The following is a 48,454-nucleotide window of genomic DNA, read 5'->3' on the forward strand; positions in this document are numbered from 1 at the left end:
CGGAAAGGATTCCGGGCCGAGCGGGCGAGAGTGCGGCACGGAAAGGATTCCGGGCTGAGCGGATTCATTTGGAGGCGCATGCCCACGCAAAGCCGTGGGCATGGCACCCGGCGCACTGCGATCCAGAAACATGCGCGCAAAACGCACACCAGTTGCGACGGAAGGGACTAAGGCGGACTGCCTTTTTGCGGGCCACAGCCCAAACGTTCTGCGATCCAGAAACATGCGCGTAAGCCGGACAGATATCCGGCCGTAAGGTTCTGAGAAGTGTTCGTCAAGGGCCTTGCATGGCGTTGACCGCGTCACCTGTGGCGGTCGACGTCTCATTCCTCTGCTGCGGCGGCGTTGGTTGTGCTTTGGTTTGTTGACGCCTTCGGGGGTAGAATGACCGGGTGGGGCCGTGAGCGGAGGTCCCTGGTTTGGGGGATTGGCTCGGGGAGGTTGTGTCGTCATGAGGCGGTTTTTGATTGCAGGCAGCTTGATCGTTGTCCTTTTGGGGTCGGTGGCGATTGTGCGGGCGGATACGACCTCGCCGGGCAGTCAGCCTGCGGGGCAGGTGGTTTCCAAGGAGGCGTTGCGGCAGAAGGCCATGCCGGCCATTGACCGGGCCATCAGGTACCAGTTGAGCAAACAGACGGAGAGCGGGGGCTGGGAGATCGTGCCGGGCGTGGCGGATCCGGCGGTGACCGCAATGGTGGCCCAGTGCCTGATCCAGCATCCGGATTACGGGCCGAAGCACCCGGTGGTCGAGAAAGCGATGGGATTTGTGCTTTCTTTCCAGCAACCGGACGGGGGAATCTACAGCACGCAGATCGGCTATCGCAATTACACCACCAGCGTGGTGCTGATGGCGTTGTCTTCGATGAAGAGTCCGGCCGTGAGCGATTACATAGCGGGGGCCAGGAAGTATCTCAAAGACAATCAGTGGACCGAGGGGAAGTGCGATACTGAGGGCAGGCCGATCACGCCGGATCATCCCTGGTACGGTGGGGCGGGCTACGGCCAGAGCCGGCGTCCGGACCTGTCGAACACTCAGATGATGCTTGAGGCCCTGCACCAGAGCGGCTTGCCGCCGACGGACCCAGCGTATCAGAAGGCCATCCAGTTCGTGCTCCGCTGCCAGATGTCCGAGCGGAGCAACGATCAGCCCTTTGCCAAGGGAGCTGACGACGGGGGCTTTATATACACTCCGGCCAACGGTGGGGAAAGCAAGGCGGGTACGATCATGGTCAAAGGCCGGCCGCGGCTGCGATCCTACGGATCAATGACCTACGCGGGATTCAAGAGCATGCTCTATGCGAACGTTGATCGCGACGACCCGAGGGTAAAGGCCGCCTGGGATTGGATCCGGCGCAATTACACCCTGACGAGCAATCCCAATATGCCGGGGGAGAAGTCGAAGGAGGGACTATTCTATTTCTACCATGTTTTTGCCAAGGCGCTTGAGGCGTGGGGCGAGCCGGTGCTGATTGATTCCGCCAACGTGGCTCACGACTGGCGAGCCGACCTAGTCGACCAGTTGGTCGGCGCGCAGAGGCCCGATGGGAGTTGGGTCAACGAGGCCGACCGCTGGCACGAAGACAATCCGTCGTTGGTGACGGCGTATGCGGTTTTGGCGATGCAGACGGTGATCCGATAGAGCCCTCTTAGCTCCTGGCACTTCTTGGCAATTCATCATCGAGGCCCCATCCATGCGCTGCGGCAAACGGGTGGGCCACCCGCCCACACACGGCAGGTCTTCGTGGCCGCAGGCGGCTTCGACCTGCCCTACCTGCTGATTCTCAACCCGTCTTGCTGAGCTGCGCGAAGGCGTTTCGGATGAAGGGCCATGCGCCGTCGCTGTAGTATCGATGGGGGCCGTCGCCGACGTAGAGGCTGCAGTGATCCTCGGCTTGGGCCACGCGATAGATATTTCTGAGGCGATGAAAGGCCTCGTGGACCGCGGCGATGGGGAAGATGGCGTCATCCTTGCCGGCGATGGCTCTGAACCACCGGGGCGCTATCAGACCGGCGACGTCGTACATTTCGCCTTCGCGCAGGAGTCCGGGCACGTAGTTGCACTCGCAGTGGTGAATCGAGCCGATGGAGGCCTCGAAGGTGCAGAAGTAACAACTGGGGACCGCGACGCTGATCCGTTGGTCACAGGCGGGTGCGAAAAGGCTCGTCGTGCCGCCGCCGCTGTTACCGGTGATGGCGATTCGGCGGGAGTCGATCTCGAACCGCCGCGTCGCCCAATCGATGATCCGTGAGATATCCCACACGCGATAGCCGATCATGGTCCGGCCGAAGAGGATGGCGTGCATCAGGCCGGTCCGGCAGGAGTGGACCTTGCGACTCTTGCGGTCCTCGGGGCGCATGGTCTCGCCGAAGCCCCGCGCGGTCGGATGGATGCAGAGATACCCCTCGCGCACGGCCTGAACGGCGATGTCCCGCTGACCTTCGGCAATGGATTTGCGGTCGGCGTCGCCGTCGGCAACACCCAGGTAGATCTCCGGCACGTTGTGGCCGTGGGGTGTCAGGACCAGAGGGTGCGGTCCGGCGGCGGGCTTTTCCGGAATCAGCACCCAGATGGGCAGCGGGACGCCGGGCTCGGTCCACAGGTACCATTTTTCCTGGGTATAGCCGTCCTTTGCGACGCGCTCGACTTGTTCGGCGCGGTGTTCGAAGGGCACTTCGCGTTCCATGGCGGCGATGCCGAGGAGTTCGCGGAGTCGTTGTCTGAACGAAGACTGCCATTGGCGAAACTCGTCGAGCGTGTGGGCTCGAAATGCGTGTCGGCGGGGGGTGTTTTTAAAGAGATCGCTGGTGTGCTGTTGGTCGTCGTAAACCGGACCTGCGGCGGGGCCGGTTGCGGGCGGTGTCTGGGCGGTTTGAGCCGCCTGAGAGAGTCGGACTGCTACTTGCGTAAACCCGCTCGCGGCCAGGGTCGTCTCAATGAATCTGCGTCGGCTGTATGTATCTTGTGGCATGATCGGCTCCTTTCGGAGAATGGAAGCAAACTCCCTGCCGACTGTGACTGCGGACGACTCCGTCCCCACTTGCCGACGCGATCAGGCGCACGCTGCATCGGCAGAACACGGCCCCTCGTCTACGCCAGGGGATTGATGACCAACCCCGTGGCCAACTTGGGATAGAAGAACGTGCTTTTCTGAGGCATCAGGTCGCCGGCGTGGCTGACGGCTCGCAGTTCATGCATGGTGCAGGCCTTGGTAATGAAGGCGATCCCGCCGGTCTGGCGTGCGTCTTCGATAGCAGCCTGTGTCACCTTAAAGTAACGGACCGTCGGCTCGGAGCCACCCATGGCCCGGCCGGTGATCAGTTCCTCAATCAAATAGCGATGCAGGTAAGCCAGATCCAGTCTGTGCCAAGCCTCGCTCCGATCGGGCGCCAACTGCGCCAGGACATCACGATGTAAGAATGTTCCGCTGAAAACCCGCTCGCCGCGGGGGACATAGAGGACCACATCGCAGGGGGAATCGGGCTTGAGCAGGGTCTCGGCGTCGGTTGGAGGTACTGCAACCTCCTGGAGCGCCAGGCCGGTCCGCAGCACATCGAGGATGTCATCGACCGTCAGGTAGCCGAAGCCGCTGACGGTGCGATGAGTTGGAAGGATGATGCAACCGGGATCCTCCATGGCGCAAAGTCCGACAAGAACGAAGCGGGCGGGATGGTCGTTGGGCAGCTCGCCCTCTTCCTCGATGAGGGTGTCGCGATAGTTCAGGGCGGTGCCGTAACGGTGATGGCCATCGGCGATGTAGACTGCCCGGCCGGAGAATGCCTTGCAGACCGCGTCGATCGCTGCGGGGTCTTGCAGCATCCAAAGGCGATTGTCGACTCCCTGCATGTCGGCGGTCATGTCCGGGGGACGGCTGCCGGGGTCCAGCAGTTTGCTGATGACGTTTTCCGGGTCGCTGTAGAGGCCGAAGACCGGCGACAACTGGCATTGGGTCGCCCGCATAAGCTTGAAGCGGTCCTCCTTGGGGCCGCCGAAGGTCTGTTCGTGCGGGAAGACGGTGCCTTTACCGAAGGCTTCGATGCGCATTCGGGCGAAGAACTTCTTGCGCGTGTAGGCGCGTCCGGCGTATTCGTATGCCTGATGGTAGATGTAAAGCGCGGGTTGGTCGTCCCGGACGAGCGTGCCGTCACTCTTCCAGCGGTTGAGCAGGTCGGCCGCCTGGGCGTACACGGCGTCGGGACCGGCCTTACTGGGCGGCACGTAGGGCAGGTCGACGGCGACGATGTTCTTGTCGGACCGGGCGAGCAACTCAGCTTTGTCTTCGGCCTCGAGCACGTCATACGGAGGGGCGACGAGTTTCGAGACATCGGTGGAAAAGCGCTTGGTGTCGTAACGCAGGGCGCGAAACGGGGCGATCTCCGGCACGGGTTCATCCTTTCGTATGCCACCTGGGGCATGATTATGAGAAGTCCGATTTCAGGAAGGCCCGTGGCTTGCTTGAACAGGAAGCCCGTGGCTTACCTTGGTCTCATCGGGTCAGGCGGAAAGCTTATGGGCCGGAGGGTTGTTCATCAAGTCCGGCGCTAAGTACCCGGCCGGGTCCGCGGTTATCATGCTGCGTATGGAGCCAAGCGAGCTGATGAGCGGGACGCCCGAACGGCAGGCCTTTGATGATGCGCTGATGCGGGCTTGTGGGGCCATTGGCGTGTCGCCGAGCAAGGAGCAGCGTGCGCGGATGTTTGAGCATTTCCGGCGGGTGATCGAGACGAACCGGCATTTCAACCTGACACGGATCACGTCGCCGGCCGATGCGGCGGCCAAGCATTACGCCGATTCGCTGGTATTGCTCGCGACCGCTTGGGTTCAACCCGAGCAGCCGACTCACGTTCTGGATGTGGGCACGGGTGCCGGTTTCCCGGCCGTGCCGTTGGCGATCATGTGTCCTCGGTGGCAGATTACAGCGGTGGACGGGACAGGTAAGAAGGCCCGTTTTGTCGCAGAGACGGCGACGGTTCTGGGACTGGCCAATTTGCGGGCGATTCACAGTCGGGGCGAAGATCTGGCCCGAAAGGGGGGCGGACCATTCGACGTGATCGTGGTTCGCGCGGTGGGCAAGATTGCCGAGGTGCTTCATGGACTGCGAGCGCTCATCAATCCCGGGACGTCGTTGGTCTTCTACAAAACCGACAAGATGGAGCCTGCTGAGTTATCCGATGGAATTTGCCAGGCCGGGCGGCTGGGCCTGTTGCCGGCCGAGCCGTTCGGGATCGAGCTACCCTCGCCCGACGGCGTGATGTGCCGGCGGTTGATCAGGTTCGGGCCATGAGGCCGTGCTTGCCCTGCGTCAGCGGGCGGGGCCCTGTACAGTCTCTTGCGGAGTTCGATCCGGTCGGCACGGCTTTGACACCAACGCAGGCAGCGCCGATTTGCGCATCGTGCGTGAGCGCCGTATTCTTCTCCTGCGTTCCCCTACGCGATCGGTTGATCCGCCTCGGTTTTCGCCACCACCGCCGCATAGACAGCCGCCGCGCCGGCCTTCTTGAGGACGCGGGCGATCTCATTGATGGTAGCTCCGGTTGTGCAGACGTCGTCGATGATACAGAGTCGAGCACCGGCCGGTCGTGCCCGCGGATGAAGCTTGAACACGCCGCGAACGTTTCCAGGTCGCAGCGAGGCGGGCAGATCCATCTGGTTGTATTTCTTTCCGATCACGCGGATGAGGGGAAGGACCGGGATATGCAGTTCGCGGCCCGTGGCTCGTGCGAGCTGTGCCGCAGGGCGGAAGCGATACCGAAGCCGATTGTACCACGTCGTGGGTACGGGCACGAGGGCATCGATCTCCCGGTTCCAGCCGCGGCCTTCGATGGCCGACTTGATGAGCCTGGCCAAAGGCCGATCGAGGTGCTGATTACGGCCGAACTTGTACTTGGTCACCATCTGACGGAGGATTCCATTGTAGGGTCCGACACGAGCCATGCGGTCCACGAACAAGCGGGTATCACGGCAGGCGGCGCAACCGGAAGCATCCAAGAGATAGGGTCCGACTGATTGCCCGCAGCGGGAGCAGTAACGATCCGGGGGCGTCACGGACTCCAATAGGGTCATGGCACAGGCGGGGCACCAGACGTCATCCGAGGCCGAGAGGGTTCGGTTGCAGGCTGGACAAGCCCGCGGCATAAGCAAGTCGAGCAGCGATGCCCAAACTCGTGTGGACGAGGACATGGCGGCGGTATTTTCATGCCATCGGGGGAATGACGCAAGATGCTGCGGCGTCGCGCAACCAGGCCGGTACGGACTTGCTGGACAATCCGATTGCCGCGTCTGTAGCATCCGGAGGGGTTGTGTCCTGGCGGGACGCAGGGGCAGTGGAGGTCTTGATGAGCCCGGCGTACAGAAGCGAGATCGAGCGAGCGCTCAGACTGCGACGGCGGTTGCTGGAGGACGATTCCCTGGAAGCGGTACGGATCCTCAATGGTGCAGCGGATGGCGTGCCCGGACTGGTCATGGAGAAGCTGGGGCCGGTGCTGATGGCCCAGTTGCACGAGCAGCGGCTTGCCATGGGCGAGGACGCGGCACGAGCGATCGCCGAGCAATTATGTCGGCGGCTGGGGGCGACGGCTGTGTATCGCAAGTGGTTCGTGCGCGAGCGGGGGCGTCTTGATCGGAGAATTGCGGCGGCTCACACGAACCCGGAGCCGTGGTTCGGGCAGCGGGCTGCCGATGAGTATGCCGTTTGGGAGCATGGGCTGCAGTTCCTAGTCCGGCCTTATGACGGCTTTGCCTATGGGTTATTTCTGGACCATCGCGACAACCGGAAGCGGGTGCGCGAGCTTTCAGCGGGTCGGCGTGTTCTCAATCTGTTCGCGTACACATGCGGCTTTTCGGTGGCTGCGGCCGTCGGAGGGGCGACCCAGGTGGCGAGCGTGGACGCTCACAAGCGATACCTCGAGTGGGGCAAGAGAAACTTCGAGATCAACGGGGTGGCTCTTGGGCCTCATCGATTCTTTTGCAGCGACATTTTTGACTTCTATAAGCGGGCCCGCCGGCAGGGGCTGCGATATGATCTGATCATCCTTGATCCGCCTACATTCTCCCGGCAGCGACAGCCACGCCGTGTGTTCGTGCTCGAAGAGCAGCTTGAAGCCCTGTGTACGGGGGCGATTGAACTGTTGGAGCGGGACGGCCTGCTGCTGTTAGCCACCAACGATCGCGGGCTCAGCAGACAGCGACTGGAGCAGGCAGTTCAGAAGGCGGCCGGGAGCCGGAGATGCGAGATTATTGAACGGCCCGGACTTCCGATCGATTTTGCGGGCGATCCGGACTACTCGAAGACGATCATTGGCCGGGTGGGTTAGGAGCGGGTCATCCACTTGTACTGCTCTTCGACGCGGTCGTGAGGGCGATAGTGCCGGACATGGTCGGTCACTTTTTCGCCGAGGATCTCTATGCGCGACAGATCGCCCTCGCCGAGACCAGCCTTGGCGGCGAATGAGAGATAGCCGACTTTGTTAAAGTCGAACCCCATCAGTTCGGTAGCGACGCGGTCGGCCGCCAACCAGTCAGTGCTGACGACGGCCACTTTATGATCGACGGGCGTGCCGCCGACCGGGCCGTTGTGTTCCATGCCCTGGAAGCCGTCGAGGACCGACAGGTCGGGGTGCAAGCGCCGGGCAAGTTGGAAGAGGTTAAGGTTGATGGCTTCGTTGGCCGGCCCGCCGTGGATAATCATCTTGTCGTTCGAACCGCTGTCGGGCACACCCCACCGAAAGGTCTTGTCTTTCTTGGCGGCCCCGACGACGACGTTTTTGAGTGACAAGGTGACGACGGCCCGGTCATGGGTCTTGAGGATTGCCGCCGAGACGATGTAGGTCTCGGGATTCAGAAGCAGATCGGACATGCGGACGGCCTGGGGATGAAAACGATGATCGGACACGTAGACGATCGTCGAAGGCTCATCGTCGAAGTCCAGGAAGCGGACCTTGTGCTTGCGTGCCAGCCGGTCGTAGCCGTAGTTCGAGAAGCCTTCATGCGAGGATCCCGAGGCGGAGGAGTCAGCGATGATGAACTCATCCTTGTGAAAAGCGGAGAGGAAATCGAGAACGGCCTCGAGACAGTCCGCGTGGGTTGCGGCCAGTTGTCTACCGGTCGATACGATGTTTGGTTTGAGCAGGACGCGCTTCTTGCGGGCGAGCGTCTCGCGGATCTGGGGCTCCATCAGCCTGAGGGCACGGTGGATGTTGTCGCCTCGGCTTTCGCCCGTTGTCAGGGCGACGCGGCTTGTTTGGGTCGGGCGAGACTGTGCTGAGAGGGGGCGCGGCAGGAAGCCGAGGGCCATGCCGCCAAGCGCGGCGCGGCCCACCTGGCGAAGGAATTGGCGACGGCTGTCGTGATGTGAATGGATCATCATAGCGAGGCTCTCCGGCCGGTGAGGAACAGAGTCAACGTTTGCGACTTGTTCATGTAATCTCGTGCGGGGCGTGCTGTCAAGGACGGTTGTCGCGGCATGGCGAGGCGGTGATTCGGGTGTGCATCGCTGCAACGGTGGCACACGCGTTGACGGTGCCGCACGGAGGGCAGCATCGAGGTCGGCACAGCGGTAGAGACTGGCCGCGTTCCACATCCAGGACCGGCAGGTCTCCGCCACCTTTGGTGGCTCCGACCATGCCCTACCTTTCATCCATTCGTAGGCCCTTCCGCAAGACGCGGGCGTTTACTTGTCGGTGCGGTGTGGTATGCTTGAAGATGGTGGGCGGCGATCCCTGCCGGGCCCGGCAATGAGGGCATCTGTTCATGACCGACCGCGAACAATTGGAGCTGCTAATCCACGCGGGGCACCCATTGATTTCGGTGGTGACCGGCGAGGAGGAATCTGCTGTCAACCTGGTTCGTGAAGTGGCCTTCGACATGGCCCGGGACCTAGCGGGGCTGGGCTTGTGGCAGTGGTCGGTCGCCTCGGGATTGCGGGATGGCCTGGTCGACGCGGGCAAGCGTGTGACTACCACGGAGAACGCGGCGGTCGCCCTTGCGCAGCTCACTCAGCTTCCTGGACGCTACATCTGCGTGATGCTTGATCTTGGTCCGCACCTATCCGACGCGAAGACGCTGCGGTACTTCCGCGAAGCAGTCTGTCATTGCCGTCAGACCGGCAGTCACATGGTGCTGATTGACTACGCCGACCAACTGCCTTCGGTTGTAGCGATGGAGGCGGCGCGTTTCGAGGTTTCGCTGCCCAGTGAAACGGAGCTGGATTGCATCATCCGAGAGGTTGTTCGTCGTCTTCACCGTCGGGAGCCGATCGAAGTGGACCTGACGCGCCGCCAGCTCCAGACGATCATCCGCAACCTTCGCGGCCTGACCCGACGGCAGGCCGAGCGAATCATCACCGAGGTCGTCCTGGAGGACCATCGCCTGGATGCTTCGGACATCAACGGCATTCTGGCCGCCAAGCGGCGCACCCTGGACAGCGGGAGACTGCTGGAGTACGTGGAGGCCCCGGTGGACCTGTCCGAGATCGGCGGCCTGCGGCGTCTCAAGCATTGGTTGAAGCTCAGGCAGCAAGCAATGTCGGATGAGGCTGCCAAGTTCGGCATCACTGCCCCGCGGGGCGTTCTGATGCTTGGCGTGCAGGGTGCCGGCAAGAGCCTGTGCGCCAAGGCCATTGCGACGGCCTGGCAGCGGCCCCTCATGCGGATGGATGTCGGTGCCTTGTATGACAAGTACATCGGCGAGTCGGAGCGGCGGCTCCGCGACGCCCTGAAGCAGGCCGAAAGCATGGCCCCGATCATCCTGTGGATTGACGAAATCGAGAAGGCGTTTGCCTCGGCGGCCTCGCGAAGCACGGATGGCGGGTTGTCGCAGCGGATGTTCGGCTCGCTGCTGACCTGGATGCAGGAGCACCGAGCGCCGGTGTTCCTGGTCGCCACGGCCAACGACATCGAGGCCCTGCCGCCGGAGCTCTTGAGAAAGGGGCGATTTGACGAGATCTTCTTCGTTGATCTGCCGGAGGCGTCGACCAGGCGGGAGATCTTTGCCATTCATCTGCGAAAACGCGGCCGCGATCCGGAAAAGTTCGATTTGGACAAGCTGGCCGAGCGGTCGGAAGGATTCAGTGGCGCGGAGATCGAGCAGGCCGTCGTTTCCGGGTTGCATCATGCGTTTGCAGAAGGGGCGGCCTTGGACACAGACCGGCTCTTGCAGGCCTTGGAGCAATCGCCGCCGCTTTCGGTGACGATGGCCGAAAGCGTCCAGGCTCTGCGTCAGTGGGCCAAAGGGCGCTGCATGCCGGCGGATTGACGGGTACTGACGGTTTCCCGAGTTGAAGGCGGATGAATGGACCGGAACGCAACCTGGCGAGGATGAGCCATGAGCATGCGGCGGGATTTGTCAAACACCCCGGTTTCGAGGAAATGACCAATACCCAAGCACCAATGACCAAGGGAGTCTGAAGCCCGAATGGCCAAACCAAGCTATCAATGGTCAGTCTTCAGCCCTGCCGAAGGCTCCGCACTGAGCACTGACGACTGACAACTGATGCCCGACCGCTTCCCCCGTCATCCTGACTTTCCCATCCGCCTCTGTGCCAGTCGCGTCTTATTCCAGTGATCGAGAAGCCGCAAGCCGACAACCAGGAGGACGGGGCCGAGAAAGACGCCGATGAAGCCGAAGGCGATCGCTCCGCCCAGGACACCCAATAAGACCAACACGAAGGGCATGCGGCTGCCCTGACTGATGATCATCGGCTTGATGACGTTGTCGACGCTGCTGACCAGCAGTCCCCAGCACACCATAAAGATGCCCCAGCCCAGCCACCCTTTCCAGAAAAGCCAGATCGCGGCCGGGACCCAGACGAGTGGGGGACCCATCGGCACCACCGAAAGAAAGAATGTCAGCAACGCGAGCAGCCCGGCACCGGGAATGCCCGCGATGAGAAAACCGATACCCGCGATGACGCTCTGGGCCAGGGCAGTGCCGAGGATGCCGTAGACGACCCCTCGAACCGTCTTTGCAGCGACGTCGACTAGTTCACGAGTCTGGGCGCCGACGATGTGTTCGGTGGCTTCGACGAATCGCTGAGCGACGACCGCACCATCACGGAAAAGGAAGAAGGCGATGAAGATACTGAGGGCCAGCTCGGCGACGCCTTTCATGAAATGCACGCTGCCGGCGAGCAGCGCCGAAGTGACCGGCTCAACGAAAGGCTTGAGTCGCGAGGTAAGTTGGGCGCTGTCCGAAGCGAGATCTCGCCATGTGTCGGCCGCATGCGAACCGATCAGAGGAAGCCGCTCAACCCACCCGGGAGGCTCCAGGGGCGGTAACCCCAGGAATTCGCGAAGGCCAGAGCCCAAAGCCCGCACGTCGTCGGCCAGGCTAAGCCCGATCAAAACGAACGGGGCCAAAAGGATGAGGATGATGCACACCGTCAGAATCGCGGCGGCCAGGCCGCGACGACCGCGAAGAAGGTCCGCAAGTCGGGAGCAAATCGGCCAACTCGAGATGCACAACACGATGGCCCACAGGATCGCGGAGATGAACGGCCGCAAGACCAGGACGCAGCCGATGAGCAGCAGGCCGAGGACCACCAGCCTTAAGGTCAATGTGGTGGCCGGTTCCTTCGGTGCCGACAGATCATCTTTCCGTTGGTTTCGCTCCTGTTGGTTCATGACCCCAGATAATAAGGATTCTTGTTCGTGTGTCGACCGGTTTCCCCTCGTGCGTGGCCATCATTTGGAGTGGCTGGGGTTGCCGGACCCTGTTAGGGCGGCCGCCGGGACTTGTTTCGGCCTTCCGCACTCCGCCGCCCATTGCAGAACGTAGTAGAACACGGGGGTCAGGAAGATCCCGCACAGGGTCGCGCCGAGCAGGGCAAACGAGATGCTGAGCGGGCGATCAAGCTTGGGAGAGCCAGAGAAGCGGGTGCAATGAGAACGAGGCCGACAGCCCCGAAAGACGATGTAGCGGACCTTGAGTCTCCACGAAAGGGTCCGCGCCTCAAGCACTGCGGAGCCGCGCGGTGCCGCTCATGTGGTTTTTCGGAAACGGCCGCCGCCTTCATTGACCAACTTGGTAAAGCCCTTGCTCTTGAGGTTCTTGTCGCTGAGCATGGACTTGACGGATTGGGCGGTCGAGACCGCACACAACGAGATGACCCGTTCAACCGGGTTGCCGCACCTTGGGCAGGCAGCTAACGGCTCCTCGCTCATGGATTGGCGAATTTCGAATCGCTCGCGGCAGTAGTCGCAAGCCTTTTGTCCGTCTGCTGCGCGATACTCGTAAGTCGGCATGCGGTCGCCCACAGAAAACCATCTCGCGGGATGCCTCGCCCGGCCTCTTCCGGCGCGAGTTCTTACGAGCCACCTCAGCCCGCGTCACTATTATTATACGACGCAGCCGGTTCAGAGCCGATCATCTCCACGGCCATGCGGGCGGCTTGCTCGGCTGCCCGCGAGGTGCCCAGGGAATTCACGATCCTGGCCAGATCGGTTTTGATCGCTTCCTGTCGAGCCGGGTTGGCGAGGATATCGAGGGCTTCGGCGGCGATGGGCTCGGTGGAATCATAGTAGGGCATGAATTCGGGCACGATTCGACGGCCGGCGAGGATATTCACCAGGGAAAGATGAGGCGTAGTGATGAGGTGTCGCCCGACCAGGCGGTAGCCCCACTTGGATCCGTTGTACATCACGATCATCGGGACCCCGTGGCAGGCCACTTCGAGAGTAGCTGTGCCTGAAGCACAGAGGGCCAGGTCGGAGGCGGACAGCATTTCGGGCAGATGACCGATCTCGACGCGGCAGTTGAGGTTGTCGGTGGGCAGGAACTCACGAATGATGGCCGAGGCACGGGCATCAGCGGCCGCAAAGAGGAATACGGCGCGGGGATGGTGCTCAGCGATGGTTCGGGCCACCTCGATTTGGCCTGGGAGCACCTCCTGGATCACATGGGACCGCGACCCCGGCAGGCACGTGACGACGGGCGAACCGGCCTGGCGCATGGCCGCAAGCAGCGTATGATCCGGGTTGTAGTCGGCAAGCTGCTCGACCAACGGATGGCCCACATACCTGGCGTCGACGCCTCGCTGTCGGAAGTAGCCTTCTTCAAAGGGCAGGATGGCTGCGACCCGGTTCACACGGCGTCGGAGGCGGCGAATCCGCCAGGGAGCCCAAGCCCACAGTTGTGGGGCGATATAGTACAGGACGGGACATCCGGCCTTTCTAAGTCTTTTAGCCATCGGAAGATGCAGCGCTGGAGAGTCCACGACGATAGCCAGATCGACCGGGGTGGCCGCAAGTATTCGGGAGATTTGGCGCATGAGCCGCCGCGCATGGCGCAGCAGTCGGAGGGCACCGACCAACATGGCTGATTTTGACGTCAAATCGTCAATAGCCAGGCAGCCTGCGGCCTGCATTGCCGGTCCAGCGACGCCGAAAAGGTGGGCCTTGGGGCAAAGACGGCGAATTTCCCGGACCAGACCGGCCGCATGGCGATCGCCGCTCGGTTCAGCCGCCGAGATGAAGATTCTGGGTCTGGCCGGCGGGGAGCACGATGGTTTGGCATCTTTGTCGGACTCGGGCACGGTCATCGGTATATCAGCGGTCGGGGGGCGGGTCAAACCCGAGGGAAGGGGGGCTGGCGGGACTGCATGTCTGCGGGTAATATAGATCGCTTCCTGTATCGCCCCTGGCTGTGACTTTTCGGCGAAAGGGGTGAGCCTGCCTCGCAGTGGGGCGGGTGTGGGTATGGAGCGCGGGAGGTCCGCGCGCCCGGTGAAGTTGCGCGACGCTTCATCGAGTCAGCAGGTCGGTCGCAAGCGGAGGTGTCGTTTGGCGTCAGAGTTCGTTCGTAAGCTCATCGATTCAGGGATCCATTTCGGTCATCGGACGAGTGCCTGGAATCCCAAAATGCGTCCATACATCTTCGGGACGCGCAATCAGATCCACATCATTGATATTCGCGAGACGATCAAGGGCATTTTGTGCGCCAAGAAGTTCGTCGCGAATGTTGTTGCCAAGGGGCAGGATGTTCTGTTCGTGGGGACTAAGCGTCAGGCCCGCTATGCCGTGATGGATGCCGCCAAGCGCACCGGAATGCATTATGTGTCGGAGCGATGGCTGGGTGGGACGCTGACCAACTACCGGACGATTCGTTCGCGGCTGGCTCGGCTGGAGGAATTGGAGGCGATTGAAGCGGAGGGGATGGCGGGGAAGTACAGCAAGAAGATGATTGCGACGCTCACGCGGGAGCGACGGAAGATCAAGCGGAACCTGGAAGGCATCCGGAGCATGACGAAGCTGCCGGGCGTTGTGGTGGTGATCGATGTTCGGCGCGAGTATATCGCCTGTCTTGAAGCTCGCAAACTCAAGATTCCCGTGATTGGCTTGCTTGATACAGACTCGGATCCCGACTACGTGGATATCGCGATACCGGGTAACGACGACGCGATGCGAGCGATCGAGCTGGTTTGCGAGGCGATGGTAGAGGCGATTGAGGAGGGTAAACGGGCACGGCCCGCGGAGGGTGCCGGCGAGGCTGCCGCAACCCGGGGGACTGCGGGTGCGAAACGATCGAGCCGCGCAGCGGCGCCGGCCGAGGAGGCCGGCGAGTCTACCGCGCAAGAGGGCGACGAAGCCGCGAGCGGCCAGCCGGTGACGGATTCGGCCGTGGCCTCGACATAGGATAAGAGATCCACGCGCGGCGGCCGGGCGAACCATGCCTGCGCCGTTTCTGATGTCGTTCATGATGGTCCAGGTGTACTTGGGTTTTCCGGCACAGGTGACTGGGGACCTGGGTCGGGTATGGGTGTGTGTAGCACGCAAGGAGCAAGCAAGCACATGGCTGAGATTACCGCAGCAATGGTCAAAGATCTGCGCGAGCGCAGCGGTTTGCCGATGATGGACTGCAAGAGAGCGCTGGAGGAGGCCAGTGGCGACGCCACGAAGGCGCTGGAACTGCTTCGTAAGCGGGGGGCGGCCGCGGCGGAGAAGAAGGCAGGCCGTGCCATGGGCGAGGGGCGCATGGGCATGTACGTCGACCCGGCCAAGGGGGTCGCGGCCTTGGCTGAACTGAGCTGTGAGACGGCACCGGTGGGCAGGAACCCGGAGTTCATCGCGCTGGCCAACAAGATTGCGAAACACGCGGCCCTAACGGGCAATGCGGATGCAGCGACCATCGGAGCCGAGCAATTCGTCGATGATCCGAGCCAGACCGTACAGGATCTGCTGATCGATGTTCTGAACCGAATTCGGGAGAACATGAAGATTGCCCGGGTGGCGAGGGTCCGGGGGCGTGCCGCCGGCTATGTGCATCACGACGGCAAGCTGGGTGTTCTGCTGGTTGTTGAAGGCTCCGGAGGCAGTGAAGCCCTGCTCAACGACCTCTGCATGCACATCGCGGCAATGGCTCCCAAGGCGTTGCGACGCGAGGACCTGCCGGCCGAGTTGGTTGAAAAGGAAAAGGAGATCCAGCGGGCCCAGATCATTGCTTCAGGGAAGCCGGAGAACATGGTCGACAAGATTCTCATCGGGAAGATGAACCGCTATTTCAGCGAGCAGGTTCTGCTCGAGCAGCCCTTCGTGAAAGATGACAAGAAGACTGTCGGCAAGGTCCTTGAAGAGGCCGGTCTTAAGGCGGTCACTTTTCTCCGCATGCAGGTAGGCGGTGCGTGACCGGGGCGGTCGTCCTGAGCACTGCGTATAGCGGCGCCGGCAGTCAAGGAACGAGGAATAGAAGCGCACTCCGCGCATGAACGGGCCGCGTTCCATCCCATTCTGCAACCAAGGACCCAGCGGTTTTCGGCGAAGGGCCACCGGGAATTGCCGGGCAGCTTTCTTCTTGTGAACAGTCTACTCTCGCAAAGGCACCCATATATAGGGATCTGTCGTGGTTGTGCGTCAGGGTTTTGCTGCAGCCGTCGTGCGAGGTGGGTCCGATAAAAGAGGCCGATCTATTCTGAGATGAGGTGGCGCAACAGGTCTCCAGCAGGCTTGGCGAGGTGGAGGTGAGCCACAGCATCGGGGATTTCCCTGAGTTGCTAAAGAAGTTCGACCCGGAGGCGATTCATATATCAGCGGTCCCGGGGTTCGTCCGTTCATCGGGAAAAGGCTCAGTGCCATACGGGCGAACAGTCCGGCTTGCGGGGCGGTGCGAACGCTTGGAAGTAAGTTCTGAGGCTTCGAGGCGGTCTGCGGCTCCGGTTGTCAGATCGTAAGCGTCTGAGGCGGATCAGCTTTTGCGGTCCGCAGCCGAATCGCACGGTGATTCGAGAGAATGCGCGCAAGCCGCATTGATCTCTGGGCGTAGAGTTCTGAGGCAGATGAACAAAACGGCTCGTGCCGGCCGCTAGTGCGGTTCCAGACTGTGATCACCTGTAGCCAGCGTTCTGGCTGGATGCTGGGCATGCTTGAGAAAGGGCACGTGAGATGAAACTAAGGTCAAAGATCGTATCGTTGGGTGTCACGGGTGTTTTCTTAACGGCCGCCGTGCTGGTGGTTCTCGTGCTGGTGCAGAAAGGCCGGGTGAGAACTCAGTTGGTGGAGGAATTGGATAAGCAGGCTCGCAACGAGTGTGCCGCCGTCGCCAAGGGCGTGTATCAGATGTTGCGGGCCCAACAAGCGAGCCTGAATCTGAAGCTTGAAAGCGACCTCAAGGTGGCCGGCAGAGTGTTAAGGCAGGCAGGCGAGATCACGTTTGCCCCGGAGAAGGTTACCTGGGACGCGGTCAATCAGTTGACGAAGCAGCCGACGAAGGTCGAACTACCCAAAATGATGGTTGGGCAGAACTGGCTGGGACAGAACTTTGACTCCAAGCAGCCCGCGCCCGTCGTCGACGAAGTCAAGTCGCTGGTGGGTGGGGCGTGCACGATATTTCAGCGGATGAACGAGGCCGGCGACATGCTGCGCGCCTGCACCAACGTGACTGCGGCAGATGGCAAGCGGGCGATCAGCACGTACATTCCGGCGGTTGAGCCTGACGGCAAGCCCAATCCGGTGGTTACCACGGTGCTGCAAGGCAAGACATATGTCGGGCGGGCGTTTGTGGTCAATGCCTGGTTCCATACGGCTTATGAACCGATCTTCGATGCGAACAAGAACGTGATAGGCGCCCTGTTTGTCGGTGTTCCACAGGAAAGCGTCAAGGAGGTCCGCGACAGCATCATGAAGACCGTTGTCGGCAAGACCGGCTATGTCTACATCCTTGGCGGCACGGGCGATCAAAAGGGCAAGTATATCGTTTCTCTGGGCGGCAAGAGAGACGGTGAGAACATCTGGGAGGCCAAGGATGCGGACGGGCATTTGTTCATCCAGTCGATTATCAACAAGGCGCTGGTGCTGAAGGACGACAACTGCGATTTCGAGCGATATCCCTGGAAGAACGAGGGGGATGTTACGGCCCGGTACAAAATCGCGGCCATCAGTTACTTCCAGCCCTGGGACTGGGTCATTGGGGCAGGCGCTTATGAAGACGACTTTCAGGATGCCATTGCGAGTATGGACCGGGCCCTGATGTCCATGCTGTACTGGACGATCGGCGGGGCGGTGTTGACGTTCGTTCTGTGCGGGCTGCTGTCGGGCTTCTCGGCTCACCGGATCGTCACTCCGTTGCGGCGGGCAGCGGCGGCATTGCAGGACATTGCCCAAGGCGAAGGCGATCTGACCCGTCGTCTGGAGGTTCACACGAGCGACGAGGTTGGAGACGTGGCCAAGTGGTTCAACACGTTCGTGGAGAAGTTGCAGCGGATCATCGGCGAGATTGCGGTCAGCGCCAGGACGCTGGCCGGCTCATCGACGGAGCTGTCGGCCACGGCCACCCAGTTGGCCAGCGGTGCGGAAGAAACGACGGCGCAGTCGGCGACGGTGGCCGCCGCCGCCGAGGAGATGGCGACCAACATGAACAACATGGCCGCGTCCACCGAGGAGATGTCGGCCAACGTCAAGACGGTTGCGGCAGCCATCGAGGAGATGACCGCGAGCATCGGCGAAGTGGCCAGGAACGCGGAGCAGGCCGCGACGGTGGCCAGCCAGGCGGCGCAACTGGCCGCGGTGGGCAATGAGAACATCAGCCAATTGGGTACCGCCGCCGACGAGATCGGCAAGGTCATCGGGGTCATTCAGGATATTGCCGAGCAGACGAACCTGCTGGCCCTGAACGCGACGATCGAGGCGGCCCGCGCTGGGGATGCCGGAAAAGGTTTTGCGGTCGTGGCCACCGAGGTCAAGGAACTGGCCAAGCAGACTGCGGAAGCCACGGAAGACATTCGCAAGCGAATCGAAGGGATCCAGTCGTCCACCGGCAGTGCGGTGCAGTCGATCAATGAAATCAGCGGCGTGATCGCCAAGGTCAACGAGGTGTCGAGCACGATTGCCTCGGCGGTCGAGGAGCAGAGCACCACGACGAAGGAGATTGCCCAGAACATCGGCCAGACGGCCAGCGCGGCGGAGACGGTGTCGCAAGGAGTCGCTCAGTCTGCCGCGGTGAGCAAGGAGATCACCAAGAACATTGCGGGCGTGGACCAGGCCGCCAAGCAGACGGCGCAGGGTGCGGCGCAGACTCAGGCCGCAGGCAATGACCTGTCGAAGTTGGCCGAACAGTTGCAGGGCCTGGTGGGGCAGTTCAAGGTCTAGCGGGATCCGCTCGATCGGCCGGAGCAGGCCGTTTGGTCCAGACTGACCATATTGCAGGGGCCGTCCGAGTGATCGGGGGGCCCTGTTTCATTGCTGAGGACGGCAAGCCATCGTTGGCAGCTACTGGTGAGACACAGTCTGAGATTCGGGTTGGTCAACAGTAGCGTACGTTATCGGGCCTCTTATCTCTACCATTTCAAGCAAGCACCACGGATTTGCCAAGCCCGCCATCACAGGGTGCTCAAGTCAGAGAAGGTCTCAGTCGAACTACGGATGGGTCTCAGGGGAAACCCTGAGGCGAAAGGCACACTTCGTGGTTGTACTGCACATCCTGGGTTGCCGTGTGCGGTCGTGCAAGGCTGATCGTGTGGGGGTTGGCTGCTGCCGCGATGTGTTCGGAATGCTGAGATCGGCCGGGCGACCAGATAGGGAGACTTGCGATGCTCAAGAACGTGAAGATCGGAACCAAGCTGGTTGGCGGGTTTGTGCTTGTTGCTCTTCTGCTTGCAGGCATCTGGGGTACGGGCGTTTGGGGGCTCACGAAGGTGGGGCACGATCTGCGCGTAGTCAGCGATCAGTGTTTGCCGAGCGTTGACGGCCTGGGTACGGTCGCGAAGAGCCTCGAGTCCGTGCGTGTTGCTCAGCGGACGCTGCTGAGTACTCACCTGAGTGCGGAGGATTGGAAGAGGCAGATCGACAATATCAACAAGGCTAATGAGGGTTACGCGGCGTCCTGGAAGACCTATGAAAACCTGCCGAAGACCGCGGAAGAGGCGGAGCTGTGCAAGCAGTTTGCCGAGGCTGAAAAGGCATGGAGAGAATCGAGTGAGAGCTTTCTAAAAGCCGCTACCGATCTCAAAGCCAAGGACATCGGTGACCCAGCCGTTTTGCTTGCCAGCATTCAGCAATTCACGGGAGACCACTACAAACTGGTTATGAACCTTCAGAGCCTGGTATACAACAACGAGGCGTTCGAGGGAGGGCACGATCCGGCGGCGTGCAATTTCGGCAAATGGATGGCTTCACTGAAGACTGCGAACCCGGAGCTCAAGAAGATACTTGCCGACGTGCAGGAGCATCACAACGCTTTTCACGGCTGCGTGGCGAAGATACGAGATCTTGTGGCCAAGGCCGATAAGGAAGGGGCGGCGAAGATTCTCCACGGCGAGATGGCGAATGCGATGAAGGAGGTTTTCGGCGAGTTCGCAAACATGCGGGCCGAAGCACAAAAAAGCGTTGATTTCTACAATACGATGCACGATCTCGCCATGGTTGAATGCCGAGCCAAGCAGGAGGCCGTGCTCAAGCCGCTGTCGAGGCTGATCGAGTTGAACAGCACAAGGGCCGAGGCGCAAAGCGCCCAAGGCAAAGCGAATTCGCGGTTGGCCATGGTTACATCGGGGGTGGGCGCCCTGATCGGCGTCGGCCTGACGCTGGCCTTGGGCTTCAGCCTGACTCGCGGAATCACTCGCCCGCTCAAGCAGGCGGTAGGTTTGGCGAAGGGCATTTCGGAGGGTGATCTGACTCAGCGACTCAGCCTGAATCAGGAGGACGAGGTGGGTCAGTTGGTCACGGCGATGAACGGCATGGCGGCTCGGTTGTGTGAGATCATGCACGACATGAACGAGAAGGGAAGCATGTTGTCTTGCGCGGCTATCGAGCTCTCCGCCACCTCCACTCGGCTGGCCAGCGGAGCGGAGGAAACCACGGCGCAGTCGGCGACGGTGGCCGCTGCCGCGGAGGAGATGGCGACCAATATGAACAGCATGGCGGCTTCCGCGGAGGAGATGTCCAATAGCGTCAAGGCGGCGGCAAGCGCGGTGGAGGAGATGACCGCCAGCATCGGCGAGGTGGCCAGGAACGCCGAGCAGGCCGCCACCGTGGCCGAGAATGCCGCGGTTCTCGCGAAAGCCAGCAATGAAAGTATCAGCAATCTGGGGGCCGCGGCAGACGAGATCGGCAAGGTCATTGAGGTCATTCAAGACATCGCGGACCAAACCAACCTTCTGGCTCTTAATGCGACGATTGAAGCGGCAAGGGCGGGCGAAGCCGGCAAGGGCTTTGCGGTGGTCGCCACCGAGGTCAAGGAACTGGCCAAGCAGACCGCGGAAGCCACGGAGGATATTCGCAGGCGGATCGAGGGCATCCAGTCGTCGACCGTCAGCACAGTCGAGTCGATCGGGCAGATCAGCGGCGTGATCGCCAAGGTGAACGAGGTTTCGCGGACGATCGCGTCAGCGATGGAGGAGCAGAGCATCGCTACAAAGGAGATTGCCTCAAACGTGTCTCAGACGGCCGTAGCCTCGGGCAATGTGTCTGCAGGCGTGACGCAGTCGGCTGCCGCCAGCCGTGAGATTACCGAGAACATCGCGGGCGTGGATCTGGCGGCGAAACAGACCGCTGAAGGGGCGGCGCACACTCATGCGGCGGGAGCGCAACTTCAGAAGGTGGCCGAAGAGTTGCAGCGGCTTGTCGGACAATTCAACATCGGCCAGACCGAATTCAGCGCAGCCCCTATCAAGGCGGCCCACAGTGAGTGGAAACGCAAACTGGCCGAGTTGCTAGCCGGACAAGCGTCGCTCGATCCGTCGGAGGTCACGGATCATCATAGTTGCCAGTTTGGGAAGTGGTATTTTGGCGAGGGGATGCAGCGATTCGGACATCTTTCTTCGTTCAAGAGCATCGACGCACAACACGCGGAAGTCCATCGAGTGGCCAAGGAGATCGCGCATTCCTATAAGGAAGGACACAAGAACAAGGCGGCAGAACAGTTCCGCGAGTTTTACGCACTGACGGCCGAGTTGTTTGCCAAGCTTGACCGATTTGAAGAAGAGGCCAAGCGAGGGGCCGCCGTTTCGGTTTAGGGGGCTCGGCCGGAACGGGGCCGGCCTGCAGGCGGTCCATTGGACCGGCAAGACGCCTGTCCCGCACAAGGTTCCGTATGAGTCCATCAGTATCCTCTTGCAGCAGACGCAGGCCAGGGCCACTCGCCTCTTGGCTGCGATGGCCGCGCCTTGTGAGATGCACCCTTCCCGGTTGTGGCGTCGTGCCTGGAATGACGCTACACTACGAAGCAGTGTGCGGCGCACGCGGCGGCGGCAGCCGGCGGTGGTGCGGGCGGTCCGGTACGCCAACGTATTCGGATTAACGACCTGGGATTGGCGTCCACGATTGACTCACAACAGCCTACAAAACGCGTGTTGGGGTTTTTGTGCGGGCATACTGCCCGACGTTTCCCGTTCGTTTGCCCTGATCATTCCGCAATGTCCTGAGCCGCTGGATCGGGCGATGTGCGTTGCGTACCTGATCTGTCGGCTGGCGGACACCGTCGAGGACGAAGCGGCTCTGACGGACGAGCAGCGGGCGTTGTTGTATGACATTCTGTTGGCGGCGGTCGACGCTCCGGACGAGCCGGCTCTGGCGGAGGAATTCCGTCGTCGGTGGCCGGCCATCCCTGCCGATGAATATGGCCGGCTGGTGGAGGGTACGCCTCTTGTCCTGGCGGCATATGCGACTTTGCCGGCGGAGCTGCGCGGTCCGATTCGCACGTGCGTGCATGACATGATCGGCGGCATGAGGTCGATGGGAGTAGTGGAATACCGCAATGGGGTGGGCTTCGTCTGCCGGGACATGGCCGACCTCGAGAGGTATTGCCACCACGTCGCGGGGACGGTCGGCATCATGTCCACCGCTCTCTTCGAGGAGCGCCTACGGCAAGGAGGGTTCGCAGCGGATGCGGAATGGCGCGAGGATGGGCGCCGTTTGGGGCTGGGGCTGCAGATGACCAATATCATCAAAGACTGCCGTGTCGACGCCGAGCGAAAGGTCAGCTTCATTCCTGCGGACTTCGTGGATTGGGCGGGATCGGCCTATCGTTTGGCCCCGCGGCGGAAGGCGGAGTTGTTCGGTTGCTGTATCGGGCACCTCGACGCGGGCCTTCGGTACACGCTGGCGGTTCCGACGGCCGAGAGCGGTATTCGCATTTTTCTGTTGGGTTCGTTGCTGCCGGCCATTGCGACGCTGGAGGTCGCAGCACCGGGAACCGAAACCCATCCCAGGATCGACCGGGCAAAGATGGGGGAGATTGTCGCTCTCATTACCAGTCAGACCGCCGAGAACCAGGCGTTGCGTAACTGGTACACGGCCCACCGCAAGCGAACGCTGAATCTGTTGTTTGCGTGACATCGGCCCGGCAATGGGTAGAATGTCTTCCGTCAGTGGGCGTGGTATCGGACGGCGGGGTGGAGGATGTCGCATTGTGTCGTGACGAATGGAGGCAGACATGCAACGCATCGGTAAATTCACGCGACGTGATTTTCTGGCCGAGTCATCGAAGACGGCCGCAGCCTTGAGCGTGGGTTCGCTGTTCCTGGGGCAGACGGCTGCCTCGGCGGCCCGAACCTTCGGGGCCAATGAAACGATCCGGGTCGGCGTCATCGGGGCCGGCGGACAGGGCACGAGCGACTGCGCGGCGGTTTGCGGGGCGGATAACGTGGTATGCGTAGCGCTTTGCGACGTAGCCGAATTCCGTCTGGCCGAGGCAACCGCCCGGATCACCAAGGCGATGGAAAGCAAGGGGCACAAGAACGTCAAGATAGACCACTACGCGGACTACCGGCAGTTGCTTGATCGCGGGGACATCGATGCGGTCATCATTGCGACGCCGGATCATTGGCACCGCCTGCCGTTTCTGGCTTCGGTGGAGGCGGGCAAGCACATCTACCAGGAGAAGCCCTTCTCGTTCACCTATGAGCAGGGGATGGAGATGGTGGCCGCCGCGGAGAAGAAGCCCGAATTGGTCATTCAGATCGGCACGCAGCGGCGAAGCGACTACAACAACGCCAAGGCCAAGCAACTCCTCGATGACGGTGTGATCGGTGAGGTCAAGTTCGTGCGGGCCAAGGACTGCCGGAACTTCGTGACCGGCCGCGATCCGTTTGCGCCTCGCGACGTCCAGGGCAAGATTGACTGGGACAAGTTCCAGGAGCCATGCAACCATAAGGTGCCTTACGACCCGTGGCGGTACTTCGCGTGGCGATGGTTCTGGGATTACGCCGGCGGCCTGGTCACGGACGTCGGCGTCCATGTCATTGATATTGTTCACTACTATATGGACAACCCCGTTCCCAGGAGCGCGGTATGCAACGGCGGGGTGTACGGGCTCGATTACTGGGAGACGCCCGACGTGGTTAACGCCGTCTGGGAATATGACGGCTTCTCGCTGAATTTCGTGAGCAATTTCACCAACGGTTTTGAGGGCGACGGCCTGACGCTGTTCGGCACGAAGGGAACCATCGACATTCGCGGTTCACATATCCGCGTGTATTCCGAAGGCCAAGCCGACAAGCCCATTCATGAATTCGCCAAGGAAGGGCCGGCTCACCAGCACAACTGGGTGGAGTGCATGCGGACCGGTAAGAAACCCAACGCCCCCGTCCAACTCGGCTTCAGCTCGCTGCTGCCGTCACACATGGCGAACATCGCTTACCGGAGCGGCCGGAAGGTTGCCTGGGACCCGCAGGCCAGGAAGATCGTTCCCTGGGAGCCGTCCTCCAGGAAACAATCGTGACAGGTCTTCCCAGGCGGTCGGCGGAACACCCGTTGATGATCGGTGTACCTCGAACATTCGCGGCGACTCGGACAACCGGGCTTGCGGCTGCAGGGCCGGTTCCAGTTCGAGCCGTCTCAAGCCTCTCCGGTTGCGACAAGCGTTCCGCTGAGCCGGACGGTGGTCGTGGCGTTCGCCCTGGGGTTGCGGCGGTTATCGGGGTTGCCTTCACGTTTGTGCTGCCGGGATTGCTGTCAGGCTGCGCTTCCCTGGATGTACGGCTTGCAGAGTCGGTCGAACGTCCGCCGCGGTCCGTCGTCGTTTTTTTCCCTGACGGCATGGACGTGCAGCGTATGGACGAACTTGTTGCCGAGGGGCGACTACCCAACATTCGTGAGCGGTTCATCGAGAACGGCGTCCGGGTGCGGCATGCATTCAGCAGCCTGCCCACAAGCACCTATCCCAACTGCTCATCACTGTTGACTGGTCGATTCCCAGGCCATCACCAGATTCCGGGTAATTTCTGGTTTGACCGGCGAACGATGGAGTGCCGGGACTACATGACGCTCGGGACCTGCCGCACGGTCAACCATCATCTGGCGGTGCCGACGTTGTATGACTGGCTAGGCGATCATTTTACCGTCAGTATCGCCCACCACACCTACCGGGGCGTGACGGAGTCGATCGACGGAGCGGAGGGCTTCTTCTGGGCATGGGCCCTGGGCCACTACAGGATGGCGGATTCCCGGGTGAGCATCGCGATGAAGGAAGTGATTCGCAGGGCCAATCGCGTCGGGCGATGGCCGTCGGTGGTCATGACTTATTACCCGGGTGTTGACGAGATTGGCCATCGGTTCGGTACGTACTCGTCCCGCTACGCGGAGGCCCTCATCAATGTCGATCGCATCGTGGGTGAGATCACCGCTCTGCTGGAGAAATCGGGACTGACGGAGTCAACCTACTGCATTCTGATGGCCGACCATGGAATGGTGCCGGCCAGGCAATCGATCGATGTTCTCGACTGGATGGGCAGGGTACGAAAGGTACGCATTCGGCGGCGTTCGATTGAGGCGACGGCGTACGTCGATCGATGGGAGCAGATGTTGAACTACGACGCCGTCGGAGGGGTCGATGCGGGTCGTGTCGCAATGGTCCACCTGCGCGGTCGGCGCGGGTGGGGCCATCGACCCGCGCCGCAGGAGGTGCTGGATTTCGCCAACGCGCAGCCGCCTTTGTATGAACTGCCGGCGATCCAGATGGTGTTTTTGCGCGACGGCCCGAACCGGGTGCGAGCCTTGTCGAAAAACGGCACGTTGGCAGTGGAGCGACGATTAGCGGGGAATGAAAAGCAGTACCGGTTGAGCGTGTATGAGGGGGATCCGCTCGAGTATCTGGGCGAGGCATCTCTTGCCGAGTTTGTCCGGGCGGGATGGCATTCTTCTGGCGATTGGCTGGCGGCCACGGCCACGTCGCGATTCCCGGACTTCGTTCCGCAAGTGGTGGAGATGTTCGACTCGCCGCGAACCGGCGACATGGTGATCATGTCGGCTGACGACTGGTTGTTGTACCGGCGCGGGGAGGTGGCGGGTCACGGTTCGTGCCTGGCCCGGGACATGCGAATTCCGCTCTTCTTTGCCGGCCCGGATCTGCCCAAAGGCGGCCGGATCGACCATGCGCGTCTGGTTGATATAGCGCCGACCATTCTTGGATTGCTGGGTGAATCCCGGCGTCTGGAAGGCGTTTCGGACATCGACGGAATCAATCTGGCCGATGAATTGCGCCGAGCCGCCGCGCCGTAGCCAGGGACTTCGGCTCAGGACGAAAACGGCCGGCATCCAACCAGATTGCAGATCCGGGGCCTGTGGATAGACCTTCGTTCTTCGCAAGCAGTACTTGGTGGGCTTGTCGTTTTGTCGTTCGCGGACGGCCGCTAGCCTTTCGTGGGGCCCTGCGAGGCCTGCCGGTTCTCCGCGAAGGACTTCCAGTTCATACGGGTCTTGATCTGGTCCTGGTCAAACCACCCGACCAAGAGCTCCTGCTGTCGCTGCTTCCGCAGATATGCGACGGCCTGGGTGCGGTACTGGTCGTAGTCGGCTTTGGTGGGGGGGAGGATCTGCTTCAACTCAATAACAAGCCAGCGCCGTTGTCCGGGTTGCTCCCAGACGAGGACATGGCCGGCGGGTTGCGTGGTGGTATCACGGGCCATGGCGAAGACCGCCTCGATCAACTCGGGATCCGAGCCAATCCCCGGTATATCGCTTGTTCTCACAAAGGGCGCAGCACCGGGGATGGCGATACAGGTCTTGCGGGCGAAAGGTGTCGGACGGCTGAGAGCCGTATCGTCCACCAGCCCCTTGAGTTCTTCGCTGTTGCGTAAGGCAGCTTCGAGTCCTTGTGTTGCGGCACGTTCGCGAAGGGCCTTGGCGTATTCGCCCGCGCGTTCATAGGCGTGCACGATGCGTGCATCGTTGATCAGGCGCTCGCGGACAAGGTCGAGGCTTGCCGGGGCCTGTTTGGGTCTGATTTCCACCGTGCGAAAGACGAAGGCGTTACCCTTTGTGTCAGCAAATGGGACGCCGCAGGTTTCGCGGGGCTTGCGGAAGTAACGATGCTGTTCCGTTCCCTGCTCGGGCGGATCGGCAATTCCCTCGACCAGGAAGGCTGCCTGCGGGAGCGAAAGCCCATGTTGCACGCCGAGCCTCGCGGTTGCCTGGCCGATTTCGGGGTTCTTCTGGAGGGCCTCCCGTTCGAGCATGGACAGTGAGACATGGCTGACGGCGCCAGGGTACCTGGCCGACCATTTCATGAGGGCCTTAGCATAGGCATCCTCGGCTTCCGCCGCTTTTGTTGCGGTTTGTTCAGCGACAGGCTGCGTCGTCTTGGCGGTCCGCGATTCGGTGAGTTCGTCGATGATCTCGCGAGCGATCCGCAGAGCGGCTTCGTCCGCCTTGGCTTTCTGGAGACGGCCGATGACCTCAGCCTTGGCCTCAGTAAAGGTGGCATATTGTTCTCGCCGCGGCGCGGGCGCCGGGCCTGAAGCGGGGGCGGATTGAGTGGCGACTTCCCGGGAAAACTCGTTCTTGTGCTTATTCCAATAGTCGTATGCAAAGGTCTCGTCGATCTGCTGCTGACTCTTAAGGGCATCAGCGCTGATTCGCAGGTACTCGATTCGTACACTTTCCGGCTGCTGGTAGCCGAAATCCAGGCCTTGAGCGTAAGGCCGGCTGGCGGTGTCCTTGTGTTTTTCGAACAATTCGGCCAGTTCTTCATCGGTCGGCGCGTAGTCCTTGTCGTAGAACCCGGACTGTTCGGTTCCTGCGAGGGTGACCACGACGACGTCGGCTTTCTCGCCGGTTTGGCGGACAAAATCGCGAATGTCGGCCTCGCTGATCGGAGGCGGCGTGCAGGCAGCCACAGCCTGTTGCCGGACCATCAGGTAGGAGCGAATGGCCTCGTTGATGAGTTTGAGTGGAAAGTTCTGTCGCAAGCGGGCCAGCGACGGGCCGGTCAATCCTCTTGTCACCTTGAACTCTTCGACGGCTTCGTTTGGCACGAACACTCCATTTCGGCGGGCCTCGGTTACAAGGAGGAACCATTCGTCTTCCTCGATGAGGTTCTGTCCCCGCGAAATCAGAATACTCATGCTGTCGTAGTAGCGGGCCCGATCATCGCGATCGCCCATTTCCTCGAGAACGGACCTCCAAACCATCTTCCACTCGGTCACGTACCGCAGTTCAGGTGAGTCGAGCACTTCAAGCTGCAGAAGAACAGGGGCGGCATCCTTCTGCGTGATTTTCTGGCCGGCCAGCGTGCCTCGCTCGAAGTCGTCGCGCGTTGTGCGCTTCAGCAGGAGGCTCTGCAGCGCATCGCCTGCCAGCCAGATAACCAAGAGCAAGGCCATGAAAACCGCGAGAAGGTGCTTGGTGTATTTCCGGAAAAACTTCATCATAGCAGTATGTTCCCGTCAAACAATGTCCATACGCGCCGCCAGTTGCAGAATCAAGCAGAATACCGGCGTGCATGCCAAAAGCAAGGAGCGACGGTCGGGGGGGCGCAGGGCATTGAAGGTGTGACCGTCCGGGAGGCTCATTGAGAGACTCGGTAGCAAGCGAGGGGCCTTTGCCCGATTTGCATGAGCGGTCCAGGGCAGTCCATGGCGGAAGGCGGCCAAGACCGCAGGGTGGAGGCTCTTATGGTCTGGGGTTTGAAGTGTTCATAACATCTTTACTTCTGGACTGTCACGGACGCTTTGGCCTGCGCAGTAAGACCGATAACTGGTAAGGTGGGTAAGGTCGGGCTATCATTTGATTTCTGTCGCGACTTTCAGTAATCAGAAACGCCCCAAAGTGCCGGAAAGAGGCGTTGTAGTCTCTCACACGGGTGGTCGATTGAGATTGAGATGCCCTCGTTATTTAAGCGGCGGGGTCGTTGTGGCCGCGTATTCGGTATGATTTCGAGACTTCGCGGGGGGCGGCACTTGAAGGCAGCCTGTTCACTCGGATGATTGAGACCAGATATGGCGGCGAAGGAAAAGGTCAGTCCGAAACACACCTCCAAGCCTAAGGCGGGCCGCAACGCAAGCGCTCTGCGATCAAGAAACATGCGCGCGAAAGGCGCACCAGTCGCGACGGAAGAGACTAAGTCTGAGACCTCGGGCGAGCAGAACAAGGCACAGGCTCGCGTCAAGGGACGAGAATCCGCCGGTTCCAAAGCTCTCGTTATCGTGGAATCACCTGCCAAGGCCAAAACCATCAACAAGTATCTGGGTGGAGGGTACGTGGTCAAAGCTTCCGTGGGCCATGTTCGAGATCTGCCGGAGCGAGGCCTTGGTGTCGAGATCGACCGCGGCTTCGCGCCGACCTACGAGTTGGTCCCAGGGCGGCGAAAGGTGGTCAGCGAACTGAAGAAGCTGGCCGAGAGGGCCCCGGCCGTGTACCTGGCGACGGACCTTGATCGCGAGGGAGAGGCCATTGCGTGGCATCTGGCGCAGGCCCTGGACCTGGATGAGTCGAAGATCAGGCGAGTCATATTCAATGAGATCACGCGGTCGGCGATCCAGGAAGCATTCAGTCACCCCCGGCACATCGACATGGACAAGGTGAACGCCCAGCAGGCACGGCGCATTCTTGACCGGATCGTAGGCTACGAACTGAGCCCGCTGTTGTGGAAGAAAGTGGCGAAGGGCTTGTCGGCGGGGCGGGTTCAGTCAGTTGCCCTTCGGCTCATCGTGGAGCGTGAAAAGGAGATCAAGGATTTCATCCCAAGCGAGTACTGGGATATCGGGGCTTACTTTGCGCGGGACCCGGCCGAGGGCGAGCGTCTGGAACCCATGTGGCGGGAGTTCCTGTCCGGAGGCGAAAAGGAGCGCACGCTGAAGGAAATGGGTGAATGGCTGGCTCAGCATAGCGCGTTTGGGGCCACCATGGTTGCGTTGGATGGTCGGCCTTTCAAGCCCACAGGTTCATACGACGCTGCGGCGGGCGCGGATAGAGCCTTTGTCAGCGCAGTCGGTCAGGCCAGAGAGGCGGCAGAGGCGCTGGGTGTACGGATCGAACGACAGAACGAGGTTCCCTGGCCTGAGTACGAGCATCGCGGTTTGCGCAAGGTGACATTGGCGGGCAGGCTTGACCGGCAGCAAGCGCCGGCTTTCACGGTCACCGACGTCCAGAAGCGCCGCGCGCTGACCAAGCCGAGCCCGCCGTTCACAACGGCGACGTTGCAGCAGGCTGCGAGCAGTCACCTGCACTTATCGGCGTCGAGGACCATGAGGCTGGCTCAGGAGCTCTATGAGGGGATCGAGCTGGCCGGCGAGGACGGTCCCGTGGCGTTGATCACGTACATGCGCACTGATTCTACGAACCTGAGCGCCGAGTCGGTCAAGGCGGCGCGGGAATGGATCAGCGAGAATTGCGGCCGGCGGTATCTGCCGGACGAACCGAACGTCTACGCTTCCGGCAAGCGGGCGCAGGAAGCGCACGAGGCGATTCGGCCGACGGATGTTACTCGAACGCCGGAATCGTTGAAAGGACATCTTGCCGCTCCCCTGCAAAAGCTGTACGAGCTGATCTGGCGCCGCTTTGTGGCCTGTCAGATGACGCCGGCGGAATGGGACTCGACCACGGTGCTGATTCAGGCGAAGACCGTGTTGGGGGAGGCCGAATTCAGGGCGACCGGGCGCACGCTGGCGTTCGATGGATTCTACAAGGTTATGGGGATTCCGCATTCGACGGTGGAACAGAGTCTGCCGGACCTGACGCCGGGACAGGTTGTTGGGCCGATCGAGATCAAGCCTGCGCAGCGTTTCACCAGCCCGCCTCCCCGGTATACCGAAGCCTCGCTGGTCAAACGGATGGAGGCCGAAGGGATCGGTCGGCCCAGCACCTATGCGGCAATCATCCAGACGATGCTTGACCGTGGCTACGTGGAAGAGGTTGATCGACGCCTTTTCGCGACCGACAAAGGCACGATCGTAACCGACAAGCTGGTTGCCCACTTCCCGGACGTGATGGACGTGAAGTTCACGTCCTTCATGGAGGATGAGCTCGACAAGATTGAGGAGGCACACCTCGACTGGAACCAGGTTCTCCATGAGTTCTACGACCCATTCCACACCGATCTGGTTCGGGCCCACGAGGAGATGGAGGCGGCCAAGGCGGAGCCCAGCCCATACAAGTGCGAGTTGTGTGGGGGCGACATGGTATACCGGTGGGGCCGAACGGGGCGGTTTCTGTCGTGCGGCAAGTATCCCAAGTGCAAGGGAGCATTCAACATTGACCGCCAAGGGAGACCGATCAGACCTCAGGTGGTGTCGACGAAGTGCGAGAAATGCGGCAAAGACATGGTTTTGCGACAATCGCGACATGGTTCGTTCCTGGGATGCAGCGGTTATCCCGAATGCACGAACACCATTCCCTGCGACCAGACGGGCCAACCGTTGCGGCTGGTTAAGGAAACCGAGATCGAGGAGCCCTGCCCCGAGTGCGGCGTCGGCACGCTCAAGGTTCGTGGAAGGGGCATAAAGACTTTTCTGGGCTGTGACCAGTATCCGCGATGCAAGGTGACGAAACCGTTGCCGGAGGGTGTTCGTCTGGAGCGGAAGGCCCAACCTGCAGTCGAGGCCGGAGTAACCTGCGAACGCTGCGGACGTCCGATGTTGATTCGCAAAGGCAGGCGGGGCGAGTTCGTTGCTTGCAGCGGCTTCCCGCGGTGCCGAAACACCAAGCCGATCGAAGAGCTTGCTAAGCTGAAAACCGAGGCGGGCACGACGACGTCCGACGCGCATGCGGCTGATCCGGCGTCAGGCGATGTTTCATCCAAGCCGGCGAGGCGCACTCGTCGTGCAGCTGAGCCCGGGGCAGGGGATTCGAAGGCCATCAGTGAGGGCAAGGGTTCCCCTCCGCCGGGTTTTGCGTGGACGCGCACGGGCAAGCTGGTGATTGAGACATGGCCCGAAGTCCCGCTGTCCTGCCCGGAGTGCGGCAGGCCATTGCAGCTCAAGAGCGGCAGGTTCGGCCCGTTTTTCAGTTGCAGCAACTTTCCGCAGTGCCGTTGCTCGGTCAATCTGCGCGGTGAGGCCAAAAAACGGGCGGAGATCGAGATGCCGCCTCCGCCCCGGCCTAAACCGGTCCCCACGGACATCGTCTGCGAGGAGTGTGGTGAGCCGATGATGATTCGTTCGGGCCGATCGGGGAAGTTCCTGGGATGCAGCAAGTATCCCAAGTGCAGGAATACCAAGCCCGTGCCATCGGAGTTGCTCCTCGGCGTCAAGTCCTCCTAAGGCGGACCGCCCTTATGCGGGCCGCGACCCAAACGCACCGCGATGTAGAAACATGCGCGCAAAACACAACCCAGTTTCGCCGTAAGACCCCAAAGGACTACGGTGTTGTCTTGTCAGATTCTGCGCGTTTACGGTCAGCGGAATGGTGAAGCATCTGTTCGAGTTCGTGGATGCGCGCGTTGAGTCGCTTGATTTCCGCAATCAGACAGGCTTGCGACCATCGCTCGTACTGAGGAGCCTGGCCGTCCGCCTGAGGGGGGCGAAATCGGTCGAGAATCCGCCGCACGAATTCGAGCCCGAGTACCGTGGCCGCAGCGGTCTGAAACAGTTTCGTGATAACGCCGCGTATCGTAAAAAGCCGCGATACCCGCGTGACCTCTGCGGCGCGAACGACGCGCAGAGCACGGAGCGGGCGCAGGAGCGGCAAGGCGACGATGGCGATGTCAAGCCAGTTCCGGGTCACGTACCGCCAGCGGGATTCGGCGATCGACACTTTTATGATGAATTCCACGAGAAAGGCGAGCCAGATGATTGCGCCGCCGACGCAAATTGCCACGCGGGCTGCGGGGTGAGCGGCGTTGATCCGATCGCCGTATGACCACTCGATCAGCAGGATGGGCAGAACAAGCAGTGCCAGAATCAGCATGGGCGCGTGGAAGTAGTGCTCCACGCGTGCCCGATGCGTGTCATCAACTTCGAGCCAGCCGTACACGGGTATGAAGATGCGCCGGGCGCCGGTGGGGCAGGCGTAGGGCGGACAGGGGTGCCGGCACCACCACCGGGCCGCACGGCGGGTCCGGCCATCTGCTATCGGGCTTTGCGTATCCGCCGATGCCGGGGGCTGGTCGTCCTTCGGCGCAGGCACGAGACTTTCATGCGTCGTATTGGTCACCCTTGTCGTCTCCGGTTACGGCTCACCACTTAACCGGCCGGAGAGCTGTCGCCCATCTTCGCAGGCGATCAATCCCCGACGGTGACGAGGCGACTCACATAGCGGAAGTTGCCTCGTTCGTCCTCCACCCGGATAGCGATCCGATGTTCACCCGTGTCAAGATCATCGACCGTGAAGGTGACGGTTTCACTGGGCTCGTCGAAGATGTTGTCATCAGACGCCAACGGGGTCCACTTCTCGTCGCTATCGACGTTGTAGCTTGCCCCGGCGATCCGGCTGAGGGCGTCGTGACAGATGAAGCTGATGCGGACCGCTCTCTTTCCTTTCGGGGTGATCGAGTCGACGGTCACGTCCGGAGGCGTGTTGTCCACGAGAATCATGTCGCTGATGCGGGCGGCGCTCAGGTCGGTTCCGGGCGGGTTGGCCTTGCTGTCCTTGGCCAGAACCCGAACCTCGTACTTGCCGTCGGGGACAGTTCGGGTATCCCAGATGTGCAGGGGCTCGGAGAGGTCCTTGGCGATGCGAATCCATCGCCGGGCGTTCGGTTCGCGATAGAACACCTCGAATGTCAGCGGGTCGCCGTTAGGATCGCCGGCGTTCCATTTTACGACCCAGTTATATTTGGGACCGCTTGCCTCCTCCCCGCCGCTGAAGCCGGAGGCGCCGGCCGCCATTTTCACCTTTGGCGAGGCGGTGGGTTTCTTGGCCTCATCGAGGGCAGCCAGCACCTCAACACTGGTTATTTGTGGTGCCCGGTTGGGCTGGATACGAAAGATCTCGACGGATCGCAGAACGGGGGTTGCATCCGGCACGGTGGTCTCGAAGGAGACGCGATATTGCAGGAAGCGGGCACTGGCCGAAAGGATGGACTGGGGATAAGTGGCGTCCATTTCGGATGACCAGTCCTCCCATGCCTCGGACTCTTCATCCTCGACGTTGCTGCTGCGCGTGGCGATGCTCAGTTTGGTGCCGGTTGGAACGGTGGCGTTCCAGCGGACGCGGCCCCAGGCGCTGATCTGCTCGGCATCAAGCACCTTGCTCGTCAGAGTTCCCTTGGCGGCATAGCGGTCTGCGAGTTCGACTACCGTGGCCGCGTTGGCCGTGCCGATCAACAGGCGATTATCCGGAAGGCGCAGCAGGCACGTTGCCTGGGCGGCCTCGAGCCTGGCCAACATAACGATGCGATCGGCATTCGGCGTCAAGGCGTAGATTCGACCTTCGTTGCCGGTAGCTGCGTAGAGGGTTCCGTCGGCCTCGGCCATGCCGAGGATCATGACCGGCTCGCGAAAGATCTCGGTGACAAAACCATCAGTGTCGATTCGGTAGATGGCGTTGCCGCCGGTCTTGGTCCCAGGGACTCCTCCACCGACCGCGCGCCCCACCCGCGAAAGGAGGCCGGCCTGTTGGGTGGCGGGGCCGGCGGTAGAACCATCGTCCCCGGCGTCCTCATCATCATCGGACGTACCGGCCCGGCTTTCAGGCTGCGAGGCCGGCGCGGTGCTGGAACCTGCGGCCGGCTGCGAGGCCGTCCGAGGCGTGCCGGTTTTAAGAAGCGAAAGAATACCTTTACCAGTTGAGCCCTCGGCTCTCTGGGTCTCAGGCCTGCCGCCGGGCTTATCGGCGACGGTACGGCCCGGCCGAGCGCCTTCGGCATCGGCGGTGGAAGCGTACAGGTTGCCCTGGGCATCGAAGACGATAGCGCTGATTTCGGGCTCCTTCGCATCGTAAACGACGAAGACCTGTCCGCCGGCGGGGTCGACCCGGTACACCAACCCGTCCTCATCCGTCCCGGCGTAAATGAACCCATCCGGCGCAAACGCCATGCAGAGAACGTTTTTCGGCTTGAGGTCGCACAGAACCTTGCTCTTGGAGCCGTCGGGCTCGATTTTGAAAATCTGCCCTTTGTTTCCGGTGGCCGCATAAACCTCACCTTCGACGCCTCGGACCATCGCCCAGATGTATACCGCCTTAGGGGGCTCATGAAAGACGCGGCTCCTGCCGTTGCCGTCGATGAGATAGATCTTCGCCTGCGGGCCGCCTCCGGTGCCGGCCAGGAGATTGCCATCCTTGGTGAACAGGAGGGACAGCACGGTGCCGCCCTCCGGAAGGGTCGCGAACTCCGTCACCTTCTCGCCGTCCACGCGATAGATGATTCCCTTCGGCCCTGTCGCAAGGTAGATCCTGCCGTCACCTGCTCTGGCGATGGCATTGACCACCTGGCCCTGCTCCTTCAATTCATGAAGGACCCTAGTCTGCCGGCCGAGTGTCACTTCGCCAAGAGATGAGACGACCGTGCCGTCGAGCTTGCCCTCGTTGAAATCCTTGGGCTGTTCGTGCAACCAGGTGGCAGGGCGCACGCCGAAGGTCGGGCAGGCGGCCGCCAGGCTGATCATCGCACACAAAATGGTCGGACGTGATGGGTGCATAATTCACACTTTCTTAAAGTAGGACGCAGCAGCTCGAGCTACCTCTGATTCATCCCGGCAGGCCGGCGTCTATGACACTATGAATCGGGATGCCTTCTCACCCGGATCGGCAAAGCCTGCTTGCCAAGGACGACGAAATCGGTCTTGTGCTCCGCGACCAGGGCTTCGGTGTAGGGGTTCAGGTCGGAAGCAAGCTTGGTATCTGACAGAATCTTGCGGCGTGACGCCGGCAAGTCGGGCATTTCCAACTGCTTGTAGGCGATGCCCCCTTGCTTGAGATTGAGACGCATGTACAGAACGTTGCCCGGCAAGCGTCCCATCAGGTTGAACGCAGCCATGGCCTGGGACAGCGTTTCGGCCCTGAAAAGATGCGGTTTCTCGGAGTTGAGGCTCGTCAAGTGACCGGAGTTGGAGCAGAGTACCACTTCGTAGTCGCCGTCGGGAAGGTCGTCCGGCAGCTTGAGAGAGTACCATCCGTCGGTGTAGAGGGGATCCTTGCGGTAATGGCTCCAGCGCACGGCCGCCGTGACGGTCTCGCCCGGTTTGTAAACGGTCTTGGGCAGGGAGGCATGATAGATGGTTGCTCGTTGTGCCTTGTCCTCGATGGTGATCTCGGCGCGGACCTTTTTGACACGGGCCTTTTGGGCAAGGGGCGGGTTGAGCAACGTCTGGACCGGATACATCAGGTCGACGGCCGCCTCGCGCACTCCGCTTTGCGAGCTGACGTTTGACGACGTGTACGTACCCAGCTCGCCGAAATCAACCTCGACGTTGTGTCGGACCGTATGGTCGATCGGGAGCTCGTTGTGCGCATAGATGCTTTCCATGAGGCAGGTAGCGAGGAAGGCCCCGGTGGACTCATCCTCGTGAACGACGTTGTAGTGAAAGGTCTGGCGACCTCGCAGGTCATTGACCACAACCTCCATTGGGACCATGGCGGGCAACCTGCCGACGGTGCCGAATACGGCCGTGGCCTCGTCTCCCCACAAGGTTCCCACGACTTCAAGTGCTCCGCCCAGCTTGTTGGATCGCATGACAGAGGGGATAACGGTATGAATAAAGCCGGTGGCCAAGGGGTATTCGACAGGTCCTGTGCCCATGAACTGATGCCCGAAGCCAAGCACCCGGTCGCCAATCACGGCCGTGCAGGTTCCCACGGCGTCGATGAAAATGTCTCCGGTCACGAGTGCCACGCAGAGGGCGGCCCCTGGTTCGAGTTGGACCTTTCCGGGAGGAGCTTGGCCGGCACCCGGCGCTCCGCCGGCAGCAAGCGGCGTCAAGCCGTGCCGCTTAAACCAGCCGCCGAGAAGCGTCATCGACTCTTGACTGAGCGAGGACATTGAGAGGGGGATTTCGAGGGGTCGAAGCCCCTCGGGCAGCAGTGTGGCAGCGGTTTTGTCCGGCAGGGGCGACGGCGAGGGATTGCTGAGGACACTGAGTCGGCAATCGGCGGGGATGGGCTCGCCAACGGCCTTCAGAATCCAGTCCTGCAACGGGAAGCCACCGCCTGGGGGCGATCCCCAAGCCTGCACAACGGGTTGGGTCTCGCCGGATGGCCGGGTTTCGGGTTTCGGCTTTCGGACGTTTGCCACGTCAAGCATTTGTGCAATCGGCTGAACGCCGCAGATTGGATCCTTGCTGAACGTCCAACCATAGGCAACTGCACCGATGAGACGTTCCCGACCCTGCTCATCACGAATGTAGCAGGGCGAACCGCTCATGCCGCCGATGACGCCGCTGTGTTCGAGATTGAGCCCGGAGCACCGGATGAGAATAACGTCCTGTTTCGCGTAGAAGGCGTTGTGCATTACCGAAATAACTTCGACGCCGAAGGTCTCGATGGTCGCGCCGGACATCACCGTCTTGCCAAAGCCCTTCATGCCCGGCTTCAACTCGTCGGTGGTCATGTAGAGCGACCGATCCATATCGGCCGAAAGAGGCCCCCCCAACACGGAGATGGCCGAAACGGTTACCACCGCAAGCCAGCTTTTAACGCTCATCGCCCCAAGCAATACACGCATCCGGCGTCTCCGCACAAGAGTGTTGAAAGCAGGCAATCTATACGTCCGTCGATCGGACCGCAACGGACCGTGATGGAGCGGCCACCATTGCCTCGCAGGTCGTGCTCGCACCACGACGGCACAAGTCTGACGTGTTGACGTCATCAGGACGTGCCGCTATAGGACCGGGCGGTTGTCCGCCTGTTAGTCCAACTGCTTATGTGGATTAAACTTAACACAGGCTCAAAGGTTTTTCCAGTTCCAATAGCTTACTCAATTTGACGCTGATTCCAGCCGAGGATAGGATCTGAGTGGTAGTAGGAAAGTGCCTGTGGCCTGTCGCGAAACCCTCCCGGAGTAGCCGTGTGGATTTCGCCACAAGCCTGGCACCCGGTCAGGCTGGAATCCGTGAGCGACTCAGAAGCCCTGCAAGCTTTGCAGGAAGCCATTGGCTATAGGTTTCGAGATCCCAAGCTGTTGGTGTGTGCGCTGACGCACGCGTCGATCGCCAATACGCGAGTCAACAGCAACGAGCGGCTAGAGTTCTTGGGCGACGCCATTCTGGGCATGGCGGTCTGTAGCTATCTCTACAGACGGTTTCCCGACTATCTTGAAGGGGAGATGACCAAGGTCAAATCGGCGGTGGTCTCGCGTCGGACGTGCGCGCAGATTGCCCGGGAACTGGGGCTGACGAAATGCCTTTACATGGGCAAGGGGATGACCAGCAGGGGACAATTGCCGAGTTCGGTGGCGGCGGCAGTTTACGAAGCCCTGATCGCGGCGGTGTACATTGACAGTGGCAGTCTTGACCGGGCTTGCGAGTTTGTCCTGGCGACGATTGAGAAACATCTCTTGCGGGCAACTGCTTCGGAGCATCAGCGGAACTTCAAGTCGCAGCTTCAGCAGCATGCGCAGCAGGTTCTGGGAGCAACTCCGAACTACGAGCTGCTGGATGAGAAGGGTCCCGATCACAGCAAGTGCTTTGAGGTGGGCGTGGTGATCAAGGGGCGGCGCTACGGCAGCGCGTGGGGGCCATCCAAGAAAGAGGCGGAGCAGAAGGCCGCATATCTTGCGCTGCGTGAGCTAAACGCGGTGGAGTTTCTACCCGAGTTTGAACCCGAGGGCTCCGATCGCTGATCTTGCCGCGATGGGGGGAGGCTGGGCGTCTACTCTTGCGTCGGGATTGTCGCCGGGTGGTCTTTGGTCAAGCGGAAATCCTTATCGTCGAGTTGCACATCTGTCCGGATGTCGACGTAGCGGTAGCGAGCACCCAGTTGTCCCGACTTCAACCACAAATCGGTGCCGGCGGGTAGCAGGCTTTCCGCATCGATATAGAAGTCTTGCCGGGTATAGGCGTATCCGGGGGTCGGCGGGCGCTCGATGCGGAGATGATGGGCGGGCCGGAACGCCGGGTCGAGGTCGACCACCCCTTCGTAGCGGATGGTCATGACCTTGGCCAACGCCGGATCATCGAACGGAAGAAGTGTTCTTTTAGTGACGCGGGCAAGGCCGAAATCGGTAACGGCGTTTCGGGCTTTGCCTATCTTGACCGGCAGGGCGGGGTCGATGACGCGCACCTGCGGGGGGAACGGAAAGATACCGTTCCGTTCGCGAATGACCAGCTTGTTGCCGTTCTGGCCCTCGGCATAGACCGACTCATAGTAGTCGGCGTCAGGAGCGTTCCAGTTGAACTTCACGCTGAAGGGCGTTTTTCGGAAGAGGGCATCGATCTGTTCCATAGGCGAAAGCGTCTGAACCACAGTACCGACACGTTCCTGCCGGTAGAAGGTCAGGCGATATTGCTCAAGGGCGTCACATCGGTCGTAGAGGCGGCGCAGGTAAGCCACAGGATCGGCTTTGATTTGTTCGCCCTCGGCCGCGTAGCGAACGACGTGTTGCCGCGAGGCCTCGACCTTATCTGGTATGATCGCGGTGCAGCCGCCTGCGGCCACGAGGCAGCCGATCAGAATCGCAAGGGCGAGGTTTGAGACCATGCAGGGGAGTACGTGAGATTTGCGCACGAGTGACGATGACCTCCTGTCTGGCTGTGACATTATACCGTCAGACGGTCCGGTGGAGCCGCTCCCGACGTTCTTCCGCCGACAGGGATACTGCAGCCCTGTTGTCTGGCGGCAACTTGGGTGGAGATCACAGCTCGCGTCCGACGGCTTCGGCGACGGCCCGGGTCTCCTTCATCATCTGGGCAAACGCATCGGGCGTGAGCGATTGTGCCCCGTCGGTCAGGGCATGCTCGGGATCCTGGTGCACTTCGACCATGAGACCATCAGCCCCGGCCGCCACCGCCGCCCGGCACATGGACGGGACCATATACGCACGACCGGTGCCGTGGGCCGGATCAACAATGATCGGCAGGTGCGACTCGCGTTTGACGGCCGGCACCATGGCCAGCGTCAGGGTGTTGCGGACGTATTCCTCGTGAGTGCGAATGCCTCGCTCGCAGAGGATGACGTTCGGGTTTCCTGCCTGGATGATGTACTCGGCGGCCAGCAGAAACTCGTCAAGCGTCGAGCTCCAACCTCGTTTGAGCAGTACGGGCTTGTTGGTGCGGCCGACGGCCACGAGAAGGTTGAAGTTGTGCATGTTGCGTGTGCCGATCTGCAGGATGTCGGCGTAGCGGGCGACAAGCAAGACCTGGTCGACACTCATGACCTCTGTGACAATGGCTAAGCCCGTCTGCTCGCGGGCCTCGGCCAGGATTTCGAGCCCCTTTTCCCCAAGGCCCTGGAACTCGTAGGGATTGGTGCGCGGCTTGAACGCTCCTCCGCGCAGAACGGTTCCTCCGTGCTCCTTGACGATATGAGCGATTTCCAGAAGCTGGTTTCGTCCCTCGACGCTGCATGGGCCGGCCATCACGCAGATCCGCTTGCCGCCGACCGTTGCACCCATCGAGCCGCCGAGTGGAATGACACTGGGCTCCGGGTGCGTCTGGCGGCTGGCGATCTTGTATGGGGCCAGAATCGGGACCACTCGGTCGACGCCCGGGCAGCTTTCGAGGACGCTGCGGTCCTTGAAACGGTCATCACCTATGACGGCAACAACCGTTCGTTCCGTTCCGACAATGACGTGGTCCTTGAGTTTCATTTCGCGGACCAGCTTGACCACGTGGTTGACCTGTTCTTTGGTACAACCCTCCTGCATGACAACGATCATGAGATTATCTCCGTTCCGAACTGAGCAGGCGCATCGCCTGAGAAAGTCTTCTCTTGTCAAACTTGTCCATCGGGCATCGTCCGCCGCCGGTCGAAGCTGTGGCTCACACCGGCGGCCGGGTAAAGCCGAAGGTATTGCGGCCGTGGCGACCGGGCCGTTGGCAGCGACGTTGACGAGAGTCCCGTTGCATGAAGAGTCTCCGCTACACGAAGTAATACCAACCGTCGTCCTGCCGGCTCGAGCCGTCCTCGCTCCGCTGATCGGTCAGTAGACCGCACCTGCGGTGGGCGCGGACGCGGGCGCGCTCCACGTCATCGCAGGCTGCAGGGTGGGGCTGGGTGACAAGTGGCAATTCAGGACCGACCGGCTGATCATTCGTGTGCAACATGGCAATCTCCTTTATTCTCCTCCAATGATCTCGCGCCCGCCCATATAGGGTCGCAGCGCCTTAGGTATTCGGATTCGTCCGTCGGACGTCTGATGGTTCTCGACCAGCGCGATCAGAATGCGCGGGCTGGCGATGACGGTGTTGTTCAACGTATGGCAGAACCGGACGTTCCTGTCGGCGTCGCGGTATCTCAGTTTGAGCCGGCGAGCCTGAAACTCGTGGAATCGCGAGGCCGAATGCGTCTCGCCATAGCCGTTGCGGGAGGGCATCCATGTTTCGATGTCGAATTTCTGGACCTGTCCCTGGCCGAGGTCGCCGGTACACACGTTGACGACGCGATAAGGCAGCTCCAGGGCCCGCAGCACATCCTCGGCGTTCTGCACGATCTCGTCGTGATGCCGGCGGGATACTGCCTCGTCGTTTCGGCAGATGATGACCTGCTCGACCTTGTCGAACAGGTGGATCCGATAGAGGCCGTACGTATCCTTGCCGGCGGCCCCGGCCTCGCGGCGGAAGCATGTGCTGCAAGCAACGTACTTTTTGGGCAGTTCATCCTCGCTGAGGATTTCGTCACAATGGTAAGCCGTGAGCGGCACCTCGGCGGTTCCGACAAGGCTCATGGCGTCACGTTCGCAGCGGTAGGCCTGCTCTTCGCCGCCGGGAAAGTAGCCGGTGCCCACCATCATCGCGTCCCGGACCAGCACCGGAACGGTCATCTGGACGAAGCCTCGCTGGACCATCATCTCAAGAGCCAGGCGCAGGACCGCCTGGTGCAGGGCGCTGCCGTCGCCGCGAAGGACGTAGTTGCGGGTGCCCGCGAGCTTGACGCCCCGGTCAACGTCGAGCATGCCCAGTCGGGTCATCAGCGTGACATGATCCTGGGGTTCAAAGTCGAACTTCGGGATCTCGCCGACGCGTCGGACCTCGACGTTTTCGGTGTCATCCTTGCCGATAGGGACCTCATCCGCCGCCGGTTGGGCGACCGTCAGCAGGGCGGCGTCAAGCTGCTCGCAGACTTCGCGGTGCTCGGATTCGAGCTGCTTGGCCCGGGCTTTCATTTCCGCCACCTGCTGAACGAGTCTCTCCGCCTCGGCCTTCAATTCGATCTCGGTGCGACCGGCGGCCAGGGCCTGTTGAAAGTACTTGCTCTTGGGATTGCGGTGGTTGGCGATCTGGTCGCTGATCTCGTTCTGTTGATGCTTGATGCGGTCCATTTCCGTCTGGAGGCTTCGTCGCCTGTCGTCCAGCGCGCAGACGGCATCAATGTCGCAACTGATGCGCTTGTTTCGCGCCGCGGTCTTGAAACGGTCCGGGTTTTCGCGAATCGCCTTGATGTCGATCATGTTTGGTCCTTGCTGTCTGTCCTGAGACAAAAAAGCCCTGAGGCACCATCCGGCGTCTCAGGGCTTTCAGCATCGTATTGTTTTACGTCAGCTCATGCCCTGCAGCGCCGGTACGGGCTAAACGAATACCAGAAGTAGTAGCTGCTGAACAGGGTGCTACCGGCAACGGGGGCTGTACCGTTGTGCGGACGTTCCAGTGATTGGTTGCGGTCAATCGCCATGGTCAGTCTCAGCCTCTGGCTCTATTGTTGCACGGGCCGCAGGCCATGTCAAGCCCGTTGTCGGCCGGCCGCTGGGTCCATGACGGTCTGGGCGGGGTGCCACTGGCAGCCGAGGTCGAACTCTCCCGCTTACCAAGGGGCATGTCCCGAGGATGTCGAGGGGGAGTTGGAGGGGGTCGCATTCTCCTCTTCGGACGGGTGGCCCACCCATTCGCGACAGCGAATGGATGGGGTCTCGATAATGCCTTCTGAGCCACGCGGTTTCCTGTTCCGCCCGTCGCCAGGCCTTGTCACCCGACTATCACGGATAATTCATCCTGAGACTTTTGTCGACCTGGATAATTCGATGCCTTTCTCGATCCGGCGGCGGTGGCGGCCTGGAGTTCCTTCAGCCGGTCCACCTTGGCTTGCAGGCCGTCCAGGTACTCCACGATGCGACGCTGCTCGGGTATCGGCGGAAGCGGTAGACGGACACCACTGAGGAGCGCTGTGTTGAAACCGGCTCGGGTTGCCCCTGGGATTGAGCCTTCGACTTGTTCCTGCATGTCCCGGCTACCTCGGAAGCCATGAAAGAGGAACTGAGGCTCACAGCGTGTCCTGTTCAAACGAATCCGCAGGATATGCCCTGTCATTAGCCAGCCGTCCGCGTCGGCGGGGACCACGGCGGATCGACCCACAGTGCCGGATCGCGTGAAAAGCACATCTCCGTCGGCCAAGATATAGCGGGCGAGCTCCGCCGCTTTTGCCTCTGTTACGTGATCTATTGTCCGTGTGTCCAGGTAGCCCCACTGTACGTTTCCGATCGCAAGCACAGGTCGGCCTTCGGGAACAAAGTCACTCTTGTGGAGCTGTGCCCCAAAGGGGCCTGTCTGAACGGTTTCGGCTCCTTTTGGCCCGAGATCTCCGACGGCGGCCATACTCCATCCGACAGGTGGCCTGTCCTGTTCGACATGGAAAAGTCGGTGTGTCTCTGCTCGGACCAATACATCACCTTCGTCTTCCAGCGTGCTTCGCAGCTCCCGGGCCTCTTCGATCTTGGCCGCCAGTTGGTCGATCTTGGCCACTATCCGCCGCTGCTCGGAAAGAGGGGGCAGGGGGATGGTCATTTGCAGGAGCTTCTCTTCCTTCAGCCGGTTTCGGCTTGTCGGGGTTCCCCCGGTGCTCAGGCCAAGGGCCTCAGTCCAGACCGGTTCCTGGCTCAGATACCTCCAGAGGAACATCCCGTCGAGCCGGTCGGGGTTGACCTGGAAACATGGAAACTCGTTGGAGACGTAGCACCCATGGCTGTCGTTTGGTGCAAGAGCAAACGAGCCCTTCCAGGCAAAGAGGCGGTTGTACACAAAGTCCCCTGTTCCACGCGGTACACCTTGGGTGCGCGGATCTGGGAACCCGAAAGGGTGTCCTTCACGTAAAGGCCGAGCGCGTACCATTTCGCGCCCAGCAGTCGATATTCCTTGCTCGGGTCAACCGACTCCGGGCGACTCACCGGTTCGAGTACCTCCCCCAGCGGCACCATCGGCCAGCCGTTCGTCATTGCCCCTCCTCTGTGGCCATCGAGCCGCCCTCGGGGCAGGCCGAACGAATAATCTGAGAAATATGTTGACAGAAGTCCATATATGAATTACACTTATGATGCCAGTGGATGAAACTCGGCTTCATGCCGTGTGATCGATCGGCGGCAGTCGGTCGATCCTATATCCCCGGTGGCTATTCCGCACCACCGTGCTGGAATCGAGCTGTCGGCGCGCCAACGCAGTGCCCGGTGCTCCTGTAACTCATTACTCAAGAAAGAGTTGTGTGCGACCGGCCAGCCTGAGGCCCGTGTTGCGGGGCACTGGTTCTGCCTGTCACTCCACGGGCGATGGCAAGTTGTTGTCATCATGGAAGGATACCGATATAATTCATGTGTCCGGTGCCGCTTGTCGGCTCGATAGGGTTCGCCCCGCCGGACATCATTGATTGTGTTCAGAGGCCCCGTCAGGTTTGTTTGGCGGGGCTTTTTCATTCTCCAGCGCATCGACCAAACCACGCAAGGGACTGTTTCCGGGAAAGACGTACAGCCCTGAAAAGCCAGCCTTGCCTGTCCGTAACGGGTAGTGCCGCGACCAGATCTTCGGGGCGATCCTGCGAAAGAAAGCATAGTCCAGATCGCCACTTCTGAACGCGCGGTAGATGTTGTACCCGCACAGGTCGGCCAACTGGACGCCATTTGACAACTCGCTTCGAACGAACATCGGCATTTCGCAGATGTGCGTAAGCCACATGCCGCTGGCCGTGCCTTGATCCATGATGTAGGCATGCTTCATAGCCAATGATCGGTTGACTTGGATCTGGACATCATCGGTCACCATGAGTGCCTGGTGCTTCCCGTGGGTGCTTGCCATGAACCGCTGCACAAGTTCGAGCAGCAGTTCCCACGACTTGCGGTGCAGTTTCTCCTGATCCATGTAATCCGGCCGGTGCCGCTTGTCGACCAGGACGCTGAAGATGTGCATCTTGTGGTGTTCGAGTTGCTGGTAGAAAAGGTCCACCAATCCGGTCATCTCTTCATCCGTCACATGGCGAAGAAACGGATGCTGTGTGCGCTCCTTGGGTTGGCGCACCCAGTTCGACTTGACTTCGCAGTCGGCCAGTTGCAGGCGCGTACCAGTTTCCTTGAAGATTCGGTTCATCAGGAAGCCCTTGCGTCGATTGAGTGTCTTCTCGAAACCGTGCCAGCGTTTCTCGAAGAGGCTCACCGCCGTCAGGACGTACAGCCAATCTCCCGCCACGGTGGTTCCGTCTTTCCGCGGAATCGTCAAGCGGGGGTCTCGGTTGCCGGTTTCATCGATGTAAAAGAAGTACACGCGATTCTGACCTTTCCTTCAGAGCTATGACCGAAGCACGCCCTTGATCTCACCTACAATCTCGATGATCAGCTTCTCCTTCGCCAGGATGTCCTCCACCAGCTTCTCCGGCGGCAGGTGCTCAAGATCCTCGGCGGCGTTGGGGTTCTTGATGTCCAGGTTGACGGACAACACGTTGCCGTCGGCATCGAGCTTGATCAGGTCCTTGGCCTTGACCTTCCACGCCCGGTCGTTCTCCTTGCGCCTCGGCCACCACTTCAGGCGGCCTCGCCCCGCATCTTGGCCCGCGACGCCTCGATCTGCTCCATGTCCTCGAGGAATTTCAGGAACATGACCCAGGTCAGCATCGGCAGGCGGTCCAGATCGCCGGACAGGCCCTTGTCCTTGCGCATGATGTCGCGGGCGCTCTTGATCAGGCTGCCGAGCTGCTGGGTGGTGGTTTGCGGCGACTCCTTCCGATCGGCTTTTCCACGTGGCAAGACGTTACTCCTCGTTCTGCATCCCTTGGGCTTTCTGATCAATCAGGGCGGCGCACCTCCGAAGAATCGGAAGGTGTTGCTCGCACCATGATTGAAGACGAAGCGCGGCTTCAAGACCCAAATCGAACTTCTTGATCTGGTCTCCGGGCTCGGCATCCATATTAAACACCGGAACGATGATGTTCACGGCGAGGCTCTTACCCGCCAGTCTGAGTTTCATGCCCGGCTCAAGCGCCGGTTCCAGCACGGGGGTTACGAGTCCGCTACAGGAAGCCCAGCCCGGCAACTCAAGGTCTACGTTTCCATAGCAGAGCTTGTGTTTGATCACCATTCGTGGCAAGCCGGGATGCTGTGCAATCGCTTCGCCGAATCGGATAAAGCTGCTGTACGCTGGCTTGCAGCCGGGTTGACGCATTTTCAGTCCGGGCGCGATCGCGCAGGCTCGTTGGTAGTAGATCTCCCATATACGTGTGGTCTCAGGGCTCGGCACGGGGGCATAGCCTCGCCGATACCTCCCAATCGCGCAGTCAATGAGATACCGCCGGTGCTGCTGACGGCGGGCGTATTCCGCGTCGCCTGCGGATACTTGCTCATTGAAGAACTCGCTGATCTCCTCGTAGGTCACGATGGCATCAAAATGCGAGGCATCGTCTGACGTCTCGACATACTCGTTGGGCGCGACCAGAACGCAGATCGCCCTCTCGGCCTCGTGTCTCGCGACGGCCTCGCGGGCGCGTGTCTGGTAGCGCTGGGCCTGCGCTTCCTGAAAGACCGCATCAATCTTGTTCTCGACCAGGACCAGCAGCTTCGTCTGAGCCGATGGACCGAACATCAGCACGATGTCTGATTCGCCGCCTCCGGGGCCGTTTGCGCGCACGCTGTGAAGCACCTTGGGCAGTTCAAGACGCCGGACGTGTTCCTGCTCATCCGGTGGCAGTATCCGGCCAGCAAACCATTGAGAGAAGGCGATTGAACAACGGAATTCCTCGACGAGCATGAAATCCACATCCCGCTCAGACACGGACGAAAAGACCAGTTCTTCGTCTGCTGCGCTCACGGCGTGCCCTCACTCCTCGACGGGTGCCAGAAGAAAGACATTCACCAGGTGCAGAATCAGCTTTCCTCGCTCGCGGATGCGATCGTAGTGCTCCTGCCACAGAGTGATCAGCCGGTCGAGATCCATGGACTCGATGTGCTTGCTGGATATCTGTATCTCTCGGAGAGACTCACTCGTGAATCCTCCGGAAGACACGATCAGGCCCATGTCACCGTCCTTGCGAAGGACACCTTCCAGGGCACGAACCTCCGCCACGGTAACCTTGTTGTTGACCCGATGCTTGATCTGCGTTCTGATTCGTGGGGTCCCGGTGCCCAGTGGGTCGTTGTACGCAACGATATCGATTCCCCCATCGGGGCCGGGGGGTGCGATGTACGGGACATGGTAGCGCATGCCCATGAGCAACTCCGCCACGAGCTGCTGGAAATCGTAGGGCCCGAGGCGGCTGATGTGCTCCTCGATCTGCTCACGAGCCCGTTCCGTAACCTGTTCGTACGTGGCCTGGATGGCTACCGCTTCTTCGTTCTCGGCTCCCGGTACGGTGGCAACATTCTCCTGTGACTCTTCCCCCAGAGAATTCTTTTGCCTCCAGCCAGAATACCGTGATCTGGCTACACGCACGAACCCCGCCGGAGGTAGTTTCATTGCCTCGTCGGACTGGTCGGTCAATGCCCACCGGCCTCCAGACTTCGAGAGAAAGCCAGCTTTGACGCAGTCGACAGAGAGCCACTGCAACAAGGCGTAGTATCTCGGATAGTTGCTCTTTGCGAGGAGTTCGCGGTCGTAATCCGTAAGACCAAGCTCGGGCTCGGTCCTCCGCAACAACTCGCCAAACTGAGTTGGCTGTCCTATCGCCTTCAATTCGCGGAGCAGCCGCTGCATCATCTTCCCGAGGTGTTCGGGGTCAACCTGGTTCGCCATTTGTTTCACCTTATGCCGCGTACAGCAGCGTCTGCAACTGCCTTATCGCCTCGATCAACTGTTCCTCGCCGCCGAACTGCCTGGCGATCTCGATCACGTTCCCGTGTCGGTTGATCGGCGGCAACTGCAAAAGATCCGGGATCACGAATTGCGCCGTCCCGTGCTCTGCGTACTCTGCGACCTGCTGAAGCCCGTCGCCGGGGCCGGCGTAGGTCGGCTTGGCCTCGACGACTGCGATGGGCATGTCCGGCCGATAGCGGAGGATGTAGTCGGCCCGTTTGCCGGGTCGGCGGCGGCCCCGCCGGCCGGTGACGATGATACGGCCATCGGTGAAGGTGACCTGCTCATGGAGCCGGTGCGGTTCGCAGTCGCACCCGGCAGCCTGAAGCCTGGGAACGACAAAACGTCGGCACGTATCCGCTTCGTTCGGCATCGACTACTGCTCGGACCAGCGTCAGTGCGGGTAGATGAGTCTCGCTGTCACATTACGCCAAGCATGTCACCGGGCAGGGTCCTGAACTGCCTCGCACACACGGCCACCCTGCCCCCCAACCCCTATAAAGTACATCAAGACGCCCTGAAGTGCCAGCGGGATTCCCCCCACCCCCGCAATCTGCGTGATCTGCGGGCGCACACCTCGGGTCTCTTCCGCGTGGTCCGCGTCTTCCACAGTTAATCAAGCTCTCAGCCCTCTAACCGAAATGGCCGACGAGGGCGTCGGCCCCAGTGGTTCCCCATCCGTGTAATCCGTGCCTGCCCGCCGTGGCGGGTGTCTCCTTTCTCTCCCGCCCCCCCCCCCCCCTCCCCCCGCCCCC

Annotated in this window: 36 protein-coding genes; 13 read left to right on the forward strand and 23 right to left on the reverse strand. The window is 61.1% G+C overall.

Annotated features, from left to right (window positions below):
* The first annotated feature begins 451 nt into the window (after positions 1–451).
* Entirely contained in the window at positions 452–1,639 is a 1,188-nt protein-coding gene (locus PLL20_09125) for a terpene cyclase/mutase family protein (protein ID HPD30143.1), read from the forward strand.
* A 142-nt stretch (positions 1,640–1,781) separates the two neighbouring features.
* Here the strand turns inward: PLL20_09125 and PLL20_09130 are convergent, their stop codons facing one another.
* Both PLL20_09130 and PLL20_09135 read right to left on the reverse strand, forming a co-directional pair.
* Positions 1,782–2,969, reverse strand: a complete 1,188-nt coding sequence (locus PLL20_09130; GenBank protein HPD30144.1) for an alpha/beta hydrolase family protein — start codon at positions 2,967–2,969, stop codon at positions 1,782–1,784.
* 119 nt (positions 2,970–3,088) lie between these two features.
* Positions 3,089–4,381: a DUF1015 domain-containing protein gene (locus PLL20_09135; GenBank protein ID HPD30145.1), complete on the reverse strand. Its 1,293-nt coding sequence runs from the start codon at positions 4,379–4,381 to the stop codon at positions 3,089–3,091.
* Between the two features lie 187 nt (positions 4,382–4,568).
* Between PLL20_09135 and rsmG the strand changes: the two genes are divergently transcribed.
* The gene (gene rsmG, locus PLL20_09140) at positions 4,569–5,282 is read left to right on the forward strand and encodes a 16S rRNA (guanine(527)-N(7))-methyltransferase RsmG (GenBank protein ID HPD30146.1); all 714 of its coding nucleotides are present in this window, start codon (positions 4,569–4,571) and stop codon (positions 5,280–5,282) included.
* Positions 5,283–5,425: 143 nt separating this feature from the next.
* On the opposite strand, the gene PLL20_09145 is transcribed toward rsmG, so the two are convergent.
* Positions 5,426–5,932, reverse strand: a complete 507-nt coding sequence (locus PLL20_09145; GenBank protein ID HPD30147.1) for a phosphoribosyltransferase family protein — start codon at positions 5,930–5,932, stop codon at positions 5,426–5,428.
* Between the two features lie 401 nt (positions 5,933–6,333).
* On the opposite strand from PLL20_09145, the gene PLL20_09150 reads away from it, so the two are divergent.
* On the forward strand, positions 6,334–7,311 hold the full coding sequence (locus tag PLL20_09150) for a class I SAM-dependent methyltransferase (GenBank protein HPD30148.1): 978 nt from the start codon (positions 6,334–6,336) through the stop codon (positions 7,309–7,311).
* Here the strand turns inward: PLL20_09150 and PLL20_09155 are convergent.
* Positions 7,308–8,363, reverse strand: a complete 1,056-nt coding sequence (locus PLL20_09155) for a DUF362 domain-containing protein (GenBank protein HPD30149.1) — start codon at positions 8,361–8,363, stop codon at positions 7,308–7,310. The genes PLL20_09150 and PLL20_09155 overlap by 4 nt on opposite strands.
* 383 nt (positions 8,364–8,746) lie before the next feature.
* On the opposite strand from PLL20_09155, the gene PLL20_09160 reads away from it, so the two are divergent.
* Positions 8,747–10,249, forward strand: a complete 1,503-nt coding sequence (locus PLL20_09160; protein HPD30150.1) for an AAA family ATPase — start codon at positions 8,747–8,749, stop codon at positions 10,247–10,249.
* 257 nt (positions 10,250–10,506) lie between these two features.
* On the opposite strand, the gene PLL20_09165 is transcribed toward PLL20_09160, so the two are convergent.
* The 3 genes from PLL20_09165 to lpxB form a co-directional block, all read right to left on the reverse strand.
* On the reverse strand, positions 10,507–11,550 hold the full coding sequence (locus PLL20_09165) for an AI-2E family transporter (GenBank protein HPD30151.1): 1,044 nt from the start codon (positions 11,548–11,550) through the stop codon (positions 10,507–10,509).
* 423 nt (positions 11,551–11,973) lie between these two features.
* Positions 11,974–12,237 (reverse strand): zinc ribbon domain-containing protein, encoded by a 264-nt coding sequence (locus tag PLL20_09170; protein HPD30152.1) that lies wholly within the window; start codon positions 12,235–12,237, stop codon positions 11,974–11,976.
* 74 nt (positions 12,238–12,311) lie between these two features.
* On the reverse strand, positions 12,312–13,532 hold the full coding sequence (gene lpxB, locus PLL20_09175) for a lipid-A-disaccharide synthase (GenBank protein HPD30153.1): 1,221 nt from the start codon (positions 13,530–13,532) through the stop codon (positions 12,312–12,314).
* 241 nt (positions 13,533–13,773) lie between these two features.
* On the opposite strand from lpxB, the gene rpsB reads away from it, so the two are divergent.
* From rpsB to PLL20_09210, 7 genes are all read left to right on the forward strand, one after another.
* Positions 13,774–14,625 (forward strand): 30S ribosomal protein S2, encoded by an 852-nt coding sequence (gene rpsB, locus PLL20_09180; protein HPD30154.1) that lies wholly within the window; start codon positions 13,774–13,776, stop codon positions 14,623–14,625.
* Positions 14,626–14,781: 156 nt separating this feature from the next.
* Complete coding sequence (gene tsf, locus PLL20_09185) at positions 14,782–15,615, forward strand: translation elongation factor Ts (GenBank protein HPD30155.1); 834 nt, start codon at positions 14,782–14,784, stop codon at positions 15,613–15,615.
* A gap of 753 nt (positions 15,616–16,368) precedes the next feature.
* Complete coding sequence (locus PLL20_09190) at positions 16,369–18,570, forward strand: methyl-accepting chemotaxis protein (GenBank protein ID HPD30156.1); 2,202 nt, start codon at positions 16,369–16,371, stop codon at positions 18,568–18,570.
* 440 nt (positions 18,571–19,010) lie between these two features.
* Positions 19,011–21,434 carry a methyl-accepting chemotaxis protein gene (locus PLL20_09195; GenBank protein HPD30157.1) on the forward strand — a complete coding sequence of 808 codons (2,424 nt, stop codon included), beginning with the start codon at positions 19,011–19,013 and terminating at the stop codon, positions 21,432–21,434.
* Positions 21,435–21,591: 157 nt separating this feature from the next.
* Positions 21,592–22,752: a squalene/phytoene synthase family protein gene (locus PLL20_09200; GenBank protein ID HPD30158.1), complete on the forward strand. Its 1,161-nt coding sequence runs from the start codon at positions 21,592–21,594 to the stop codon at positions 22,750–22,752.
* A 100-nt stretch (positions 22,753–22,852) separates the two neighbouring features.
* Positions 22,853–24,139, forward strand: a complete 1,287-nt coding sequence (locus PLL20_09205) for a Gfo/Idh/MocA family oxidoreductase (protein HPD30159.1) — start codon at positions 22,853–22,855, stop codon at positions 24,137–24,139.
* Between the two features lie 35 nt (positions 24,140–24,174).
* A complete protein-coding gene (locus PLL20_09210) occupies positions 24,175–25,917 on the forward strand; it encodes an alkaline phosphatase family protein (GenBank protein ID HPD30160.1) in 1,743 nt (580 codons plus the stop codon).
* Between the two features lie 131 nt (positions 25,918–26,048).
* On the opposite strand, the gene PLL20_09215 is transcribed toward PLL20_09210, so the two are convergent.
* A complete protein-coding gene (locus PLL20_09215) occupies positions 26,049–28,067 on the reverse strand; it encodes a hypothetical protein (GenBank protein HPD30161.1) in 2,019 nt (672 codons plus the stop codon).
* Positions 28,068–28,718: 651 nt separating this feature from the next.
* On the opposite strand from PLL20_09215, the gene topA reads away from it, so the two are divergent.
* Positions 28,719–31,895: a type I DNA topoisomerase gene (topA, locus tag PLL20_09220; GenBank protein ID HPD30162.1), complete on the forward strand. Its 3,177-nt coding sequence runs from the start codon at positions 28,719–28,721 to the stop codon at positions 31,893–31,895.
* 97 nt (positions 31,896–31,992) lie between these two features.
* On the opposite strand, the gene PLL20_09225 is transcribed toward topA, so the two are convergent.
* From PLL20_09225 to PLL20_09235, 3 genes are all read right to left on the reverse strand, one after another.
* Positions 31,993–32,787: a hypothetical protein gene (locus PLL20_09225; protein ID HPD30163.1), complete on the reverse strand. Its 795-nt coding sequence runs from the start codon at positions 32,785–32,787 to the stop codon at positions 31,993–31,995.
* A 68-nt stretch (positions 32,788–32,855) separates the two neighbouring features.
* On the reverse strand, positions 32,856–35,213 hold the full coding sequence (locus PLL20_09230) for a hypothetical protein (GenBank protein ID HPD30164.1): 2,358 nt from the start codon (positions 35,211–35,213) through the stop codon (positions 32,856–32,858).
* 77 nt (positions 35,214–35,290) lie between these two features.
* Positions 35,291–37,234, reverse strand: a complete 1,944-nt coding sequence (locus PLL20_09235) for a hypothetical protein (GenBank protein HPD30165.1) — start codon at positions 37,232–37,234, stop codon at positions 35,291–35,293.
* 387 nt (positions 37,235–37,621) lie between these two features.
* Between PLL20_09235 and rnc the strand changes: the two genes are divergently transcribed.
* A complete protein-coding gene (rnc, locus tag PLL20_09240; GenBank protein HPD30166.1) occupies positions 37,622–38,350 on the forward strand; it encodes a ribonuclease III in 729 nt (242 codons plus the stop codon).
* A gap of 29 nt (positions 38,351–38,379) precedes the next feature.
* Here the strand turns inward: rnc and PLL20_09245 are convergent, their stop codons facing one another.
* The 12 genes from PLL20_09245 to PLL20_09300 all read right to left on the reverse strand — a co-directional run bounded on the left by PLL20_09245 (position 38,380) and on the right by PLL20_09300 (position 48,072).
* The gene (locus tag PLL20_09245; protein HPD30167.1) at positions 38,380–39,234 is read right to left on the reverse strand and encodes a DUF1571 domain-containing protein; all 855 of its coding nucleotides are present in this window, start codon (positions 39,232–39,234) and stop codon (positions 38,380–38,382) included.
* Positions 39,235–39,361: 127 nt separating this feature from the next.
* Positions 39,362–40,384 (reverse strand): 3-deoxy-7-phosphoheptulonate synthase, encoded by a 1,023-nt coding sequence (gene aroF / locus PLL20_09250; protein HPD30168.1) that lies wholly within the window; start codon positions 40,382–40,384, stop codon positions 39,362–39,364.
* 202 nt (positions 40,385–40,586) lie between these two features.
* The gene (locus tag PLL20_09255) at positions 40,587–40,772 is read right to left on the reverse strand and encodes a hypothetical protein (GenBank protein ID HPD30169.1); all 186 of its coding nucleotides are present in this window, start codon (positions 40,770–40,772) and stop codon (positions 40,587–40,589) included.
* An 11-nt stretch (positions 40,773–40,783) separates the two neighbouring features.
* Positions 40,784–42,115, reverse strand: coding sequence for a serine--tRNA ligase (gene serS / locus PLL20_09260; GenBank protein HPD30170.1), 1,332 nt, complete (start codon positions 42,113–42,115; stop codon positions 40,784–40,786).
* Positions 42,116–42,207: 92 nt separating this feature from the next.
* Entirely contained in the window at positions 42,208–42,336 is a 129-nt protein-coding gene (locus PLL20_09265) for a hypothetical protein (GenBank protein HPD30171.1), read from the reverse strand.
* A gap of 290 nt (positions 42,337–42,626) precedes the next feature.
* The gene (locus tag PLL20_09270; GenBank protein ID HPD30172.1) at positions 42,627–43,676 is read right to left on the reverse strand and encodes a restriction endonuclease subunit S; all 1,050 of its coding nucleotides are present in this window, start codon (positions 43,674–43,676) and stop codon (positions 42,627–42,629) included.
* A 612-nt stretch (positions 43,677–44,288) separates the two neighbouring features.
* Positions 44,289–45,182 carry a DUF3800 domain-containing protein gene (locus PLL20_09275; protein HPD30173.1) on the reverse strand — a complete coding sequence of 298 codons (894 nt, stop codon included), beginning with the start codon at positions 45,180–45,182 and terminating at the stop codon, positions 44,289–44,291.
* Positions 45,183–45,206: 24 nt separating this feature from the next.
* Positions 45,207–45,356 carry a hypothetical protein gene (locus PLL20_09280; GenBank protein ID HPD30174.1) on the reverse strand — a complete coding sequence of 50 codons (150 nt, stop codon included), beginning with the start codon at positions 45,354–45,356 and terminating at the stop codon, positions 45,207–45,209.
* Between the two features lie 83 nt (positions 45,357–45,439).
* Complete coding sequence (locus tag PLL20_09285) at positions 45,440–45,661, reverse strand: hypothetical protein (GenBank protein ID HPD30175.1); 222 nt, start codon at positions 45,659–45,661, stop codon at positions 45,440–45,442.
* Between the two features lie 4 nt (positions 45,662–45,665).
* Positions 45,666–46,718, reverse strand: a complete 1,053-nt coding sequence (locus PLL20_09290) for a PD-(D/E)XK nuclease family protein (protein ID HPD30176.1) — start codon at positions 46,716–46,718, stop codon at positions 45,666–45,668.
* Positions 46,719–46,727: 9 nt separating this feature from the next.
* Positions 46,728–47,639, reverse strand: coding sequence for a restriction endonuclease (locus tag PLL20_09295; protein HPD30177.1), 912 nt, complete (start codon positions 47,637–47,639; stop codon positions 46,728–46,730).
* Positions 47,640–47,649: 10 nt separating this feature from the next.
* Positions 47,650–48,072, reverse strand: a complete 423-nt coding sequence (locus PLL20_09300; GenBank protein HPD30178.1) for a hypothetical protein — start codon at positions 48,070–48,072, stop codon at positions 47,650–47,652.
* Positions 48,073–48,454 lie beyond the last annotated feature (382 nt).

This window comes from Phycisphaerae bacterium (assembly GCA_035384605.1).
Classification (GTDB): Bacteria; Planctomycetota; Phycisphaerae; order UBA1845; family PWPN01; genus JAUCQB01.

Excerpts from the sequence above, each read along its gene's own strand:
- PLL20_09125 (HPD30143.1), top strand. The coding sequence starts at position 452 with ATGAGGCGGTTTTTGATTGCAGGCAGCTTGATCGTTGTCCTTTTGGGG.
- PLL20_09130 (HPD30144.1), bottom strand. The coding sequence starts at position 2,969 with ATGCCACAAGATACATACAGCCGACGCAGATTCATTGAGACGACCCTG.
- rsmG (HPD30146.1), top strand. The coding sequence starts at position 4,569 with ATGCTGCGTATGGAGCCAAGCGAGCTGATGAGCGGGACGCCCGAACGG.
- PLL20_09145 (HPD30147.1), bottom strand. The coding sequence starts at position 5,932 with ATGGCTCGTGTCGGACCCTACAATGGAATCCTCCGTCAGATGGTGACC.
- PLL20_09150 (HPD30148.1), top strand. The coding sequence starts at position 6,334 with ATGAGCCCGGCGTACAGAAGCGAGATCGAGCGAGCGCTCAGACTGCGA.
- PLL20_09155 (HPD30149.1), bottom strand. The coding sequence starts at position 8,363 with ATGATGATCCATTCACATCACGACAGCCGTCGCCAATTCCTTCGCCAG.
- PLL20_09160 (HPD30150.1), top strand. The coding sequence starts at position 8,747 with ATGACCGACCGCGAACAATTGGAGCTGCTAATCCACGCGGGGCACCCA.
- PLL20_09170 (HPD30152.1), bottom strand. The coding sequence starts at position 12,237 with ATGCCGACTTACGAGTATCGCGCAGCAGACGGACAAAAGGCTTGCGAC.
- lpxB (HPD30153.1), bottom strand. The coding sequence starts at position 13,532 with ATGACCGTGCCCGAGTCCGACAAAGATGCCAAACCATCGTGCTCCCCG.
- tsf (HPD30155.1), top strand. The coding sequence starts at position 14,782 with ATGGCTGAGATTACCGCAGCAATGGTCAAAGATCTGCGCGAGCGCAGC.
- PLL20_09190 (HPD30156.1), top strand. The coding sequence starts at position 16,369 with ATGAAACTAAGGTCAAAGATCGTATCGTTGGGTGTCACGGGTGTTTTC.
- PLL20_09195 (HPD30157.1), top strand. The coding sequence starts at position 19,011 with ATGCTCAAGAACGTGAAGATCGGAACCAAGCTGGTTGGCGGGTTTGTG.
- PLL20_09200 (HPD30158.1), top strand. The coding sequence starts at position 21,592 with ATGCACCCTTCCCGGTTGTGGCGTCGTGCCTGGAATGACGCTACACTA.
- PLL20_09205 (HPD30159.1), top strand. The coding sequence starts at position 22,853 with ATGCAACGCATCGGTAAATTCACGCGACGTGATTTTCTGGCCGAGTCA.
- PLL20_09210 (HPD30160.1), top strand. The coding sequence starts at position 24,175 with ATGATCGGTGTACCTCGAACATTCGCGGCGACTCGGACAACCGGGCTT.
- PLL20_09215 (HPD30161.1), bottom strand. The coding sequence starts at position 28,067 with ATGATGAAGTTTTTCCGGAAATACACCAAGCACCTTCTCGCGGTTTTC.
- topA (HPD30162.1), top strand. The coding sequence starts at position 28,719 with ATGCGCGCGAAAGGCGCACCAGTCGCGACGGAAGAGACTAAGTCTGAG.
- PLL20_09230 (HPD30164.1), bottom strand. The coding sequence starts at position 35,213 with ATGCACCCATCACGTCCGACCATTTTGTGTGCGATGATCAGCCTGGCG.
- PLL20_09235 (HPD30165.1), bottom strand. The coding sequence starts at position 37,234 with ATGCGTGTATTGCTTGGGGCGATGAGCGTTAAAAGCTGGCTTGCGGTG.
- aroF (HPD30168.1), bottom strand. The coding sequence starts at position 40,384 with ATGATCGTTGTCATGCAGGAGGGTTGTACCAAAGAACAGGTCAACCAC.
- PLL20_09255 (HPD30169.1), bottom strand. The coding sequence starts at position 40,772 with ATGTTGCACACGAATGATCAGCCGGTCGGTCCTGAATTGCCACTTGTC.
- serS (HPD30170.1), bottom strand. The coding sequence starts at position 42,115 with ATGATCGACATCAAGGCGATTCGCGAAAACCCGGACCGTTTCAAGACC.
- PLL20_09265 (HPD30171.1), bottom strand. The coding sequence starts at position 42,336 with ATGGCGATTGACCGCAACCAATCACTGGAACGTCCGCACAACGGTACA.
- PLL20_09295 (HPD30177.1), bottom strand. The coding sequence starts at position 47,639 with ATGGCGAACCAGGTTGACCCCGAACACCTCGGGAAGATGATGCAGCGG.
- PLL20_09300 (HPD30178.1), bottom strand. The coding sequence starts at position 48,072 with ATGCCGAACGAAGCGGATACGTGCCGACGTTTTGTCGTTCCCAGGCTT.